The organism is Neobacillus novalis NBRC 102450 (assembly GCF_001591805.1).
GTDB classification, from domain to species: Bacteria; Bacillota; Bacilli; order Bacillales; family Cytobacillaceae; genus Neobacillus; species Neobacillus novalis.
This window is the reverse complement of record NZ_BCVP01000010.1, coordinates 230,686-288,356: the sequence shown is the minus strand read 5'-3', so window position 1 is coordinate 288,356 and position 57,671 is coordinate 230,686. Positions and strand designations below refer to the sequence as shown.

Here is a 57,671-nt window from a genome sequence, read left to right as displayed (position 1 = left end):
TCCAATTATTGTTACTGGGACCCTTGATTTCTAAAACTGAAAGAAAAAATATGGCTATCCTAGTTCATAAACCAAACAAAGATGATCAAAATATTTTAAAAAATCTTTTTGTTTCAGGTAAACTAGCACCTGTTATCGATAGACGATATTCGTTAAGTCAGGTGGAAGAAGCTATTCGGTATCTTGGAGAAGGACACGTAAAGGGGAAGGTTGTTATCAGTGTGGAGTAGTGGGATAAATCCAACTACTCCTGATTATTATACTAGCAAGTTTGTATCAAACTCTTGGATTGACTTCCTATTTTCGTCATATCTTTCACTGAACTTTCCACCTGTAAATTTAGAAATCGTACTTCTCCAAAAAGCCTGTGCAGGATAGTTCTTTTCAATTTGGGTAACAAACCACTTACCAGGAAATAAGGTGAATATTTCGTAGGCAGCCATTTTTCCATAGCCTTTACCGGCATATTTTCGGACAATAAAGAATTCTAGTATCGCGTTCGGCTCGATGTCTGTAGCACTTTCAATAAGGGCAAAACCAATTAGCTCGTCTTCCTTTTTAATGAAAAAGGGGTGCAGGTTAGGGCTTCTCCAGTAGTCTGTTAAATCAAATGGCTTGTATGATCCATTCGATTCTAAAGCAATGGTTGGTATGTACTGGCTAAATTCATAAATGTAAAATTGGATAAGGTTATGAAGGATATCCTCTTCTTCCGTTAATACTTTTACAAGTTTTATCATATTATTCTCCAATCTACTAAAATAGTAAGTAACAAAATTTCGTCAGTTTCCTTTATTTTATCATTTTTAGAAGAAATTTGTTAACTGGAAAATAGAAAAAACAATATTGTGAGGGATCCAAATTGGACGAGTCTAAATTCTATGCCTTGTGTTTACAGGGGGATGTGACGGCTGCTTATGAGTATCTTCAGTCACTGCCAAATAAAAATAGAAAATATGAGCAACTGGAAATGAAGTATTATCACCGTTTTTTTGGAGGAAAGCCAAATTTTAGATTTAAAACGGACGACCCTTGGATTAGAAAAGTTTTATTGGCTTATAATCAATACTTTCTTTCGGTTTTAACGCGAAAGAGTGTTATAGATGCAGAAACTCGGTTAGTCCATGAGCTAAGGCTATTAATTTCAGATAAAGTTTTAATCGACAGCCTTGATTTAATTGAGGAAAAATTAGAAGAAATTTTTAAAGAAAAAGGATATCAGTTTTTAGGCGGCGTGACGTCTCCATTCAGAGGGCCATATATTTGGCGAACGACGGATAAAAAGGAATTTAGGGTTGAATTACCTCATCAAACACAGGATGTTACGGTTTACTTCTTGAGGGATTTCATCATGCAAAGCTGGATTCATTTTGCAACATTCGGCGAAAAATTTGCCGGTGGCTGGGCGAAAGAAGACGGTCTTTATTATGTAGATGAACGGCCTAAGAAAAAAAGGGTAACAATTGAAAGCAGCGAGTTTCAAGTGAGTTATTTAAAGCATGAAGCGCAGCATCTCAGTGATTATGGATGCTTCCCCAATCTGCCCGCAAAAGATTTGGAATACCGAGCCAAACTGGTTGAACTAATTTACGAACCGAAGCCGTATAGATTACTAAAGAAATTTTTTTATGAGGCAAAAAAAGACCCGAATTACCCGCACCCATACTCATCCTATGTATTAATGACTAAATTGTCTCAATTAGCTTTTGGAAAAGACGTGATTCCCAGCCTCGATCAATGGAAGTCTGTGGATTCTGTCAGGATTCAAAATTGGGCTTGGACTTTATATGATGAACATACAGGGAAGCTTGAAACAAACGAAATCATTACAGAAGGAATCATATAGCGCACGTTGAAGAATAGCGATAGCAACAGATTGTCTAAAAATGTTCTCTTGAACAAATGTATTATAAGGGCTACAGTAGAATGGTAGAACGATAAAGAAGGTGACAATCTTGGAAAAACGATATTTTACGATTGGCATGGCGGGACATATTGACCATGGGAAAACCTCATTAACAAAAGCACTCACAAATATTGATACAGATCGTTTAAAAGAGGAAAAAGAGCGGCAAATCTCGATTGAACTCGGATTTGCGCCATTATATGAAGATGATGAAATCCAAATTTCCGTCATTGATGTTCCGGGGCATGAACGCTTTATCAGGCAAATGATTGCCGGAGTGGCCGGAATTGACCTCGTTGTCCTTGTCGTCGCCGCGGATGAGGGCGTGATGCCGCAGACGAGAGAACATCTTGATATTTTAAAATTCTTAGGTGTGAAAAATGGTTTGGTGGCGATTTCGAAAATTGACAGGGTTGACGAGGAATTTATTGAGCTTGTCAATGATGATATTTTTGAAGAGCTAGCAGGCACCGTGTTTGAGGATGCTCCATTTGTTCTTGTCGATAGCCTATCAAATAAAGGAATCGACAAAATAAAAGAATTAATTATTAAAACATTAAAGGACCAAGAAATGCGGGATGTTAAAGGGGCATTCCGGCTGCCAATCGACCAAGTGTTTACTGTTAAAGGTCAAGGGACGGTTGTTCGTGGGACTGTGTATGAAGGTTCCGTTGAGGAAGGGCAAGCACTAAAAATCATGCCAAGAGGGCTCGAGGTGAGAGCGAGGCAGATTCAGGTGCACCATAAACCTTCGGTAAAGGCATATGCCGGTCAGCGGACCGCGATAAACCTTTCAAATGTTTCCAAGGAAGACTTGGAACGCGGTGATGTCCTCGTTTCATCTGAGCATTTTATTGTAACAAAAACTTTAGATGTAGCCATTCGGATGGTTGAAGACCTTGAACATCTGGTGAAGCAAAGGATGCCGATCAAGCTTCATATCGGAACGGCAGAGGTAATGGGCAGGATTGTTTTCTTTGATCGCAATGAAATTAAGGAAGAAAATGGCGAGATTCTTTGTCAGCTCCGGCTTGAGGAGGAAATTCTCACGAAACGCGGCGACCGCTTTATTTTACGGAGGCCAAGCCCGCAAGAGACGATTGGCGGCGGCTGGGTAATCGATCCACGCGGAAATAAATATCGCTTCGGAAACCAAACAATTGAGGAACTTGAAAAGAAAAAAGCAGGCACACCGAAAGAACGAATCACGGCTGCTTTAATAGAAGCGAAGAGCCTACCGCTTAATGAGTTGATTAAGCGGACAGCATTGGATGAAGCAACATTAACCGAACATTTGGGTGATCCCGAATTTGTTTTATATAATGGAAAAGAATATACGTTTCAATTGTTAATCGATTCTTTAGAAGAAGATATTTTTGATCGCCTGCAGGATTATCATCTTTCTCATTCAATGAAACCGGGGGTAAATAAAGCGGAACTTTTGCAAACGATGCAAAAAAGATTTCCTAAATCCCTGCTTGATTATGTCGTTGAATATGGAATAACGAATGGTATTTTTAAGCGAAAAGAACAATTTGTTTCCTTGTCAGGTTTTATTCCCAATGTGCCGAAAAGCTGGGCCAAGCGAACCGAAAACATGCTTAAGGAATTGAAACGAGACGGCTTAAAGGTTCGCTATTTAAAGGATTATTTTACAGGAGCTGGCATTCCTGAGAGTTTAGAGTTTGACCTAAAGAGATTTCTAGCAGACCAACAGCTACTCGTGCAGTTAGATGATCAGTTTGCCTATCACGGGGAAGTGTTCGGAGAAGCAGTCGATAAACTGCGGAGCCAAACAGGAACTGAGTTCGAAGTCGGAGATGCGAAGGATGTACTTGCATTATCGCGGAAATACATGATTCCCTTTTTAGAGAGATTGGATGCAAAAGGATTTACCAAAAGAGTAGAAAACAAACGTGTTTGGAAAATGTAAAAAAGCCTCACTCCTAAAATCGGAGTGAAGGCTTTTTTCTTAGGATAGGAATTCAGCAGGGTTCAGTCCAAGTTCGTGGCAAATGTCTGCTACCATTTGTTTTTCATTATTGTCAAAATTTCCATCGGCGTAACCGATTGCGATACAATAGCGGGCAACTAGCCGGGCGATCTCTGGCTTTGTTCTAATTTTTCCAAGTGCCCGAAATGCTTCCGCACGGCCCATCATGCGGTCATTCTCAATTCTTGAAACGAACAAGTTAAACTTTTGAATGACTTTATTGGTATCAAAAACGCGTAACTCCTCACTTTGATGAACAAATTCCATCATTTTTTGCCGTTCGGAAGCGTCTAAGTAACCATCCGCCATTGCCACTAGGGCACAGCCCGCAACCACTGCCTCGAGGACGTCCTGGCTTTTGTATCGATTGAACACATCTTGAGCTTTCCGCTTTTGATTGTTTGCCCATTCCGCATAATCCGTTTGCGAAGGGGACCAGGTGTTTCCGCAGCTGTTACAAGTAAGTTTTAGCTGGTTTTGCCCGATAAAACCGCCAAGCAGTCCGACAGGCCCAAGGATTAAACCTCCAATGGCCGCTTTGCCAAGACCGAATCCTTTTTTCCCCGTTCGAACATTCGAGGAATGGCAGCGCGGACAAATAATGTCATCACCGCCATATGCCTGACGTGAGCCGGAAGTGGATGGATAGGCCGACTGCGTCGGATACCCATAGGCAGGCTGCTGGTATGAATTTTGGCCAGGCTGGTTTTGCTGGTAGGGATTATAGCTATTTTGATTCTGCTGGTAAGGGCTAACGTTATTTTGATTCTGCTGGTAATGATTAAGATTGTTTGGCAGCTGCTGATAAGAATGATTAGGTTGCTGGTACGGATTACTTGGTTGATAGTCATTAGTATTCCTTTGACTCTGCTGGTAATTTGACTGCTGGGAAGGGGGCGTAGCCGGTGCGCTCACTGGCGGGTCGTCAACTGTAACACCAAAGTTGCGGCAAAGTGCGGCTAATCCCCCTTGAAAGCCACTGGCAATCGCATTAAATTTCCATTCTCCGTTATGACGGTAAACTTCGGCAGCAACAATTGCTGTTTCAACAGTAAAATCTCTTCCAAGGTTAAATCTTAATAATTCTTCATTGGTTACATCATCAAAAATACGCACGTAGGAATCGGCCACTTGTCCGAAATTTTGCCGTTTCACCTGTGCATCGTGAATCGTAATCGTAAAGGCAATCCGATGGATGTGAGCTGGTACCTTGTTTAAATCAATTCTTATTTGTTCATCATCGCGCACACCTGAACCAATCCGGTTGTCGCCGCTATAAATAACCGAGCCATTTCCACCTGAAGGATTATTATAGAAAACAAAGTCCTGGTCGCTTTGTACCATTCCAGTTTGGCCTATTAAAAAGGCCGACGCGTCCAAATCAAAATTAGAACCTAAATGACTAACATTCCAGCCCAGCCCGACACCAACATTCTTCAGGCCAGGGTGAGATTTGGTCAAATCAACTTTTTGCCCCTTGCTAAGCGAAACACCCACAAATTTCCACTCCTTATCGAATATTGTCCATATGTACATTATAATTCTATTTTTTGAAAAAGAGAAAAACTTCTTACCGGTTTGTCTTCGGAGAGTCCAATTTTCTACTATAAATATACGGGAATGAAGGCGAGAAGTTTCAAAAAATTACACTTAAAAACTAACATGAGTTTCAACTCCAAACCCATGCATGGAATTGTATTTTAAATGAGTATTGCACCAACATAATAAAGGCGGTGTGAGCAGAGCTCGGCTTTACCTATTCAAAGTACGAAATGTATATTTTCACTTCGACTGATTATACTGATTCGTTTATGCGACGCTCCGCCCCTTTTCCACAGAGATAAAATGCAGGACTATTATACCACTTAATATAGAATTTTAAAAATAATTTGAATAAAACGAAATGTTATTTTATAATAGTAAGATAAATTGAAATAAATAGGAGAAAGGAAATCGTCTATGAAACTATATATTTCTGTTGACATGGAAGGAATAACGGGTCTAGTTGATCATACTCACGTTGATTCCAATAAACTTAATTATGAACGAAGCAGGATCATCATGACAGATGAGGCGAATCATGTGATCACTGCCGCTTTTGATGAAGGCTGTGAGGAAGTCGTTGTTAATGATAGCCACTCGAAAATGAATAACCTTTTAATTGAAAGGCTTCATGCGGATACACAGCTCATTACTGGTGATGTAAAACCATTTTCAATGGTTCAAGGGTTAGATGGATCTTATACGGGTGCCATGTTTGTTGGTTACCATGCCCGTGCATCCTTACCGGGAGTTATGTCCCATTCGATGATTTATGGTGTACGCAATATGTACATAAATGATATTGCTGTTGGTGAGTTAGGATTTAATGCCTTTGTCGCAGGTTATTTTGATGTACCTGTTATTATGGTCGCAGGGGATGATCGTGCGGCAAATGAGGCAGAGCAGATCATTCCAAATATTACTACGGCGATTGTGAAAGAAACGATCTCTCGGTCTGCGGCAAAATCGTTAACACCGGTAAAAGCTGGACAGCTCCTCCGCGAAAAAACGGCCCTTGCGATAAAAAATAACGGAAAAGTGAAACCGCTTACTCCGCCGGACCGTCCATTATTAGGAATAGAGTTTGCCAATTACGGACAAGCAGAGTGGGCAAATTTAATGCCGGGAACAGAGATTATCCCTGGTACAACCACGGTTCGTTTTCAAGCCAAAAATATTTTGGAAGCGTACCAGGCCATGCTCGTAATGACTGAATTAGCGATGCGAACAACATTCTGTTAGAAAGGGGGTCAAGCATGAAAGCTTACTTTTTTAAACGATTGATTGCCATGTTCATCACTTTATGGCTGATCATTACCGGGACATTTTTCTTAATGCATTCGGTACCGGGTTCACCCTTTAATGAAGAGAGGACGACAAATGAGGCAATTCAAAAAAATCTTGAAGCCTATTATCAGCTCGATAAACCTTTAATCGTTCAATACGGAAATTATTTAAAGGCATTGGTCAAGTTTGACCTCGGACCTTCGATTAAAAAATCATCCCAGACAGTCAATGACATGCTGGGAAGAGGATTTCCGGTTTCGTTTGAACTAGGTATGTATACGTTGATTGTAGCGCTTATTTCTGGACTTATTCTAGGTGTGGTCGCCGCTCTGAGACATAACGGAATCATTGATTATCTAGCAATGAGTATAGCAGTCCTTGGGATTTCGATTCCGAACTTTGTCATGGCAACCGTGTTAATTCAACAGTTGGCTGTTAATCTGCCAATCTTCCCAGTAGCAACGTGGTCCAGCCCCCAACACATGGTATTGCCGATATTGGCGTTGGCAACAGGACCCATGGCGATTATCGCCCGCTTAACCCGAACAAGCATGCTTGAAGTTTTAACCCAGGACTACATAAAGACGGCAAAAGCCAAAGGACTTTCACCGGTCAAAATTGTCTTTAAGCATGCGCTCCGTAATGCCCTTTTACCGGTGGTAACTGTGCTAGGGTCATTAGCGGCAAGTATCTTAACCGGGACATTTGTTATTGAAAAAATCTTTGCCATCCCTGGTATGGGGAAATATTTTGTTGATAGCATTAATAATCGTGATTATCCAGTCATCATGGGGACAACCGTATTTTATAGTGCGATTTTGATCTTTATGCTTTTATTAGTCGATATTGCTTATGGGGTATTAGACCCAAGAATTAAGCTACATAAGAAGGAGGCGAAATAAATGGAACTGCGGAAGCAGGAAGCACAAAATATTTCGCCGGATGTTCCAAATGAATGGTTTGTTCCAAAAGTTCGAAACAAACAAGAAGCTGAAGCTGTTGTAAGGCCCAGTCTTTCGTACTGGCAGGATTCGTGGCACAGGCTTTTAAAAAACAAATTGGCAATGGCAGGACTCATCTTCTTACTCTTTTTAGCATTATTGGCTATTTTCGGTCCGATTTTTTCAAGCCATACGGTTGAGTCACAAAAACTAGCGGAGCAAAATTTACCGCCATCAAGCAAATATTGGTTTGGAACAGATGATCTCGGGCGCGATGTATTTATCCGCACCTGTTATGGGGCCCGTATCTCTTTATTTGTCGGCTTAATGGCTGCGCTCATTGATTTTATTATTGGTGTAGTATATGGAGGACTTTCCGGCTATAAAGGCGGCCGTACAGATAACCTAATGATGAGATTTGTTGAGATATTATATGGACTTCCCTATTTACTTGTCGTCATTCTAGTAATGGTTGTCATTGGCCCAGGTCTAACCACTATTATTCTAGCACTCTCAATTACGGGATGGGTGGGGATGGCGCGGATTGTCCGTGGACAGGTCCTGCAAATTAAAAACTATGAATTCGTGCTTGCATCGAAAACATTTGGGACGAAAACAGCACGGATTATTCGGAAAAATCTATTGCCAAACACAATGGGACCGATTATCGTCCAAATGACGCTGACGATTCCATCTGCTATTTTTGCTGAAGCGTTTTTGAGTTTCATTGGTCTGGGAATCCAAGCACCACATGCCAGCTGGGGTGTAATGGCGAATGATGGTTTGTCTACGATTCTATCAGGATACTGGTGGCGCTTGTTCTTCCCAACGATGTTTATTTCGTTAACAATGTTTGCATTTAATGTATTAGGTGATGGACTTCAGGACGCCCTAGATCCGAAGTTGAGGAGGTAACAGCATGGAAAAAGTTCTTCAGGTTAAAGACCTTCACGTTTCCTTTTCAACTTACGGCGGTGAAGTGAAAGCCGTTCGCGGGGTCAGTTTTGACCTCCATAAAGGGGAAACATTAGCGATTGTCGGGGAATCCGGCTGCGGAAAAAGTGTCACTTCACAAAGCATTATGAGACTTATTCCTGAACCCCCTGGTAAAATTCGCGGCGGAGAAATTATTTTCAAAAATATGGATTTAATTAAATTGAAAGAACCGGAGCTGCGGAAAATTCGCGGGGCCAATATTTCGATGATCTTCCAGGACCCAATGACGGCACTCAATCCGACGATTACCATTGGAGAGCAAATTATGGAAGGGATTATCCAGCATGAGAAACTAACGAGGGCTCAGGCGAAAAGAGTAGCGGTTGAGATGCTGACGCTCGTTGGGATTCCGAACCCGGAAATACGGCTAAAGCAGTATCCCCATCAGTTTAGTGGGGGAATGCGCCAGCGGATTGTGATTGCGATGGCGCTAGTGTGCCGGCCTGATGTATTAATTGCCGATGAACCGACAACTGCTCTTGATGTCACGATTCAAGCGCAAATTTTGGAGCTGTTTCGTGATATTCAAAAGAAGACAGGGGTTTCGATTATATTAATTACCCATGATTTGGGAGTGGTCGCCCAGGTGGCTGACCGGATTGCGGTCATGTATGCCGGCAGAATTGTTGAATTAGGCACAAGGCGGGAGATTTTTTATAAGCCGCAGCACCCATATACTAAGGGATTGCTTCAGTCTGTACCGCGCCTTGATGCGGAAAAGGGAGAGCTTGTTCCCATCCCTGGGACACCCCCCGATTTATTTTCACCGCCTGTAGGATGTGCCTTTGCGGCACGCTGTCCTTATGCAATGGAGGTTTGTGATAGGGTTTATCCGTTTAAAACGCATTTAAGCGAGCAGCACCAGGTAGATTGCTGGCTGCAGGACGAACGGGCAAAGAAATTGGTTTCAAGCTTTAAATAACATAATAAATTGAACGAGGGGGAAAAAGATGAAAAAGCTTACTGTTTTGTTAGTCGCCGTGATGATGATGTTTGCTTTAGCCGCTTGTACAGCAAACAAGGACGCTGGTAGCGAAAAGAAAGATGATGGAAAAGGAAAGTCAGAAGAAAAAAAGGTAGAAAAGGTTCTAAACTTGAATAATGGCCAAGAGCCAACATCGTTTGACCCGCCAATCGGCTTTGATGCTGTTTCATGGAATTCGTTAAACAATCTTATGGAAGGTCTTACGCGCTTAGATGAAACACATCAGCCAAAAGAGGCAACAGCTGAAAAATGGGATGTTTCCGCTGATGGCAAAACGTATACATTCCATATCCGTGACAATGCAAAATGGTCTAACGGCGATGATGTAACGGCTGACGATTTTGTCTTTGCCTGGAAGCGTTTATTGGATCCGAATACAAGTTCACCGGCAGCCTTTTTAGCTTACTTTATTGAAGGCGGCGAGGCTTATAATACCGGAGCAGGTTCTGCAGATGATGTAAAGGTAAAAGCAGTGGATAAAAAGACCTTTGAAGTAACACTAATCAGTCCGCAGGCTTATTTCTTAAGTGTTATTTCTAATCCTTGCTTCTTCCCGATAAATGAAAAAGTAGCCAAAGAAAATCCAAAATGGTTTGCCGAAGCCAACACATTTGTGGCAAATGGTCCATATAAATTAGCAGAATGGAACCATGATAGTGATTTTACTATGGTCAAGAATGATAAATATTGGGATACAAAAAATGTGAAAATCGATAAAGTACATTGGGCAATGGTAGACGATCCAACAACTGAATACCAAATGTATACAACAGGTGAGCTGGATACATCTGATGTCCCATCAGAGATGGCAGAAAAGCTGTTTAAAGATGGAGACGTAAAGGTTGAAGACCAAGCCGGCGAATATTTCTATCGTTTTAACGTCACAAAGGCACCTTTCCAAAATGAGAATATCCGTAAGGCATTCGCCCTTGCTGTTGACCAGAAGCAAATGGTTGAACTCGTTACAAAAAATCAAGAAAAGCCTGCATACGGCTTTGTCTCTTACGGATTTAAAGATCCTGAAGGTAATGACTTCCGTGAAAAGAGCGGTGATCTGATCAAAACAGATGTAGCGAAAGCGAAAGAACTTTTGAAAAAAGGGATGGAAGAGGAAAAGTACACGAAGCTTCCAGAAGTAACTTTAACCTATAGCACTAGTGATCAGCACAAGAAAATTGCTGAGGCCCTGCAGCAAATGTTTAAAGAAAATTTAGGTGTGGACGTGAAGCTTGCCAATATGGAAAGCAGTGTGTTTGCAACCGATCAAAAAGCGTTAAAATTCCAGTTCTCACGGAGCTCGTTCCTTGCAGACTATGCTGATCCAATCAACTTCCTCGAAAACTTTATTACTGGCTCGCCGATGAACCGTACAGGTTGGAGCAACAAAGAATTTGACCAATTGATTAAAGATGCAAAGCTTGAAAAAGACGAAAAGAAACGTTATGAAATGATGTATAAAGCCGAGAAAATTTTACTCGACGCAGCTCCAATTGTTCCAATTCACTTCTACAACCAAGTGTATTTACAAAATAAAAATGTAACAGGCATTGTCCGACATCCAGTTGGTTACTTAGAGCTAAAAGGCGCAGATAAAAAATAAAAAGAAAAGCGGAAGCGCTGGAGCTAGAAAAACTGGGAAAAGGGATGTTCGCTTGAACATCCCTTTTCTTAAAACCTGGAAGGGGGTTATCCTTATGAAGATTGTAAAGCCAAATCGGCTGCAAAAGGGAGATACTGTTGGCGTCATTGCCCCAGCAAGCCCGCCAAACCTTGAAAATCTCGAAAGAGGCATTGAGTATTTGCAAGGGCTAGGGTTAAAGGTCAAAAAGGGAAGAAGTGTTAATGAAACTTATGGCTATTTAGCTGGTACAGATCAAGAAAGACTTGATGATCTCCATGAGATGTTTTTAGATAAAGAGGTAAAGGCAATCATTTGTGCCTGCGGGGGATACGGAGCTGGTCGAATTGCCTTAGGGATTGACTATGAAATCATAAAAAAAAATCCAAAAATATTTTGGGGCTATAGTGACATTACTTTTTTACATACTGCTTTTCGGCAAGAAACAGGGCTGATTACCTTTCATGGCCCTATGCTGGGATCTGATATCGGGAAGGAAAATACACACGCATTATCACGGGATGGATTTTTGCAATTGTTTCATCCAGAAGCGTTGTCCTATACCGAGCAGCTCTCTCCATTAGAGGTGGTAGTTGCTGGTACAGCGAGCGGTTCGCTCATAGGCGGCAACCTGTCACTGTTAGTAAGTACGCTCGGCACGAAATTTGAAATAGATACAAAAGGAAAACTTTTGTTTATCGAAGATATCAATGAAGAGCCGCGTTCAGTAGACCGGATGCTTAATCAGCTTTATATGGCTGGGAAGCTTGATGAAGCAAGCGGGATTTTGGTAGGAGATTTTTGTGATTGTACATCGAAAAGGGAGCTATCATTAACGCTTGATGAGGTAATCAATCATTATCTCGAGCGTGCAAACAAGCCTGCTTTAAAGGGATTCCAAATCGGTCACTGTAATCCGCATATTTCTATACCACTTGGCGTGAATGCGACGATGAATACGATGGAAAAAACCCTAATTGTCGAAAGCGGCATTTTGTAAAGGAGTGTAAAATAGAATGAAGATTGAGCGAATTGAAACGTTTAGGGGCGCAGTTCCACTAACGAAACCGTTCAAAACAGCACTAAGGACCGTTACAACGGCAGAGGCTGTTTTTGTAAAAATAAGCTGTGATAATGGCATTGTCGGCTGGGGAGAGGCACCTCCTACTGTTGTGATTACCGGAGACAGCCTCTTAAGCATCGAATCGGCCATCAACCATGTGATAAAACCATTTTTAGAAAAGAAAAGTCTATTAAACTATGAATTTCTTTTTCAGGGATTGAAGACGATTTTGGTCGGGAATCCGAGTGCAAAGGCAGCCGTCGATATGGCTCTTTATGATTGCTTAGCCCAATACTGCAAGCTGCCGCTTTATCAATTCCTTGGCGGGCATAAGCAGGAATTGGAGACGGATTTCACCGTTAGTGTCAATGGACCTGAAGAAATGGGCGACGACGCCGTTTCCTATATCCAACAAGGTTTCAATGTTCTGAAAGTGAAGGTGGGCAAGGATGATATTAACACCGATTTAGAACGCATCCGTGAAGTGAGGAATCGGGTTGGGAACGAAATCAAAATCCGCCTCGATGCGAATCAAGGCTGGAACGCCAAGGATGCCATCCGGGCCATTCGCAAAATGGAGGATAGCGGCTTAATGATTGAATTGGTCGAACAGCCTGTGAAAGCAGATGATATCGAAGGTCTAAAACAAGTAACAGACCATGTCGATACGCTGATAATGGCAGATGAAAGTGTGTTTACACCTAAGCAGGCTTTTCAAGTATTGAAAACGAGAAGTGCTGATTTAATTAATATCAAGTTGATGAAAGCGGGCGGAATTTATCAGGCGCAGATTATTAACCAGCTTGCCGAAACATGCGGTGTCGAGTGCATGGTAGGCAGTATGATTGAAACCCGTCTTGGGATTTCTGCTGCCGCTCATTTTGCCGCAAGTAAGCAAAATATAACCCGCTATGATTTTGATGCCCCGTTGATGCTTGCGAAGGAAATTGTTGATGGGGGAATCCAATATAATGGGCGACTGATCACAATGCCAAGCGAGCCAGGTCTAGGGATTAAAGGGGTTATTCTTGAAGGGGGAGTTTCTATTGGATAAATGGCTTGTTAGTGTTCCGGTTGCTACGGTTTGGACGTCTTTTGATTCGGCCCGGGAAATTGATTGGGATGCGGTCACAAACCCAGTGGATATAAAAGCATGGTTATCCGGCTTAACATACGAAACACGGTTAGGTTTATGCGAAGACAACCTTGTTCAAACGCAGCTTTTATTCGGTCAAGAGGTTTTGCTCGTAGAGGAAAAAGAGGAGTGGGCTCAAATCATTATCCCGAGTCAGCCTTCATCTAAAAATGAGAGCGGCTATCCTGGCTGGGTTCCGAAATGTCAATTAATGAAATGTCTTGAGGACTGGACTCTAGATAACGGACCTGTGGTAGTTGTAAACAGACCGAAGGCTATTCTTTCGAAAGAAGGCGGTACTTTGGAAGTATCGTTTCAAACGACGCTGCCGCTTATGAAAGAAGAGAATTCGCAGGTACTAGTCAAAATTCCGGATGGGACCGGTGCATTAGGCTGGGAAAATATTGTTGTCTTTGAATCCTTAGCAGCACGTTACAAAGGGACAGGAAGCGATATTGTTTCCGCTGGAGAACAATTCCTAGGCCTGCCCTACCTTTGGGGAGGGATGAGCAGTTATGGCTATGATTGCTCTGGTTTTAGCTATTCCATGTGTAAGGCAAATGGCTATGTCATTCCCCGTGATGCTCATGATCAAGCAAGTGCAGGAAAACCAGTTGCCACAACAGATATAAAACCTGGAGATTTATTGTTCTTTGCCTATGAAGAAGGGAAAGGGAGTATCCATCACGTCGGTATTTATTACGGTGACGGGAAACTGCTTCACGCTCCGAACACCGGTAAAACGGTTGAAATTATTCCGCTTTCAGGAACCATTTACGAGCGGGAACTTTGTGCTGCAAGGCGTTACTGGAATGATACGGAGGCATAATTATGGAAAAATTACTACAGGTAAATAACTTGAAAAAGCATTTCGATTTAGGGCATGGCGAAATCCTGAAAGCGGTTGACGGGGTAACATTTCATATTAATAAGGGCGAAACCTTTGGCATCGTTGGTGAATCGGGCTGCGGCAAATCCACTGCCGGCAGGACAATCATCGGCCTATATGACCGGACAGAAGGGGAAGTTCTTTTTAACGGGAAAAACATTCACAACTTAAAATCGCGGGAACGGTTTGCCTTTCACCGGCAAATCCAAATGATTTTTCAAGATCCATATGCATCATTAAACCCGAGATCAACCGTAAGTGAAATTATCTCTGAGCCGATGGAAGTTCATGGCCTTTATCCAAATAAAAAGGAACGAATGAAGCGGGTCTATCAATTATTAGAGGATGTTGGCTTAAATAAAGACCATGCCAATCGTTATCCCCATGAGTTCAGCGGCGGCCAGCGCCAACGAATTGGCATTGCCCGTGCACTGGCGCTGGACCCCGAATTTATTATTGCAGATGAACCGATTTCCGCTTTAGATGTGTCCATCCAAGCCCAGGTGGTGAACTTGTTGAAGCGGCTTCAAAAGGAAAAAGGGTTAACCTACCTATTCATCGCTCATGACCTTTCCATGGTAAAACAAATCAGCGACCGGATTGGCGTCATGTATTTAGGTCAATTAGTAGAGTTAACGTCCAGCACTGAGCTGTATAATAAGCCGATGCATCCCTATACCCAAGCACTGCTGTCAGCGATTCCGATTCCTGACCCGGATGTGGAGGATCAACGGGAACGGATTATTTTACAAGGGGAGCTCCCTAGCCCAATTAATCCTCCAAGCGGCTGTGTGTTTCGAACACGCTGCCCAGCAGCGATGGAAGTATGTGCATCCGAAAAACCAAAATGGCAGGAAATAGACAAGGATCATTTTGTTGCTTGTCATTTATATGATAAAAACAGGACCGGCGGCCAGGATTATTCGCAAGTTGCCGCGACGAGATAAACGATGTTGACCTTAGAGGAGAAAATAAAGGGAGAAATTACCTGCTTTCAAGGGAGAATTGGGATAGCGGTTGAAATTGCGAATAAACGTATTTCTTTAAACAGTGTGGAAGTCTTTCCATCCGCAAGTGTGATAAAGGTTCCGATATTAATTGAGGGACTCCGGCAGGCTGAAACAGGAAAAATAAACCTGAATGAGTTAACGACCATTGATAAAAGGGTTGGCGGATCAGGTGTCCTGCAGGCATTATCGGCAAAAGTATCAATGACGATAAAAGACCTAATGACCTTAATGATTACCGTTTCTGATAACACGACGACTAATTTATTAATAGATTTATTAGGAATGGACTCTATTAACAGCACTATTGAAAAATTATCGATGGAGCATACTAAACTCAGCCGAAAAATGATGGATTTTGAAGCCATTGAGCAAGGCTATAATAATTTTACTAGTCCATCGGATATGATCAAATGCTTGAAGGTAATTAATGAAGGGGATTTTTTATCAGAAGAAAGCCGCAAGCTTGCAGTAGAAATTATGCATTACCAACAGTTCCATGATAAGCTTACGGCAATGATGGACCTTGATCGGGTTTTTGCGGCAAGTAAAACAGGCGGGCTGCCGAATGTCGAGCATGATTGTGCGATCCTCAAGTACGGCGGGAAAACCGCGTATGCTGTAGTATTAACAGATCAATTGGATAACCACTTTGCAGCTAAGCAGCTAATTAGTAAAATTGGTAAGCATTTATATGATCATTTAGTTGAAGAATAGTAGTATAAGAGTGTTTTATTCCTATTAAAAATAATGGACTGACTGTATTAATACAGTCAGTCTATTATAATTATTATGATCATCCAGTCTTTTCTTCTTCAATATAAGTATATTCTTTCTCCCAGAAATCTGCATCTTTTAGACCGATTTTAACCGGATCGAAAACTGGATCTTTTCCATCTTTCTTCTGTGCCTCATAATCTTTTAGAACTTTCAAGGCAGGTTTAGTTAAAAGCAGGATCGCAATGATATTTAGCCAAGCCATACTTCCAACACCAATATCTCCCATGGCCCAAGCAAGTTTTGCGGTTTTCACTGTTCCGTAGAACGTCATTCCTAAAAAGGCAATTTTTAAAACAAATTCTGTCCATACGCGTCTTGTTTTTTGATTAATATAGGCTAGATTTGTTTCTGCCATATAATAATAGGCCATGATCGTTGTAAAGGCAAAGAATAATAAGGCAATCGCAACGAATGGAGCACCGAAGCTTGGGAAGACAGATTCTACTGCTCTTTGCGTGAATATTGGCCCCGGTTCAACATCGCCAAGAGTATTGACAAGCACTGTATTTTCATCAGGTTTAACATTGTACATTCCGGTTATCAATATCATAAATGCGGTTGCAGAGCAGACAAATAATGTATCGATATAGACTGAAAATGCTTGAACAATTCCTTGTTTTGCGGGATGTGATACTTCAGCAGCAGCGGCAGCATGAGGCGCCGTACCTTGGCCAGCTTCATTTGAATAGATTCCGCGTTTAACTCCCCAAGAAATCGCGGCCCCTAATATTCCTCCAAATGCTGCATCAGCTCCAAATGCACTCGAGAAGATTAATTTAATTACGCCTGGTAATGCTGAAATATTTATAAACGTAATGATAAGTGCGACAATGATGTATCCTAAAGCCATGAAAGGTACGACAAATTCAGCAACTCGAGCTATCCGTTTAACTCCACCAAAAATAATGATGGCTAAACAAACAATGATTACAAGACCTGTTATCCAGGGTTTAATAGAGAAAGCGTTTTCAACTGCTGACGCAATACTATTGGCTTGAACACCTGGTAAAAGCACCCCTGTTGCAATGACGGTTACAATCGCAAACAACACTGCATACCACTTCAATTTTAATCCCTTTTCTATGTAATAGGCAGGGCCACCACGGAACTGACCGTTTTGTTTTACTTTATAAACCTGACCTAAGGCTGCTTCAACAAAGGCTGAACCTGCCCCTAAGAACGCAATTGCCCACATCCAGAAAACTGCACCAGGACCTCCAAAGGCAATTGCAGTAGCTACACCAGCAATATTACCGGTTCCAACCCGACCTGATAGTGCAAGGCTTAATGCTTGAAATGAGGAAATACCTGCTTCTGATTTTCCTCCTTTAAATATTAAAGGAATAATGTCTTTCATATGTCTCACTTGAAGAAATCTAGTTGCAATAGAGTAAAACAATCCTGTCCCTAAACATAAGTAAATAAGTGCGGGACTCCAAATGATATCATTGAGCCAGTTAACAAAATTCTCCATAAAATTCCCCCTTTGTCCTTAATCATTATTATTATATAACAGAATATTATGTGAATAAAAGGAATTTTTTTTATTTTTAAAATATTATTTTGTCGACTGTTGTCGCTCTATTTTTAATAGGACATAATCGATGGGAACTGCCCCTATATAAAACGCACGCTGACCTTTATGACCAGCGTGCACGAATATTATTTCAAGTTATTTACATTATTATTGTTAAAAGGCCACCAGTTGGCTTCGCCAAAGGTTTTCACCATTACAGGGACAAACAATGGCAGGACAATTAATGCATACAATGCTAGGCCGATTAATAGAATTGTAGCAATTTCGAGCAATGATAAAACGCCGGATGGCATCATTGCGGCGAATGTCCCACCTAAGATGATGGCAGCTGAAATAATGACGGTGCCCATCTTTTTCATCGATTGAAGGATCGCTTGTTCAACCGGTAAATCCCGGTATTCGTTGAACCGGTCCATTAAGAATATGCTGTAGTCAATCCCAAGCGCTACCAAGATAACAAAGGCAAAGAATGGTACCGCCCAGCTTATACCTGAATAACCCAGCAAATGAACAAAAATCATTTCCGAAATTGCCATTGAAGTAAAGTAGGTTAGGATTAAGGAACCAATTAAGTAAAGCGGCATAATGATGGAACGCAGTAAAATGATTAGGATGATACTAATCCCGATAAGCATAAGTACAACGGTCCGAGAATAATCTGCCTTGGAAATGGTATCCAGGTCATTGTGCATACTTGATACACCGCCAACGGCCACTTTTGCATTTTCAAGCTTTGTATCCTTAACTGCTCGTTTGACCGCCTGCTTTATTTCTGGGATTCGATTAATCGCTGCATTGGAATACGGATTTTTATTAAAGACGACATCAATCGTCATCACTTTGCGATCCGCTGACATATAAGCATTGAGTGCTTGCTCAAAGTCTTGGCTATCCAATACGTTCTGCGGAATATAAAAACCGTTCTGTTTTTGTTTCGCTACATCTGCAAAATAATCCTCAGCGGAGTTGAGACCGTTTGAAACTTGATTCAAGCCATCCGCACTTTGGGTTAAGCCATCTGAAAGCTGAGTGATTTGACCGTTTATATCCTGAAAACCAGTTAAGAATTGCTGCTGTCCGTTTTTCAGGCCATCCAAACCACTAGAAATAGGTGAAAGGCCTTGGTCAATAATTTTTCCTTGTCCGTCAGCCGCTTCGGCAAGCCCTGTTTCAAGAGCGCCGATTTTTGTAATAAACTGATCCAACCCACCTACCAGCTGTTCTTGACCGGCAATTATTGTTTCAAATTGGCCATTCGCCATATTAAGTCCGTTTTTTGCTCCTGTCAGTTGTTCATTTATTTGCTTCAAGCCGCCGGCTAATTGTTGAGTTGCCGCTTGTGCACCTAGAGCATCCGGATTACCTGGAACACCTTTTATCGTCATTTTTATAGCTTGATAGTTTTCACTTTGGTCAATCGTAGGATATTCTTGTTCAAGACCAGTGAAATATGAATCCATCGCAACTAGGCTTTTGTTTAGTAAATCTACTTTCCCTGCAAGATCATCATAATAGCCTTTAAGTGTTCCGATGCCTATGCTGGCGGATTTATAACCCTCAAGTAGTTGTTTGCCGCCATCACGGACTTTTTCAGCCCCAGCCTTTATTTCAACTAATCCGGCACGTGCCTGGGCAATACTTGTTGAACCATCTTTTAAACCATTTTGAATTTTAGTCAGATTATCTTCAATGGTACCGACCCCGGTTTTAAGGTCATTGGTCCCATCAATCAAGGTGTGAAGCCCATTTGTAGCTTCCTGCATTTTTGGCTGGTTTGCTGCCATCTGGCTGCTTGCTTCGGCAAGACCGTCACTGATTTTCTTGATGCCGTCATTTCCTTCACCAAGTCTGTCCCCAAGGCTGCCTACTTGTTTCGATAGATAAAAATCATCAATCGGTGCGCCTGTTGGCCGGGTTACAGAACGAACGGTTTTTACATCATTTACTTTTTTCAGCTCCTGGCTGATTTTTTCTGTTAGCGCGATATAATCCGATGTGCTCATCTTATCATCGTTTTTGATGACAATTTGTGTTGGCATCGATTCACCGGGACCGAATGAGTCAGCTATGATATTGAAGCCTTTTATCGAAGGATAATCATCACTGATTTCCTCAAGTGAGTTAAAGGATAATTGACCCTTATAGGTGAATAAAAACGGCACCGAAATGACGGCGACAAGGATAAAGGCAATCAACGGACGCGCTAGGGCAAATTTGCCGGCAAAGCCCCAGAATTTGCTATCACCATGCTCAAGCTTGCCTTTGGAAGGCCAAAATAGTTTTTTTCCAAGCACGGCCATGAAAAAGGGCACGACAGTGAAAAGCGCGATTAATAGAATGGCCACACCTACGGCAACGGCGGCTGCCGATTTGTAAAGCTGGAAGGTTGAAAAACCAATCGATGCAAAGCCAATTAAAACCGCCATACCACTGAATAAAACGGTTTTTCCAGCCGTTCGATAAGTGGTAACAATCGCTTCATGCGCATTATCTCTCTTAGCCAGTTCTTCTTTAAAGCGGCTGAGGAGGAGGATACAATAGTCTGTACCAATCCCAAACAGGACGGCGACCAAGAAAATCTGTGTAAAGGTTGACAGTGGAAAGTTAAACTTATCCACTAATATTGAGACGATTGATTGTGCCGTAAGATAGCTGAAGCCGACGGTTACTAACGGAATAATCGGTGCGACAGCAGATCTAAACACTAGCAGGAGAACAATCAAAATGAAACCAACAGTGATTCCTTCTGTTTTTTTCAAGCCTTCTTGTGAGTTTGTGACAAGATCCTCTCCGATGACCCAGCCGCCTGTATAATAATGAGCAAGCTTGGTCTCATCAATCACTTTATATAAATCTTTCGAAATATCTTTAGCTTCCCGGCCATTTGCGGTTACTTTTAGCGAAACAAGAATGGTTTTCCCATCTTTTGAAACAAGCTGATCCTTAAGCTGTTCTTGATTGAAATGTGTGAGGATATCAGTAATTCCAAGTTCATTCTTATTCTTTTCAATTAGTTTTACCGCTTTTTCTGCTGTCGAAAAATCATCCTTTGTTAACTTTTTATTACTATGGAAGACTAGGGCTGTTTGAAGATGACTGCCTTTGTTTTCACTCGACTGGGCATCCTTGAGGACTTTTTCGGCGATGGTCGATGAATAACCTGCGGGTACTTTAATTTGTCCCTTCTCGCGGACAAGTGCTTCCATATTTGGAGCGACCATAAACAGAGCGGTGATCACAGCAATCCATGCAACGAGGATGAACCATTTTCCTCTAATTATTGCTCTCATTTTGTTATTCCCCCAGTTCTTCCTTTTTCTTCTTGTCTAAAATTTGCGCTAATTTTTCATACGTATTGATAAAATTCTTAATTTCTGACTCTTCAAATTGAGTAATAATGGATTCCACGAGAAATTGAATTTTTTCTTGGCAGTTCTGATAAAGAATATTGCCTTCATCCGTTAACGTTAAATATACAACTCTCCTGTCGTTTTCATCACGAGTTCTTTTAATGAGTCCTTTATCGGCCATTCGGTTGATAATCGCCGTGATGGCACTTTTATTCACTTCAAAAGCATCAGCCAATTCAGAGGAAGTGCATTCCCTTGACTGAGAAATGTACCTTAATATGTAGTGCTGGTCATTGGTTAAATCATCGCCAATTTTCCCTTTGATTAATGACTCCGCCTTTTTATGAACTTGAAAAGAAACAGTCACGTATCGGTCGATTAACTCCTGAATAATCTGGTTAGTCACAATATTTTCCACCTCACTAATTTAGTTCAACTGTTTAACTATTCACCTCTTTAACTATAAAACAAACGAAAAGGAGTGTCAATTGCTTATCTTTAAGGAAAAGTTAAGGAACGAAGATAATAATAGGCTTATTCCAATTAAAAAGCATTCTGGTATTTGCCCAGGATTAGAAAAGGAGTATGAATCGATGAAAAAATGGATTTTAATTGCATTGGGTGTTCTGATTGTGGGATTTGTCGGATACCAATGGGTTTCGGCAAAATCAAGTCCACAAGCAGCAATGGGACAAGAAAGAACAGCAGTCGTTCAAAAAGGAAAATTAGATGTCAAGATTAGCGGGTCGGGAACGGTACAGCCGGTAACAAGCGAGGATATTAAGTCTACAGTTGATACCAATGAAATAGATGAAGTTCTCGTTTCGGCTGGAGAGGAAGTTAAAAAAGGAGCGATCTTAATGACATATGTGGATGGAAGTGATCCCATTATCGCTCCAGCAGATGGGGTGATTACCACTATAGCGGTCCAAAACGGAGAACGGGTAAATAATGGACAAGCTGTCGCCCATTTAACGAACTACAAGGACTTACAAACAGTTGTTCAAATCGATGAGTTAGATATTCCTAAAATTAAAATGGATCAAACTGTTAACTTAAAAGTAAATGCCTATCCGGATCAGAGTTACACTGGAAAAGTGTCTTCAGTTGCTGAGGAAGGGACTTCAGCAAACGGCGTTTCTACTTTTGATGTTACCATTCATATCGACAAACCAGATAATCTTAAAGTGGGAATGAGTACGGAGGCAAGCATCCTAACTGCATCTAAAGATAATGCTCTTTATGTTCCTCTGGATGCTGTTCATACAGTCAATGGGGAAAAATTTGTCATCGAAGTTTCAGATAATCAAAATCAAGAAAGCGCGCGTAAGACAGTCAAAACCGGGTTAGCGAATGAGGATTTTGTGGAAATCACTGAAGGTCTTACTGCAGGTGAAACGGTACAATTACCGCAATTAGCTACAAGTGGAAGCTCCTCTGGAAATCAAATGAGAGGAATGGGCGGTAATGGCAGGATGGGAGGAATGGTCCGCATGGAAGGTGGACCAGTACAGTTTAAAGGAAAGGACGGAAACTAATGGGTAAACCGATTATTCAAATAAGGAATCTCATGAAATCATATAAGCTTGGCGGTGAAACCATCCATGCCTTAAATAATGTATCCATTGAAATTGAAAGCGGTGATTTTTTAGCGATCATTGGTCCGTCAGGTTCAGGGAAGTCGACCTTAATGAATATGATTGGCTGTTTGGACAGGCCACAATCCGGAACCTATTTACTAGATGGTAAAGATATTGGGAAAATGAATGATAATCAGTTAGCAGTCATCCGCAATCAAAAAATCGGCTTTATCTTTCAAAACTTTAATCTGTTAACAAAATTATCAGCACTTGAGAATGTAGAACTGCCCTTGTTATATGCAGGTATACCTACAAAAGAACGACGTGAAAGATCCATAGAGAGTCTGGATAAAGTTGGCTTGAAAGAGCGTGCACGAAATTTGCCAACCCAGCTGTCGGGGGGCCAGCAACAGCGGGTTGCTATTGCTAGAGCACTTGCCGGCAATCCATCGATACTCCTTGCTGATGAACCGACAGGTGCCCTAGACAGCAAAACCAGTCAGGAAATTTTATTCTTAATGAAGGAATTAAACGAACTAGGCCATACGATTATTTTAATAACCCATGATTTAATGATTGCCAAACAAGCAAATAGAATGGTCAGTATACAAGATGGGCAGCTGCAAGAGAACGGGGGAGAACTATTTGGGAATTTTGCAATCTATTAAAATGGCACTCCGTAGTATTATGGGGAATAAGCTAAGATCGGCATTAACGATGCTAGGGATGATTATTGGGGTTTCCTCGGTTATTATTCTCGTATCAATTGCGGAAGGGTCCGCGCAAAATGTTACAAGCCAAATTAACCAATTAGGCACAAATTTATTAACCATTAATACCTTTGGAACAGATGTTGCCTTATCAGATGGAAAAATTGATGAGTTAAGTAAATTAAACGGGGTTAAAGCGGTAGCACCTGTCATACAGGGGCGTGTAAATGTGAAAAAGGATAGAACGGCTTCACAGGTTTCCTTAACCGGAACCAATGCCGCCTATTCCACTGTTCGGGATGTATTGGTTAGTCAAGGCCGATTCATTACCGATTTGGATATAGAATATCGGCAGAAGATTGCCGTCATTGGGGCAGATACAGCTGCCACATTTTTTGGAATGGAAAACCCAGTTGGTCAATATCTTCAAATAGAAGGGACGTCCTTCAAGGTTGTTGGCGTTTTGGCCTCAAAGGGAAGCTCCTTGGGTCAAAGTGGCGACAATGTCGTGATTGTACCGTTAAGTACAGGACAGCGCTTAGTAAAAAGTACGACGATCAATCAGGTTTTTTTACAAGGAAAAAGTGAAAATCAAATGGATTTTGTCATGAATGAAGTTGAAATAAAAATGGCTTCCTTTTTTCCTAGCAAGAGCGATTCCTATAGTGTGATGAACCAGAAGGATCTAATGGATACGATGAGCTCTGTCAGCAATACAATGACAATGATGTTAGGTGGTATTGCTAGTATTTCTTTGTTAGTTGGGGGAATCGGAATCATGAATATCATGCTCGTATCGGTATCGGAACGAACAAAGGAAATTGGGATTCGTAAAGCGATTGGGGCGAAAAGACGGGATGTTCTTCTCCAATTCCTGATCGAAGCTGTGGTTTTAAGCGGGGTTGGCGGCATCATTGGGATATTAGCGGGAATAGGATTGGGGGAAATATTATCATCCCTTTTAAGCTTGACTGTATCGTTCACATCGACAGTTATATTATCATCTTTCTTATTTTCATTGGCAGTTGGAGTAATATTTGGCGTATTTCCTGCAAATAAAGCATCCAAATTAAATCCAATTCAAGCACTTCGTTATGAATAATGGTAAAAGGTAAAAAGCGGACACACATATGTTGCGTCCGCTTGATTGTTATATAATAAGAGTAGTATTTTTGAGGAGCGGAAAAGATGCGTTTATTAGTGGTGGAAGATAACCTTTTGTTACTGGAGTCAATCGTACAGCTTTTATCAGACGAATTTGAAGTAGACCAAGCATCGAATGGGGAAGATGCTTTATTTTTGGCGATGCAAAATATTCATGATGCCATTGTTTTAGATGTGATGATTCCGGAAATTGATGGTTTTGAGGTCCTCCAAACGATTCGGGAAGGAGGGTTAAAAATACCAGTTCTCTTCTTAACGGCAAGGGATTCTCTAGAGGATCGGGTAAAGGGCTTGGATAGCGGCGGTGATGATTATTTAGTTAAGCCGTTTCAGACCGCGGAATTAAAGGCTAGAATCCGTGCGTTATTAAGGCGGAGCGGCAGCTTAACGACAAATCAAACGATTCAATATCGAGGTATAGAGCTGTTGGGCAAAGAGCGAGACATCCATGTTAATCGCAAGCCAGTTAAATTAACGTCTAAGCAATATGTGCTATTAGAATATCTAATTCAAAACAAAGGGGCAATTTTAACAAAAGAGCAAATCTATGACCGTGTTTGGGGCTTTGATTCCGATACGACAATTGCTATTGTTGAAGTGTTCATGCACCATCTCCGCAAAAAATTAGAACCATTTGGTTATCATACTGATATTAAAACGATTCGTGGCGTCGGCTATATGCTAAACGAAGAATAGGAGCTAAAATGTTTCGCCAAACACATATAAGACTAACCTTGTTAAACTCCTTGGTTTTTATCTTTTTAATTAGCATTCTCGGAGCCATTATTTATTTTTATACAGAAAGTAGACTCTATAAGGATGTTGACAAATCATTGCGTGAATCAGTTGATATTTTTATAAACCAATCGCAGCCGAGGCAAGTGATCATTGGAGGAGGTCCGGGACCAAGGATAATCCGGAGAGATCCAAGAATCATGACACTATTTTGGAATGAAGACAAGCAGCTTTTAGCAGAGCTGAACCGGGATTTCGAATTATTTAAGGACAATGAAAAGTTCATTCAACCGAAGAATCTGAACAAGGTGCAGGATGTTAAAGTGGGAGACTTTTCTTTTAGATATATTGCTTTTCAAATTGAAGCTCCCAAAGTTGGAAAAGTAACCGTACAATATATTCGCAATGTCAATTCAGAAAAAGATTTATTAGACAGGCTATTGTTAATCATCCTAGTAGGTTGTGGTGTGGGGGTGATTTGTGCAATTGCATTTGGTTACTTCTTAGCGGGAAGGGCTTTGGTTCCGATTACAAACGCGTGGCAGAAGCAGCAGGAGTTTGTTTCCGATGCCTCACATGAGTTAAGAACACCGTTAGCCGTCATTCAAGCAAAAACAGATTTACTATTTCGTTCACCTGGAGCGACAATACAAGAAAAAATTCTCGATGTTTCGACGATTTCCAATGAATCAAGGCGTTTGTCTAAACTGGTGACGAATTTACTGACACTTGCCAGATCAGATTCTGATCAAATTGAAATGAAAAAGTCAGACTTCCAACTTAATGAGCTTTTAAAGGAAATCATCCAACAATATGAAGAAATTGCTATTTATCAAGAAAAGTTTCTTCGACTTGAAGTAGCTGAACCCGTTCATTTTTTTGCGGATAAAGAGAGAATTCACCAGCTAATAGTTATTTTATTGGACAACGCAATGAAGTATACAAATGAAGGCGGTGAGATTCTTCTTTCGTGCACACAAAGCCACTCTTCGATTTTCTTTCAAGTGAAAGATAACGGGATTGGTATCCCCGAAACTGATATTTCGAAAATCTTTGACCGCTTTTTTCAAAGTGATAAGGCACGGATGGCTATTGAAGGGACGGGGCTAGGTTTGTCAATTGCCAAATGGATTATTGAAAAGCATCATGGAAAAACAAAGGTTACCAGCACCCTTAATAAGGGGACAACCATAGAAATAATTTTTCCAAAAGCCCAAAAAACTTAAATTTTGGGCTTTTCTTGTTAAGAAAAACTTAAGGATTTCCCTTCATAATATGTATAGCAATAGTGCAAGCACATTTCGTGCAGTATGTTGATTTGAAGGGAGATTACTGTAATGAAAAAGACGAGAAGAGCCCATTTATGGATCGGCTTAATTGCTTCAGTGTTCATTTTTATCGAAGCACTTAGTGGGTTATTAATGAATGAACCATGGTTAATCGGACAATCACAGCCAGTAATGGTGGGAGGGAATTTCCAGCCGGGTCAATTTAGACAAGGGCAAGTTCTTCAAGGAAGGCAAGATAATTTTGATGAAAGTAATGGTCAACCAGATGGACAAGCTCCTGATCAAGGACAATCACAGTGGCAAAGAGGAACAAATGGAAATGGTCAATTCCAAGGACGTCGTGGATTGGACGGAAATGGAAATTTTGCTGCAGGATTTAGAAGAGAAGGAATGGGACAAGGTTCTGCCCTTAGCATCATCCGCGGCCTTCATGAAGGAAGAATTGGCAATACAAACATTAAGTGGCTATTAGACCTCGTTGCCCTTGCAATGATGTTCCTAACGGGAACAGGTATTTATTTATCGTTTAAAGTTCTTGGTGCCGAGCGAAAGAGGAAGAAACACCATGAAGATAACATCGACCTTACTTAATCAAAAGCCTATGAAAATTAAGCTAAACTTAAGCATTAAGTGATAAAGTTAGTCCAAATTTCAAAATGATAGTATAGAGGAGGCACAGTAATGAAAAGTAAGGTGCAAAAAAAGGCAATAAATCTATTACTAGCTGTATCCATGCTCGGGATGGTTTCTGGATCATACATTTCAACGGCATATGCTGAAGGTAATTCCAATGTAAATCAGGAAAACCCAAGGACTAACACTCTTGCTAACTTAGAAATTACCGGGATTAAGTTGGACCAGCCCTTTTCGTCAGATGTAAAGGAATATTCAGCGACCGTTGAAAATGATGTTCAAACGTTTAAGTTACTTGTAGAAGGTAGTAATCCAGCATCGTCCATTTTCATTAATGGCCAAACAGTAACTAGTGGAAAAGAAGAAACTTTTTCGCTGCAAACCGGAATAAATACCTTTCTAATCACGGTGAGTGATGGCAGCCAAACAGCAAATACTTATACCTTAACAATTACAAGAAAACAAAGTGCAAATAATCTATTGCAAACTATTACACTATCTGCGGGGGCACTCTCGCCGGCATTTTCTTCTGCAATAACTGATTATACTGTTCAAGTAACAAACGATGTTAATGCCATCATGATTACCCCCACGGCAATTGATAAGACAGCAACCATCGCAGTGAATGGAACTTTAGTAAAGGGGGCAGGTGTTTCCGTAAAACTCCCGGATGGAAAAACAGACATAATTATTGTCGTTACAGCAGAAAATGGTGATAAGAGAACTTATACATTACATGTTACCAAAGCTGCAGATACAAGTTCGACACCCAATAATTCATCACAGAATAACAATTCATCAAAGAATAATAATTTTTTACCGAATAACAATTCATCGCAGAATAGCAGAGATAATTCTTTCCTGCCAACTGGGCAGCAGCAAAACGCAGCTACGGAGCAAAAGACAAGTAAGGCAACACTTTCTTCTCTAACAGTTTCCAATGGTACCTGGGGAAAGGATTTTAGCAAAAATAAATTTACCTACCATGTAGCAGTTTCAAATGATGTAAAAACGCTCACTATTAACCCAACCGCAAGCTACAATGCTTCTACAATCATGATTAATGGTGACAGCAGCAAAACAATTCAATTAGAAGATGATAAGAAAACGATTATTCCCATTGTAGTAACCTATGATGATGGTGATCGAAAAACATATGTACTTGTGTTTGATAGAGATGAATAAGTAATTGAAGTTCGGTAGCTTATAAGAATTATAAGCTACCGTTCAACAATGATAGTTCCTTTAAACATGTTCATCCCACAGCTGAAGGTAAATTCTCCTGTTTTGTCTGGTGTGAATGTTAAATTCGTAGTACCTTCTATAAGATTGATATTATTAATATTAAAATCCGGGATCATAAAGGTAGATAAGCAGCTATTATTTTTGAGTGGATTTTCAATTTTTAGTTCAACCGCCACCCCTTTTTTCACTCGAATTACGTTAGGTGTGTAGCCTTTTTCCGTTACGAGCATTTTCACTTTTGGTGTGCCTTCGTTCGTCACATCCACTTCCGATTTTGGAACCTCCAGATTGCTGGATGCTTGTTGTGCTTGTGGTTGAGCAGGTTCATCTTTCCCTGGAATTTTCACAAAATCACTGCTATACATGAATAGGAACAAGGATACAAGCACAACTCCTGCCCCTAAAATGGCAAATGGCGAAAGCTCCTGAGTATCAATCGAAAACTTGTTATTTGTAGCAACCTTAATATAAACAATTACAAAGCCGATGATAACAATATAAAAGCCTAATAAAATACCTAATAAAAGGGTTGGGTTAATAAACTGAAGGAAAAGTCCGAGTATAGCACCATTTATACTTCCCATTAAACCAGCAATTGACCCCATGAGAATAGCCAAAATTCCAACGGGGTGACCGGCTAAAAAACCAATGATAAAGCCAATGATCATGCTGACACCAACGACTAGAAAGGTCTCGCCAGAAAGAATTCCAATAATACTGCCTGTAAGCAGGCCGGTTATCACTGCAATAACCATACTAATCATAACCCCTGGCGTATTCATCAGTTGATTTTTATGACGGTATATTATAAAAATAGAATAACCGGTACCAATCGCAACAACTGCAGCTGAAATAATCGAAAAAATTGTCATTTGGAATCTCCTCTTAAGCTTCATTTGAAATAAACAACATAAGAGTATTATAAATGTAAATATCGGATTGTAATTTGTATTTTGGGTGACTAATATGAACGTTTTATGAAATTTGCCTATAGAGATTAGAATTCGAGGATTTAACTTTCTTTTTCGTTTTCAAGTGCCTTTTTATAAATACGCTTCAGGGCTTCATTCTGCATGCGAATGTATTCAAGCAAAAATTCCTTTTCTTCTTCCTCCAGGTCAAGATCATCTTTGTCATCGTTCATGCGTATCACCCCATTTATTCTAATAACTGCATTTTAACCCATTTAAATAGAAGTTTAAAGGTGAAAGTAAGAAAAATATTCCACGATAGAATTGACATTTGTGTGCGGGAAAGATATAATTTTTAAAAAATACTATTGAAACAATGACGAGGATTAGTAAAGTGAAGTGTTCTTACTTAGAGAGGAAACCATTGGTGCGAGGTTTCTTAAGACGGTCATTTGAACCTGCCTCCGAGTTCTGTATCGGATGAATTTGAAGATACAAGCGGATAAACTCCGTTATCATGGAAAGAGTATAAAGCAATTGCTTTATGAATTTAGGGTGGTACCGCCAGGCCTTGGTCCCTTTTTAGGATCAGGGCCTTTTTGTATTTAAAAAACTTAATGAGGTGTCAAAAATGGCAAAGGAATTTGTAAAAGATGTAACGAGTATGGACGAGGATTTCGCCCAGTGGTATACAGATGTTGTTACGAAAGCAGATTTAATTGACTATTCAAGCGTGCGCGGTTCGATGATTATTCGACCATATGGTTATGCGCTTTGGGATAATATTAAAAATGAATTAGACAGTCGAATTAAAGAAACAGGCCATGAAAATGTCTATATGCCATTGTTTATTCCTGAAAGCCTGTTGCAAAAAGAGAAGGATCATGTTGAAGGCTTTGCTCCTGAAGTGGCTTGGGTTACGCATGGCGGCTCTGAACCATTAGCGGAACGGTTAGTTGTCCGCCCAACATCAGAGGTACTGTTCTGTGAGCATTATAGTAAAATCATTCATTCTCATAGAGATTTACCAAAGCTATATAACCAATGGTCAAATGTTGTCCGCTGGGAAAAAACAACTCGACCGTTCTTAAGAACGGTAGAATTTTTATGGCAGGAAGGACATACAGCCCATGCGACCGATGAGGAAGCGATGGAAGAAACAATTAAGATGCTGAATGTGTATGCTGAGCTTTGTGAAACGGTTCTTGCGATTCCAGTTGTAAAAGGACAAAAGACGGAGAAGGAAAAATTCGCCGGTGCTAAAGCCACTTTCACGATTGAAAGCTTAATGCATGACGGAAAAGCCTTGCAGTCGGGAACTTCGCATCATTTTGGCACAGGCTTTGCCGAAGCATTTAACATTCAATACACGGATAAAGAAGGAAAACTGCAATATGTCCACCAAACATCATGGGGCTTCACAACAAGGATTATTGGCGCCTTGATCATGGTACACGGCGATGACCGCGGACTTGTGATTCCACCAAAAGCAGCACCAACGCAAGTCATGATTGTGCCAATTGCACAGCACAAAGAAGGTGTGCTCGATTTTGCCTACGATTTGAAAGAGTCGCTTGCGTCTGTTGCTCGCGTAAATATTGATGCAAGTGATAAGAAGCCAGGCTGGAAATTCAATGAGTACGAAATGAAGGGGATTCCAGTTCGTCTTGAAGTGGGTCCGAAAGACATTGAAAATAAGCAAGTTGTTTTAGTAAGACGCGATACGTTAGAGAAGGTAATTGTTCCTTTAGCGGAGTTAGAAACAAAGCTTGTTGAGCTGCTGGATGATATTCAATCCAATTTATATAACAAGGCACTGAATCACCGTGAAGAGAGAACTACGGCTGCTTTAACCCTTCCTGAATTACAGGAATCACTTGAAGCGAAACCTGGATTTATCAAAGCGATGTGGTGCGGTGAACTAGCCTGTGAGGAAAAAATCAAAGAAGAAACAGGGGCTACATCACGTTGTATCCCATTTGAACAAGAACAGCTATCAGATTCATGCGTTTGCTGTGGAAAAAAAGCGAAACAGATGGTTTATTGGGCAAAAGCGTACTAAAAATTGCTCAATGAGGGGCTCTTCCTATACGGGAGGGTCTTTTTTTCGAAAAAAAGGGTCTTTGCCTAGAGGTTTAGCGGCAAAAAATAGTTCAATGGGCGAATTTCCTCATTCATTGAGCGAATCTTTGCATTCAACGAGGAATCTCACCACTCAATGGGGAACCTCCCAATTCAATCAGCGAATTTCACCATTCAATCAGCGAATTTCATTTCGCCCTTATTTTCTTGCAAAAATACAGTAAATGAAAAACTCGACCGCACTGAGCCGAGTCGAGTTTTTCATTTAATCAAGTATGTATCTTTTCAAATAGAACTTAGTAATCGCCAAATATTCTCGGGTATAGGATTTGAATACTGCCTTTAAAGGGGTCTTCGCCGGAAGACCTTGTACTTCCAAGCCCTGGTCACGAGCAATTGAAATTGCTCGATACTGATGGAAGGTATTCGTCACCACAAGTCCATGCTTTGCATCTTTGGGAATGAGCTTTTTCGAAAAATCAATATTTTCATATGTATCAGTGGACCGATTTTCTAGTATGATTCGTGATTCGCTAATGCCTTGCTTAGCCAGCTCTCTTTTGATAGATTCCGCTTCGGAAATGTCTTCGCCCCGACCTTTTCCACCTGAGGCAATGACGATTGTATCCTTGTTTTCTAGTAAATATTTCGCTGCAGCATTAATTCGACTCGCAAAGGCCAATGAAGGGACCGTGCCTCTAACACTTGCTCCGAGGACGATTATATAATCTGCATTCTTAGGCGCTTCCAAATTGCTGTACTGGCTAATCTTAAATTGCAAGAAGCCAAAATAAAGTAGTCCTAATGCTACTATAACTCCCACTATTGAAAGCATTCTTTTCTTTTTCTTCATCTTTCTCAATCCATTTCTACATGTTAATGGTACTATCAATAGTTTGATAGTACCATAAAATAGAAATTTTCACTAAAATTTTTTTCTATAATAAATATACAATTAGTTTGTCTAGTCTGTCCTTCATTCACAGACCCAAGAAAGACCAAGTGTGCCAACTCCGGTATGGACACCTGCAACCGTTATTAGCATTAATTTTTCTGTTTCGATTGTTGGAAATGTTTCGTTTAAATATTTTTCTAGCTCAGCAGCCTTATTCAAATCGTTAGCATGGACGATTGCAACTTTCTGAACTGATTTTGTTTCAAGGTCTTCCTTTAATTTATTCACCAGCCAGGCTAGCGCTTTTTTTTCAGTGCGAACCTTATCTTTAATCTTTGCGGCTCCATCTTCAATCGATAAAATCGGCTTGATATTAAACAGCGAGGCGATTAATTTTTGGCTGCCGGAAACCCTGCCGCTTTTGTGAAGCTGATCCAGATTGGATGGGACTAAATACAAACGAGTGTGGTTGCGTAAGGCATTTAATTGTCCAACCACTTCACTGGCATCAAGTCCTTGTTCTGTTAGTTCTATGCCTTTCTTTATTAAAAAAGAGAGAGGATAGGAACCCGTTTGCGAATCAATAGCAAACAGTTTAAAGTCTTCCATTTCCGCTGCCATCACCGATGCTTGGTATGTTCCAGTTAATAGACTGGAGGCATGAATGGCAATGCCGAAATCATAGTTTTCCTTTAACTCCTTATAAAGGTCCACAAAGTCAGCGATTGCTGTTTGGCAGGTTTGAAATTTCCCTTCTTCCTTTTTCATACGGTCATAAAATTCCTGTTCAGAAATATCAATCGTTTCTTTGTAGAATTGATCATTAATGACAACGTGCAGGGGAATAACATGTATATGGTGCTGCTCAATAAACTCTTTACTAAGTGATGCCGTAGTGTCAGTAATCCATGCAATTTTTGCTTGGTTCATCATAATCCTCTTCCTTCAGTAGAATTCTCCAAAAAACGCCCGCAATCGTTGATTCAATGAATGAGGGCGCTTTCTCTTCCTAACTAGATTTAACGATACAAGAATGAAAACTATTCAACTAGTTATATTTGTCATGGTAAAAAGTGAACACTTTGTGAAGTTTTTACGAATAAATTATTCAAATATACCAAAGTGTGATTTAAATCACTTTATCGATGTGAATATATTCATATAATCACTATGGATATAGGGAAAACTTAAAAGGAGTGTTAGTAGTGTTAAATCAAAAAACAATTGAAATCATCAAATCAACAGTACCAGTATTAGAGAAACACGGAGAAACGATTACCACTCGATTTTATCAATTGATGTTTGGTAATCATCCTGAATTATTAAATATTTTTAATCATGCCAACCAAAAACAAGGCAGACAGCAAAAAGCACTTGCTGGAACGGTTTATGCCGCTGCCATGTATATTGATAATCTTGAAGCGATTCTTCCGGTTGTAAAACAAATTGCCCATAAACATAGGAGTCTCGGAATTAAACCCGAGCACTATCCAATTGTCGGAAAACACCTGTTATTAGCGATTAAGGATGTGTTGGGGGATGCGGCAACGGATGAAATTATCGAAGCGTGGGCTGAAGCCTACAACGTAATTGCCGATGCCTTTATCGGTGTTGAAACAGAAATGTATGATGAAGCAGCCCGTCAACAAGGCGGCTGGGATGGCCTCCGTCACTTCATTGTTGACCGTAAAGTGGTTGAAAGTGATGTCATTACCTCTTTCTATTTAAAACCGGAAGATAACTACGGGATTGCAAGTTTTCTTCCAGGACAATATATTAGTATTAATCTAGAAATAGACGGTGAAGAATATACACATATTCGTCAATATAGCCTTTCAGATGCACCTGGCAAAGACTATTATCGAATTAGTGTAAAACGCGAAGCAGGAACTGCTAATCCAGATGGTATGGTGTCTAATTACCTGCATGACGGTGTAAACGAAGGAGATATCCTCAAGGTAAGTGCACCAGCGGGTGACTTTGTTCTTAATACTGAAAAAAATACGCCTGTTGTGTTACTTAGCGGCGGTGTTGGTCTAACACCAATGATGAGCATGTTAAAGACGGTTGTGGAAATGCAGCCTGAACGGAAGGTTACATTCATTCATGCAGCTGCCAATGGAAATGTCCATGCTCTTAGGGAAGAAGTAGAGGAATTGTCGAGGCTTGACCATGTAACCTCTTATATCTTCTATGATTCACCGACTGAAGAGGATCGCAGAAACAATCGCTTTGATGTTGAAGGCTATGTAACACGTGATTGGTTGAAAGATAAAATCGCTACCCGGGAAACTGATTTTTACTTCTGTGGGCCAGTTCCTTTTATGAAAGCAATTAATCGTTCATTAAAAGACTTAGGAGTTAAGGAAGAGAGAATTCACTTTGAATTCTTTGGACCAAAGGGAAGCTTAGAAGTATAATCAGAACGAAGCCGATTTCCACATTGGAAGTCGGCTTCATTCTTATCCAATAAATTCAATCAAACAATTTACTATATTTGCGAAGTATGGATAAAATACCAATATAACTTCAAAGTAAAAAATGTCCATGTTCGGAAGAGGTGAAAGCATCCTTGCATTTTTTTACAACATTTATGAATGAATATGGCTACATTGTCCTTTTTCTCTCCTTAACACTGGGGATAATGGCTCTTCCGCTGCCAATTGAAGCAATGATGGGCTATGCCGGTTTCCTGTCTTTTCAGGGGCAGCTTAACTGGATTGGATGTGTGCTCGCTGCTGCAGCCGGATGTTTATTGGGGATGTTTTTATCCTATTGGATTGGACAAAAACTGGGTATGTCCTTTTTCGAGAAATATGGCAGGCGAATCCATTTAGGATCTAACCGTCTTCATGCAACATCAGTATGGTTTAAGAAATACGGAAACAAACTGCTAATTATCGCATTATTTATCCCTGGTGTCAGGCACCTTACCGGCTATTTTGCTGGAATTACCCGCCTGCCTTTTCGAACTTTTACCGCCTATTCTTGCCTTGGGTCGATGATTTGGGTCTCTACCTTTATTCTATTGGGTAAAATGCTTGGCCCAAAATGGGAGACTTTTCACGAGATTATTAAGACATATTTGATAGCCGCGGGCATCATTTTGGCTATCGTAATCATCCTTTTTTATTTGCTGAAAAAATATCGAGTGGAAATTCTCCGAGTATCGATAAAGTTTGGAAAAATCATTTTAACTGTTTTTCGTTCACGTGGAAAAGCGGAACTATTTCTTACAATCATTTCGATTGGTACGATTTGTTTTATTCTATTAATGGTATGAAGAGCTGCAGCACAGCATGTTTCACCTGCTGGTTCCGTATGTTTTCCACCATTGATGCCCCGAAAAAGAAGTCTCGGGGGCGAATTTAACATCTTTAAAACGGAATCCAGCTTCGGGTTCCTTTATTTTTACAGAAAGAAATGTTAAGAAATATCGAACCTTTCTGAAGTTGATGCATTTTGTAAGCATTGAAAGTTTAATTCAGATCGTAACTGTGATTAAATTAAAGAAAAGGCCAGAAAGGATGATATGTTTGAATAAGAATGTCATACGCTCTATTACTGTCATAGCGGTATTCTTTTGCCTCGTCTGGCTAATTGGGCTTGGATGGGCAGTAGGGGAATATTATGCTGGAAAACCCGAGAATATTCCGCAAACCAACACCGTTTCCGATAAAGTCGAAAATAAAAAAGGGTTAACCATTGTGGCTTTGGGGGACTCGTTAACAAGAGGAACGGGTGATGAGACAGGGAAAGGCTACGTAGGTGTTTTAATCGATGAAATCAAGGAAAAAACAAAGCGTCCTGTCCAGCTTACAAATCTTGGCATCAATGGGCAAACTTCCACTCAGCTAAGCAAGCAGGTGCAGCAAACCGAAATCGGCAGGCAAATAGAAAAAGCAGACATGGTATTGGTAACGATTGGCGGCAACGATTTGTTTAGGGGAGGACAGGGATTAGCAGACTTTGAAACAGGGGATGTTGCCGCAATCGAAAAGAAATACCTTGATAATTTAAAGTTTATTCTCGAGGAAATTCGGAAAAACAATCGCAATGCAAATGTATTTTTCATTGGGCTGTATAATCCGTTTATTGATTTAGACCAAGGTAAAGAGATGTCAAAGGTAGTTCGTCACTGGAATTATGATAGTGCAGAAGTAAGCGCTGCATTTCCCAAAATTGTCTTTGTCCCAACCTTCGACCTGTTTGAGTTAAAGGTGAACGATTATCTATATTCCGACAAGTTTCATCCAAATACAAAAGGGTACCGTTTAATTGCTGAACGTGTAGCCTCACTGCTCACGTGGTAAGGAGAGTTTGGTCATGGAGAAAAATATCACATTGTCTGTTAAGGACTTAAAAAAAGAAATCGGGAAAAGAGAGATTATTAAGGGATTGACCTTCGATTTACGGGAAGGAGAAGTATTCGGGTTCCTTGGACCAAATGGTGCCGGAAAAACAACCACAATCCGCATGCTCGTCGGTCTGATTAAACCAACATCAGGAAGTGTCCGGATTTGCGGATTCAACCTTGAGGATCATTTTCAGGATGCAATGAAAAACCTTGGATGTATCGTTGAAAATCCAGAACTTTATCCCTACCTATCAGGCTATAATAATCTGCTTCATTTTGCACGGATGCTTGAGGGCATCGGGGAAAAGCGGATAAAAGAAGTAACGGAGCTTGTTGGCTTAACAGAAAGAATCCACGATAAGGTAAAGACCTATTCCCTTGGTATGAGGCAGCGCCTCGGAATAGCCCAGGCCCTGCTAGGAGAACCAAAGGTTTTGATTCTCGATGAACCGACGAATGGGCTGGATCCTGCCGGAATCCGTGAAATGAGGCAATTTATTCGTTATCTGGCAGAAAAGGAAGGCCTAAGTGTCCTTGTTTCCAGTCATTTATTGAGTGAAATCCAATTGCTTTGTGACCGGGTTGCGATTATTTCAAGAGGGACGATTATACGTGTCGATACTGTCGAGCACCTGCTTGCGAATCGGGAACGAGTCGTTTGGCGCATTTCACCCTTTGAAAAGGGAAAACAGCTCTTAAGTTCTTTAACTCCGATTGAAGTAAAGGAAGATGGTACCATCTTAACCGAATTTAATGAACAGAAGACACCGGAATGGAATAGACAGCTGGTTGAAGCGGGTGTTTCTGTCACTGAAATCAATCGAAAGATGCCAGTCCTTGAAGAGTTGTTCCTCGAACTAACGGGGGGTGACACGATTGAATAAACTGATTCAAAATGAAATGATGAAGCTGATTGCCAAGAAGCGTCTTATTGTGATTGCACTAATCATTGGCGTTCTTGTTACCTTATTTACATATGCACAATATAAACAAGTTCAAACACAACGGGAAAAATTAGGAACGAGTGATTGGCGCACTATTTTACAGCAGCAGATTATCGATACGACGAACCGCTTGAGCAGCAGTCGAATGCAGGACGAATGGAAAAAGCAGCTGCAAATATCCTTGAAGCAGCAGCAATATTATCTTGACCATGATATCAATCCGGCAGAGCCGGGAGCCCCTACGTTCATGAGAATCTTTTTGGAAAACTCAATCGATCTATTTCTCCCATTAATGGTCATGGTCATTGCCAGCGACTTGGTTTCCTCGGAGCACAGTTTAGGTTCAATTAAGCTATTGCTGACGAGGCCAATCAAGAGGTGGAAAGTGCTATTGAGTAAATATATTACTCTTTGTTTAGCGGTTTCACTGGTCGTTGCGATAACTGGAATCCTTTCTTATTTAATATCCGGAATAGTGTTTGGCTTTAAGGGCTGGGGCGCACCGATCTTAACCGGGTTTAATGTGACGGAAACAGGGTTAAATACCTCTGAAGTGAAACTTCTCAGCTTATGGAAGTTTTTATTGATGGATTTCGGACTTGTCTGGTTTGTCTCTATTGTTGTGGGAACATTATCGTTTATGCTGTCTGTTTTGATTCGCAGTACAGCGGCAGGAATGGGTGTGATGCTCGCTGCCTTAATCTCTGGAGCCATCTTAACGAATATGGTATCTTCATGGGAAACGGCTAAATACCTTTTTATGGTCAATCTACGGTTAACTGACTATATGAAAGGAACGGCGCCGCCGATTGAAGGAATGAATCTTTCCTTTTCAATAATGATCCTTTTCGTTTGGTGGGCTGCCGCGTTATTCGTTTCATTTTTTGTCTTCACCAAAAAGGATGTCTATTAACGAAAAGCTATTTCCGTTAAGTCGGGAATAGCTTTCTTAATTATTCGAATGTGCCGAAAAATTGACTTTTTTATAAAATAGTAAAGGAAAGATAAGAACGAAAAAATGGGGGGAATCATTATGTCGTTTATGATAAAAAAAATCGATCATGTCCAGCTTGCTGCGCCGAAGGGTTGTGAAGAAGCAGCCAGAGGATTTTTTAGCGGAATTCTTGGGTTAGCAGAAGTCGAAAAGCCGGAGGAATTAAAGAAACGAGGCGGGGCCTGGTTTGAATTTGGAACCTTTCAAATCCACATTGGTGTCGAAGAACCATTTTCACCCGCTAAGAAGGCTCATCCGGCATTTGTTGTTGATAATATCGAGGAATTAAAAACGCATCTGAGTGAGGAACAAGTTGCCTTTACTTCCGACGACAATCTCCCGGGAGCGAACCGAATTCATGTTCATGACCCATTTGGGAATCGCCTTGAATTTTTAGAGTGGATTTAATAGAAACAGCCCCATTCCAGATAGTTGGAATGGGGCTGCCAGCCTTAAATTGGGGGATTTAAGGCTGGTGTTCTATAGTCTAATCAATTGGCAAGCGGGGGAGGGGTGCCCTGCTGCCAGGGAAAATAAGCATGATCATTAGTTAAATTATTGTTTTGCCGTTACCTTTACTGGTTCACGGCTGACGCCAAAGTGCTGCTTAATAATCAGGGCTGGGCCGCCAAGATTAAATAAATAGCGGGCTTCAATGACCTGTTTCATAAAGGCTCCAAATAAACCGGATAAGCGGAAATTACCTACTTTACCAACGGCAGCCATGAGTCCAATCGACGCGACTGAGCCTTTATGGTGATATTCAAACGGTTTTAATGTTTCTCCTCGCAATGTAGCGACAATGTTTTTCGCACATATAGGTGCTTGTTGCAGGGCCACTTGTGCGGTTGGCGGTAATGCGTTTTTCTCATCCTTCATGAATAAGGAGCAGTCACCGATACTAAAGACGTTATTCATGTTTTTAACGCGAAGGCACGCGTCTACTGGGATTTTTCCTTTTTCAATCGGAAGTCCCCAGTTTTGAACGATGGTGTTTCCTTTTACACCACAAGACCAAATTAACGTCCGAGTTGGAATATCGATATTATTCTCAAGACGGATTTTTTCAGGAGTACATTCCAGCATTTTCCTTCCTGTTAGTAACTCGATATTGCGTTTTTCTAAAACGAATGTTGCATATTGGATCGATTGCTTAGGGAAAAACGGTATAACAGATGGTGCAGCTTCGACAGCAATAATCCGGACTTTTTCAAATGGGATATCATACTGCTTACACAGATTTGGGAGACCGTCCGCTAATTCCCCAAGCATCTCAATTCCGGTAAAACCGCCGCCAGCGACAACAAACGTTAATCGAGAAGGGTCGCTATCTTCTTTGTAAAGGTTAAATTGTTTAATGATATGATGGTAAATCGCTTTGGAACTTCTAAAACTGCGGATTTGAAAGGCATTTTCTTTAACACCAGGAATTCCATACGTATCCACTTCAAATCCCAGTGCGATTAATAAATAATCATATGGAATCGTATTTCCGCCTTCAAGATGGACCTCTTGGTTCTCGATATCAACCGAAGACACCGCTGCTTTAAGAAAATGAGTCTTGTCAGAATTAATTAATTCAGGAATTGAGATGGCAATTTGCCGGTCTGCTGCTGTTCCTGCTCCTGTTTTAATAAGCTGTGTTGTCAGGTAATGATAATCATGTTTATTAATTAAGGTAACATCTGCTTCGCCTGATTTTAATAACTTCTCCAGGCTTTTACTTGTGATGAGTCCGCCATATCCTGCTCCGAGAATTAAAATCTTTGGTCTTGTCATCATTCTCCACTCCTTACACCCATTAATATATTTTTTCTCTTTTTGAATGTGAAATATTTCACAATTCATTTTAAAAAAATAAGCAAATGTTTTTTATGTATTGTGAAATATTTCACATATCTTCTATATTATTAGAATACGCTATTTTTCATAATTTCTCAAGTGAAATATCACTAAATTTTTGTCAAATTGGTAAATTTTTTTTAACAAACTGGGAATGCTAAATCCGTGCCGGAAAAACTGGTTTATTTTTCAAATAAGGAAGCATGAAAGGAGAAAATGATGAAACTAAAAATGTTATGTTTGGCCTTAGGGTTAGTATTAACTATTCCGAGTCTCGCCGCGGCAAACGGTAAAGTGCCTGACACCAAGGGGGAACAACGGGAGAATGCACCTTGTGATTGCCAAGAGGGCAAGGAACACCATCACCACCATATGCACCGCGATTGGCATGCCCATATGGCGGAAAAAGAGCAGAAACTGCTTACATGGGTGAACCAATATACACCGGATAAGAAGGCTGAATGGACAAAAGTGCTTGCGGAAAAGAAAACTCTTCGCAACGAATGGATGAACCCTGAAAATGCCGAAAAACGGGAACAGTGGAAAAAAGAGAAAATGGCCAAAATGGAAGAGCTAAAAAAGCAATTCGATGAAGGCAAGTTAACGAAAGAGGAATTTATCAAACAGGCACATGGTAAAAAACATTTGGGACATTGGCAAACGTTCCATGAATTAAGACTTGCAGTAGAGAAAAAGGATGATAAGAGAGCGGCAGTCCTGCTCAATCAACTGCTCGATCAAGCCAAACAGCATAACCAAAGAATGAAGGAAATGTTGAAACAAGAATAAACACGAAAAGCGCAAGCGCCCTGGTCAGCGGCGTATGGCCTGGAGCGCTCCAACTGAGATAAAGGAAACACGAAGAGCGGAGCGATTCGATGTTGACTTATCGTAGGGCGGAGAGCGAAGGACACTAGCCGCTAGGGCGCTGAAGCTGGACATTTCTCGAAGTGAATACTTATAAATTCTTATATCAAGAAAAAATCCTCTGATACTATGTCAGGGGATTTTTTTTAAGGTTATTTTTTTAAGTTAATTTCTTCTTGTTTGGCTTCTTTAATTTCTTCTTTTAATTCTTCCTTAATATCTTCAGCAATCCCATCGGTCGCTTTTTTAAATTCACGGATTGATTTGCCAAAGGCACGTCCAATCTCAGGTAATTTATTCGGCCCAAAGATCACTAAAGCAACAGTTAGAATCAAAATTAATCCTGGAACACCAATATTTGAAAACATTTCTTCATCTCCCAGCGCTGGGTAATTTGATCAAGAATAGTATACCTCTAAATAGAACGTTATTCTAGTAATTTCCCATCTAGTGATTCAGCTTTGTCGATATTTTTTTACCTTCGCAAAATTCTTTTATTACTTTATCTGTATAGACCCAGCCTTTCCAGCCAATATGAATGGTGTCCTTCATGAAATAAGGATCATATTCATGGTCGGAGAAATCGGCAATCTGAAAACCTTCGGACTCAATTTGATTCTTAATCCGCTCGTAATAAGAGGTACGGCCATTCTTCGGAAAACCAGTATAGTCGTACCAATTCCCGTTTACGGGAACGGAAATAAACAAGGGCTGTGCCCCTGATTCCTTTAGAAGGTTGAGCACAAGTTGAAAGTCATCATATTCGGGGGATTTCCCATAGGATGCTTTACCTTTCTTGTCTTTTAAAGAAGGGGCCATTTTTTTAATTTTGTTATACTGGTAATTACTTACATAAAACGAATTATTTGTTGATTTTCTTTTTCCTACCTGTTCAGCCTGAGCCGCTAATTGTTCCCAAGACAAATGATCCACCTGCGGGTTTATTTCCCGATTCCGGGTAGATCCGCCTGCCAAGGTATAATAAAGGTCCTTTTTCTCCATTAAATCACGGTAGGCGCTGGCAAAGGGGCGAACGATAGCAGCCCCTCGTTTGGTCCATGGGTCATTCGTTATCTCTGCTTTAAAAATAATGGATAACATCGGATCGTTTTTGATTGGTGAAAAAGTTAATAGACGTTTAATCGCCATTTTCTTTACAGCAGGATTGACTTTTTTATTAAAAGCAAGATCGTATCCTTGCAGGGAAGAATAATTGGGAGCAAAGTGTGAATCGTCAGTCCCATTTGGCTGGAACCATTGCGGCGACAGGACGAATACGATTTTCTTTCCCTTAAGCTGATCGGTATGCTCGGAAAAATTTAAAAAATGGATTAATGATTCAGTCCCGCCGCGGCCAACGAGAAAGGGAGTAAAATCTGCTCCTGTTTCTTTAAAATAATTGGCCGGATGGAAACGGTCAAGCCTGGCAAGCTCAGAAGAACCATAAATCGGTAAAAATTGGTTGTCCTCGAGCATTTTTTGCTGGACATACTTTCCTTGAAACATAAATGGATTTAATTCTGTTGCCGCTTGATTAACTCTATTTTCGGGAATCATGCCCTCTATCCATTTATTCGGTATCAATACCAAGATAACTAGCACAAGAAAGGCTAGAATCATTGGTGTGAATAAAGCTTTCTTCATTTCATATCAGCCAGCTGAATGGCGATGTTATTTGGTGTATTCCAGACATCTCGATCGAACTCGGTAATCGGAACGAGAATATCAAACCGTTCTTCTATCTGAACAAGTAATTCAACTGTTCCGAATGAATCTAATAAACCGGCATCAAATAAATCGATATCTGGATTTTCCTTTACAACATCGTCTTGACAAATTTCCGCTAATAATGAAATAACCTCATTTTTGAAATCCATAGTGATCAAGCCCCTTTATGAAATAATTGTCCTGAGAAAATATAAAAACCAAAGCAAATAACATGGAAGGTAATAATAATCGCCACAACATGGGTGACTTTATTTTGCGGCCACCATTTGTGCTTTTTATTAAACCGTTCGAAATAATTGTAAGCAACCATTAACAAGGCATGGTATGCTCCATAAATGATATATTGCAGTGCTAATCCATGCCAGACTCCCATTAATAAAAACAATAAAATATAACCAAGGTTAGAAAGAAGGTTACGGTTTTTAATCCATTTCTTCTTCGTCATCCAAAAGACAAACCGCATATATACATAGTCTCTAAACCAAAAGGAAAGACTCATATGCCAGCGATTCCAGAAGTCTTTAATATTGCGGCTAAGGAAGGGCTTATTAAAGTTTTCCGGTGATTTAATCCCCATAATATAACTTACACCAATTGCAAAAGCGCTATAGCCCGCAAAATCAAAAAAGAGATATAAGCTATACGAATACATATAGTATAGGTGATTCTGAAATTCGCTATGGGCGATAAACCTTAATTGGCTGATAAAAAAGTGATTAATCGAAAAGCCGATAATATATTTATATAAAAAACCAAGAAAGATTTTATTGAGCCCTTCATAGAGTAAAAGTTTATATTGTTCCGCGGAAATTTCGAGTTTTAACTCTTTCTCAAAGCGGCGGAAACGGTCAATCGGACCAGATGAAATGGTCGGGAAGAACAAAATAAAATAGAGCAGGCGGGTCAATGGCGGATTAGACTTTATCAGGCCATCCCGTGTCTCCATTATTAATTGTGTTCCTTTAAAGGTTAAATAAGAAATACCAAGAAAACCAATCAAGTTCAGGGTGGAAAAATAAGGCATTACCTTTGATAGAATCAAAGGAAGGATCGAGAGAAATACCGCTAAGTAAAAAATGTGATCACGATTGGCCTTTTTTCGATAGGCGATATAGGACTTAATTAACACTACCTGCCAAATTGTAAATAAGCATAAGGCGATTGCTTGATAAAGTGATGATGAGAAAATTAACGCTAAGGCGATAACTGTCACAAACATATTATAGTTATGAAATCTTTTTCCTTGTAAACCAAGAATTATCGTTGGTGCTAATAGAACAGCAAGGATGATAAAGAATGTAAAAGAACCATATGGTGTCATTGTAATACCATTTCCCTAAATTTTTTTCGGTCCATCTTTCCGTTGGGTGTCATCGGAAGATCTTCATAGTAAGAGAACTTTCTAGGAATCATGTATGCTGGGATTACCTCAGCAAGTTCTTTTTTAATTGCACTCGTTAATTGATAGTCTTTTTCGAAATCATGGCTGGCAGGGATAATCGCCGCCAATAAATATTCGATTTTATCATTTTGATAGATTGGGACCACCGCTGCCGATTTCACATATTTTGAATTGGCAATATGGTATTCAATCTCCTCTAATTCCATCCGGTAGCCGTGAAGTTTAATTTGAAAATCAATCCGGCCTTTATACATGATGAACCCTTCCTGATTTTCATAGGCTGCATCGCCTGTTCGATAGGCCTGTTCCTCTTCATATTTGAAAAAGGACTTTTCAGTCAGTTGCTGCTCACCTAAATAACCTTTGCTTACACTAGGACCGACAATGATCATTTCGCCTTTTTCTCCTTGCGGGACCTGAGAGCCATTCTCGTCAAGAAATAATATCCGGGTATCTGCTTTTGGCTTACCGATCGGGAGATTCTGATAACGCTTCAACAGTTCAGCGGTAACCTCAATCGATGTGACGGCGACGGTCGCTTCCGTTGGACCATAGGTGTTAAATACTTTTGCGTTAGGGAACCGTTCCAATAACTGCCGGCAAATCTCAACAGGGAGAATTTCCCCGCAGAATAAAAACACGCTGAGTTCAGGAAGCAGTTCTTGTGTAAACGATGGATCCATTAAACACATCTGGACAAAAGAAGGAGTCGAAGTCCATACTTGTGTATCTGATTTTTCTAATGCTTGAAATAACAGTTTTGGCCTTGCAATCATTTCTTTTGTAATCGCGAAAATGGTTCCACCGCTTGCAAGTGCCGGGTAAATATCCATCACGGATAAATCAAAAGAATAGGGTGCCTGATTTAAAAAGCGAAGCTGGCCATTGATTGGAAAGTCTTCAACCATCCAGTCGACAAAGCTTTGCAAGTTATTGGCGGAAATTTGCACACCCTTTGGATTTCCAGTACTTCCGGACGTATAAATAATATAGAAATTTTCTTCGCCGCTAACCCAGCTTTTTGAATCAATCGGCACTAAAGAAATATTCTCCAAGATAATCTTGTCGTAATTTACTACAGTGATAGGGATGGTGTCAAGTTCCATTGCTTGCCCGGAAACATTGATGACCAATTCTGTTTGTGCACTATTTATGATATTACTAACGCGTTCCATTGGAATCGAAGTATCAACAGGTATATATGGATGTCCAGCTTTTACACTGCCTAGGAAGGAGGAAATCATCGAAGCTTCCATATGACCGTAAACTAAAATAGGTGTATGTTTTTCAATGTTTTGTGTTAACAGAAATGCAGCCACTTGTTCAGATTGTCTCCATAATTCGCCATAGGTGATTTCCGATTCTGGAGAAATATAGGCAATTGTTTCTGGCTGTGTATGTGCATAATCTCTAATCGTGTTTAGCATATTCATCGTTGGCTGCCCCCCCATTAAAAATCGTTGTAAATATAGGAACCTGCACTTGCATCATTAAATCCGTACATAAAGAATAATAAAAGGAGGATCAGTAAATAGTAAAAGAACCGGCTAAGCCATCGTAGCTTTTGGTTCGTCATGAAGTCTTTTAATCTATCAAACATGGCGTTTTAGCCCCCCCAGGGTAATTATTGTTATACGCCGCTGACCAGGGCGCTTGCAATTTTCTTATTTTCCCATTTCTTTTCCTTTAACTGCCTTTATTATCATAATGTGCTTTTTGGTTTGTTGCAATAAAAATTTGATTAGAAATTAATTAAAATTACATTATTATTACATTTTCATTTCAAATTATTCATCAAAAAAGACCGGGGAGTCGAACATCCGGTCTTTTTTGGTTTAAACTAATAATCGAAAAGAGGGAGTTTAATGTTACTAATTATTATCAACTAAATTGGATTGTACGTAATGGTATAAGAGTTTTGCTGTATTTTCAAGTGCTGATTTGTGTGTCCGTTCGAAGGCATGGGACGAATCAATCCCCGGGCCAATTAAACCGTGGACAATGTCGTGGCCAGAGCGGATGGCGGCTGACGCATCTGAGCCGTAAAATGGGTAAAGATCCAGTTTATATTCGATCTTATTGTCTTCGGCAAGGCGGACTAAATGTTTACGCAATTCATAGTGATAGGGTCCGCTTGCATCCTTTGCACAAATGGAAACCGTGTATTCGTCCGTTGATTGCCCGTCACCCATTGCCCCCATATCAACGGCTAAATATTCCACCGTTTCCGGGCTGATATTCGAGTTGCCGCCATAGCCAATTTCTTCATTGTTCGAAATTAATATGTGTGTGGTATATGGCAGTGTAATTTTTTCGGTTTTAAGCTGTTTGATTAGTTGCAGAAGGATGGCCACGCTTGCTTTATCATCTAAGTGACGTGATTTAACGTAGCCGCTCGGAGTCACTTCTACCCGCGGATCGAACGAAACAAAATCGCCTACCTCAATTCCCAGTGCGCGAACTTCCTCAGCAGTATGTACTTTTTCATCGATTCGAATTTCAATATTTTCCTGATTGCGTTCTGCTTTGCCGGCATCTTTATACACATGGACGGACGTTTGGTGCATGAGGATTGTCCCTGTATAAACTTTTGCGCTGCTTGTTTCAATCTGACAGTATTCGCCTTCGATGGAATTGTATTTAAATCCGCCAATCAAGTCGATTTTTAATCTGCCGCTTGGTTTAATTTCTTTCACCATCGCACCCAGTGTATCAACGTGTGCTGTCAGCATCCGGTGGCGGCTTGAATCTTTTCCTACAATGGTGGCAATTAAACCGCCTTTTCTATTCCTTTTTGTTTCAATATCTAGTTCGGCAAAGAACTTTTCAACAAAGGTAATCACCTCATTTGTGTTACCGGATGGGCTTGGAATTGACACTAAATCTGTCAGTAATTTGATTGTTTCTTCTGTATTAATATTAGTCACTTTGTATTCCCCTTTCATACTTTCAAAATTTATAGGCGCTTGCGCTTTTCTTATTTAAACCATCCCTTTTTCATAAACCATAAAGTCATCCCGACTGCAATTAAAAACATGAGGCCAAGCGCACCGAAATAGCCAAATTTCCAATTCAATTCAGGCATATTTGTAAAGTTCATTCCATAAACACCGACGATAAAGGTGAGCGGCATGAAGATGGTCGTAATAACCGTCAAGACCTTCATGACATGGTTTGTTTCATTCGAATTAATCGAAATATAGCTGTCACGGATGTCGGTGGTAAGTTCCCGGCTGGCTTCAATCATTTCCGTTAACTTTAGCAAATGATCATAAATATCAGAGAAATAGGCCTTTTTTTCCAGAATACTAGTTAGGCGCTGCGAATTAAGAATCCGGTACAAAAGATCTCTCATTGGTGAAATAGTATGTCTTAGCGAGAGGAGATCATGTCTTGTATCAAATAAATCCTTAAGCAATGCCTCCATCGATCTTCCTTTTGAATTCTCATCAATTTCATTTAACGTATCATCAATTTGATTAACTAACGGAAAATAATTATCGACCATTTTATCAAAAACATGATAGAGAACATGGGAGGGGTCCCATTCCTCTATGTTTGGCGATTGACTAAACCGATTCCAAACATCGTCAATTTCTACAGAGGGTTTATGATGAAAGGTGACGATATAGTTCCGGCTGAGAAAGAGATTGACCTCTTCTCTTGTTATCGTTTGTTGGTTCAATGCCTGGGCCACAAAAAAGTCATAGTCATCATAATAATCAAGCTTTGGTCTTTGGAGATGGAGAATACAATCTTCAATCGCTAAGGGATGGAAGAAGAGGGGATTCCGTAAAAATTCAATCTCCTCTTTCGTAGGCTGGTGAAAATCAATCCAGTACCAGTTAAAATCCCCAGACACCAACTCAGTTATTTCCAAATCTTTAATTAATTCATTGTTTTTTTTGACAGCAATCGTTCTTAACACAATCGTAGTCCTTTCAAATAAAAGATATCGAAAACCACCATACCTGAGCTATTTTAATTTTACCCCGATAAAAAAATTCTTTCTATAGCTATTAAAACATATTATCTTATTCCGGCGTAATTTTTAGCGGATAATATTTTTAGAATAAAATACCAATCATTGAGGAAAATTAGGTTGAAAGTAGTTCGTTAAAGAGGTAGATAAATGGCAACTAATCAAGTCCAATCCATCAAAGACAGTCTCAAAAATAAAATTTGGCCTGCAGAAGATGTCGTTTTTAAGGAATTTCATACGAAAGAAAAGTATATTGAAGCATTATATATAAAAACGATTAGCGACGAAACGATTATTCAAGATAAATTGCTTAAACCGTTTTTTGAAATACTTAGTCCAGACTTATTCTTAGATTATCTTCAATCGAGCCCGCTAGTAATACCATTTGAAAGCGAACAGAAAACGCTTGATGAGGTAATAAAAGGTACGGCGATTCTTTTTTATCAGAATGCCATCTATTTATTTGATAGTAAAGTGGATCGTAATAACTCCGTTTTAGATACAACCGTGGAGACGACGATTCAAGGCCCGCAATCGGGGTTTAGCGAAAGTCTGCCGACAAACCTAGGGCTCATTCGCAAGCGTTACCCGCAAACTTCATTAAATGTAGAATCAACAACGGTTGGAACCGTTTCAAAGACGGATGTGATGATTCTTCATGATACGAGGCGGGCCGATACCGATACATTAACTAGAATTAAACAATTTTTAGCTTCGATTGATGTACATATGTTTCAAACTGGCGAGCAGCTGTTAGATATTATAAAAAAAAGCAACAGAGCCCTCGTTCCCGTTATGCTTGTGACAGAAAGACCTGACAGGGTTGCAGTAAATTTAGCAGCCGGGAAAATTATTATCCTTGTCAGCGGCTCACCGTTTGCGGTGGTTTTGCCTACAGTCATGAAAGATTTCATGTCATCAATGGAGGATATCTATCAAACCTATTGGGTGACTAAATTTTTACAAATACTGAGATATATCGGCTTTTTGACCAGCCTTGTTCTTCCAGGGATATATGTAGCCGTTACTAGCTATAATCCGGAGTTATTCAGGGTCCAATTAGCCTTGAGCATTGCTGGCAGCCGGATGAGTGTTCCGTATCCTTCGTTCATAGAAGTGTTACTCATGTTGTTTATGATGGAAATGCTGACAGAAGCCAGTATACGCCTGCCCAAAGCCATCGGTCCGACAGCAACGACCGTAGGCGGTTTGATATTAGGACAGGCCGCAACGGAAGCCGGTTTGGTTAGTAATATTATGATTATCATTACATCGTCGGTGGCCATCTCTAACTTCGTCATTCCGATTAACGCATTCAGCTTTACGCTAAGGATCATGAAATACTTTGTCCTAGCACTAGGAACGTTATTTGGTTTAGTGGGTGTTGTATTAGGGTTCTTCATTCTTATCGCCTATATGGTTAAACTTGACAGCTTCGGCGAGCCATTTCTTACATTAATACAAAGTAAACCACGTAAAGAATAGCAAAATGTTTGGAGGGGAGGGCATTGAACCGTTATTATTTTTATTTAGTCTTATTAAACATGCTGATTAATGTGATTATCTTTGTGCCAAAAATTTTAATAGATTATCGCTATGAGGGTGCTGTAATGGGTATATTAATGGCCATCCCGATTGGGATTACCCTTAATTATTTTTACAGCAAGGCCATCACGAAGTTCCCTGAACAAGGATTGCCAGAAATCCTCGCCAATTCTAAGCACAGATGGTTGAAAATGATCCATTTTGGCAGCATTCAAATCATCTGGTTCTCTGCAGGCCTGATTACTCTCGTTGGATTCATTGATATTTTAAGCCGGTTTGTTAATCCGGAAATGCCAAAGTTATCATTGCTTGCCATTTATTTGGCGGCGATTTTTCTCATCATTCAGCTTCCAACAGAACGAGTCATGTATTTTCTTGAAATTGTCCTATTCCTAAATATCCCATTAATTGGATTTATCATTTTTAAAGCGTTTACAAATGAATACTTAAGTTGGGACTCAATGCTGGAGGTAGGAACCCATCTATTTGAAAGACCAAGTCTCAAGTCAATCGCTGCTGCGACCTATTGTTTTTCCGGGTATGCAAACCTGATTATTTTTAATCGTGTGATAAAGGGAAAATTAAAGATTTGGAATTTTATTGTCATCTTTTTTATTGGCGTGCTAAATTTATTTACCACCTTCTTCATTCCGATTGGTTTTCATGGTTCAGATGGGGCGCAAGAATATCTTTATCCATGGATATCGACAGCAGATTCCCTCAGGTTGACTTATAGTCCAATCGAACGAGTCATCTTCTTATTTTTAATGTTCTACATGAGCATTACACTCATGAGTGTCTCAGTTCATTGGCATGTTGCTTTCGAATTATTGAAGGGAACGTTTAAGGAAAAAGTAAGCATGAAAAAGAATTGGCTTGTCCTTGCCTTCTTTGGCGGTTGTTCGATTGTTGGAGTTATTTTTTTAAATTCGCTAATCTTACATAAATTAACAATTTATTGGATGATGTTTCGGCTCGGATTTGAAATCATTCTCGTCGGTTCATTCTTCTTTTGGGCAAGGAGGCGGGCTGCTTGAAAATGTTTAGCAAATGGGGATGGATGGTCATCATTCTTGTCTTTGTGTTTCTTTTAAACGGCTGCGGCTTTAAAGACATCGATAAGCGTTTTTTTGTTGTCAGTATTGGAGTGGACCTTGCGAAGGATGGTCCTAAAAAGTATCTAGTCAGTCTTAAATTTGCTGTCCCAAGTCCATCAAAAGATAAAACAAATGAGTTCGCTATTGTCTCAGAAAAGGCAGATTCCATGTCTGAAGCGGTTAGAATCATTAAGACAAAAGTGGATAAAGAGGTTGATTTCAGCCATGCAAAAGTCATTGTCCTTAGTGAACAGGTTGTCAAAGAAAAGGGAAATGCAGGTATATTCTATTGGTTTGCGCGAAGAAGAGATATTCAGGGGATTGCCTGGACAGCAATTGCAAAGCCAAGTGCGCTGGCTGTATTAAAGGTAAAACCTAAATCAGAGAATTTGCCCTCAAACGCCTTGATCCTTTCATTAGGGAAGGATGGCTCAGAAACGCCTTATGTTATTTCTGAATTCATTTTTGATATGAAATATAAATTAATTGAAAAAGGAATCGATCCAATCCTGCCTATTATTGAAGCGGAAAAGGATCTTTTTGAAATTAATAAGGTGGGACTTTTTAATAAAAGCCATATGGTGATGAAACTTGGTCCAGAGGAGACAAAAATTCTAAATTACCTAAGAAAACGCGAGGAAAAAAGCGCTGTAAAAGTTAAAAAAGGAAATACAACTATCGTCATTGATACACATAAAGTAAAGACAAAATATAAAATCTATACCCCTAAAGGGAAAGCCCCATATATAAAGGTAAAAGTATCAGTTGAGGGCACAATGGAAGAGGCAACAAGACGTGTCCCAAACGAAAAATTATCAGATTATGAGAAAGCAGCCGAAAAGTCGTTGAACCGGGAAATCGAAAAGGTACTTGTGAAAATTCAAAAAGCGAATCTCGACCCAATAGGCTTTGGCCTCCGCTACCGTTCCCGTCATTTCAATAATGACGATTGGGAAGAATGGAAATGGATTTACCCTGCTATCACCTTTAAGGTTCATACAAAAGTTCAAATCGCTGATACGGGATTAATTGAATAAGGAAAGAGGCATTCCACGTAATGGAATGCCTCTTTTATTAGACTGTTGGCGCCGTTTCTTTATTGCGCATTGCCTGTGGTATATAAACGCAGAAAGGTTCGCTTTCTAAATAGTCACCTGTTACCGCGTAAGTTCTTGAGCGCGAACCGCCGCAAATTTTGTTATATTCGCAGACACCGCATTTGCCTTTGTAGTTGTCGGGCTGACGCAGTTCTTTAAAAATTTTTGCCTCACGATAAATTTCTGCAAGCGGTGTATCTCGAACGTTTCCGCCAACAATTGGAAGCAATCCGCTCGGCATGACATCACCGATATGGGAAACGAATGCAAAGCCGTTTCCATCGTTTACCCCTTTTGGAGCACGCTTCAATCCGTCATGCATCGAGGCAAAATCGGTTGTAATCGTATCCTCGTAATGAATTTCACCATTATCAATTAAATGATCCCGCGTTTTCTGCTGTAGTACAACGCGGCGATAATGCTGTGCTGCCGTTGTTTTAATATCGTATGGCGCTGTTTTGCTAAGTTCATATAACCAGCGGAATACCTTTTCATGCTCGGCTGGGGTAATGCAGGCATCTAATTGACCGCGGCCCGTCGGTACCAGCAGGAAGATGTACCACATGACGGCCCCCAGCTCCCCAACCAGTTTTGACATTTCTTCAAGGGAGTCATAATTATAACGGGAAATAACCGTATTAATTTGCAGCGGCATATCCAATTCGTTTAAATATTTTATTTTTTCACGCGTTAACTCGAATGAACCTGGTGTTCCGCGGAAATGGTCGTGTATTTCCGGAGTAGGGCCATCGAGGCTGAAGCCCCAGCGCGAAAGACCTACTTCTTTTGCCTGTTTCATTTTTTCCTTCGTTACGTTTTCAGTGGCACTAGGTGTCATTGAAACACGCATTCCTTTTTTGATTGCATAATCAGCAAGCTCGAAAAGGTCCTCCCGCATCATGCAATCTCCGCCAGTGAATACAAGCATCGGATTATCCATTTCATAGATTTGATCGATGAGATTGATTCCTTCATCGTGTGACAGCTCCCTCGGGTCTGCAATCAGCTGTGCATCAGCGCGGCAGTGAACGCACTTAAGCTGACAAGCCCTTGTTACTTCCCAAATTACAATAAATGGGTTTACATCATAGTCAATCCCTTTTTCCATACCCTGTGCATGTGGGTGTCCCATAGTATGTGGATGCCCTTTACCAATTCCTTGCATCTTCATCACCAAAATTCATTATTATTTTTAAAACCTTTTAAAATGTTTCTATAGGTTTATTATAATTTTGTCAGATTCCAGTGCATGGGAGGTTTGTTACAATATTTCTACATTCCGCGCAAGAATTTTTGAACAAATGGAGGAATGGATCCATAGAACACCACTTTTTGAAAAATTATAATTTTTTGTTTCTGAATGATGGTTTTCTCGATATACTTAGAAGGGTAATAATAGAGTAGAGAAAATACTAACGGTTTTACTATATAAATAATATTTTAGGGGCGTTTCGATGTTTAAGAAATTTATTAGTGTAACAATCGTGCTTTTGATTATTGCGATTGGCTTTTTTCAAAAGGATGAATTGATTGTTCTTATTAAGCAAGGTGGAAGTTTATCCATTCTTCTCAGTATGCTACTAGTGGCAATTTGTGTCTTTTTTCCTATAATTCCGTTCCCGATTTTAGCGGGAATCATTGGTGCTGTCTTTGGTACAGCACAAGGAGCGGCTATTTCATTGGCCGGAGCTATGGCCGGGACAATGGGGTTCTTCTTTTTAAGCCGCTATGGTTTTCGGGATTTTGCCCAGGCAAAATTATTGAAATATCCGAAGGTCCAGGAATACGAAGGGTTTTTGAATCGCCATTCCTTTTTGGCAATTTTGACCTGCCGCTTGATTCCGGTTATTCCTGCCCCGGTTGTCAATCTTATTTGCGGATTAAGTAATGTCAGATGGCTCACTTTTTTCACAGCGTCGACCATCGGGAAGATCCCTAATATTCTTATTTTGTCCTTTGCGGGTGCGGCATTTAGCAGCAACAAGATGTTTTCATTTGGATTATATGGACTTTATTTGTTCACCATTTTCTTGATTAACTTTGTCATTGTTTATCGAAGGACGCGAAAAAATCATAGTGACTGACATTCTAAACCGCAAAAAAATTACCCGGCAGCTTGTACCGGGCATTCAAACTAATCTATATTAAGGGGGGCGGAGGTTAAAGGTTCATCTGTGAACCTATTTATATCTTAACGAAGAAATATGAACAAACTATGAAAGAAAGATTAATAGTTAAAGAAAGGTGACTAATTTAAAAAATGGATTAGTCTTTTTTTATTGAACATGATAAACGTCCATTGAATCCAATTCATAAGCATGGTATTTTCATGAATATCTTTTATATTTATATGGAAGTCTACCTTTTAGGCGGATTCTACCGTTAGTTGAAAGGGGAATTATTAGTGGCAGCGACACATACATTTTCTAAGCATGAGGAAATGGCTAATTCGATTACACATGGAATTGGGGCATTACTGAGCATTTCTGCCTTAGTGATCTTAATTGTTTATTCATCCCTATATGGGAACGCCTGGCATGTAGTCAGCTTCACGATTTTTGGAGGAACGATGTTTATTCTTTATATGTCCTCCACTCTGCTTCATAGCTTCCCAGAAGGCAGGGCTAAAGACGTATTTGAAATTTTGGATCACTCGTCCATTTATTTTTTTATTGCAGGAACCTATACACCGTTTTTATTAGTAGTGATTAAAGGGACAATGGGCTGGACATTATTTGGCATTGTTTGGGGATTGGCGGTTGCCGGCACTGTTTTTAAATGCTTTTTTGTTAAAAAGTATCTTGTAACCTCAACGGCGCTCTATGTCGTCATGGGCTGGTTAATTGTTTTTGCCTGGAAACCGTTAGTAAATAATCTTTCTTCTGACGGGATGATGTATTTAGTGATTGGCGGCGCCCTTTATACGCTTGGAGCCATTTTCTATGTTTGGCGGGGCTTTAAGTACCATCATGCGGTCTGGCATCTGTTTGTGATTGGCGGCAGTGTGGCCCACTTCTTTTGTGTTTTATTTTATGTTTTGCCGATAAAATAAATGAAACAGCACTCCTATTTGGGTGCTGTTTCTTCATTGAGTCCTCACACTTGCTTCATTTTTTCAAATATAAGTGATCGCATTTGCCCTAGCCGTACTTTGACTAGACACATGTAAGTTCCGCTAAAGATAAATTAAGCATTCTAGGAATAGCTTCCGTCTTAATATAAATAAGGTAGGAATGTATGTGTCTGAAGTGTGGGAGGGTTGATCTTGGAGGTTATTGGGAAGAGTGTTATTCGCAAAGAAGCGGTTGATAAGGTAACCGGCCGAGCGAAATACACGCATGATTATCAAAAAGTTCCCTTGCTGTCGGGAAAAATGGTCATTAGCCCGTATGGTCATGCCAAAATAGTGAATATTGACACATCGGAAGCGTGGAAAGTGCCTGGGGTTAGGGCCATTCTCACAGGAAAACAGTATCCGTTAACCGGGGAGGCAATTCGTGACCGTCCGCCGATTGCGTTTGACAAGGTTCGGTACCACGGGGAACCTGTTGCCCTCGTTGTCGCCGATACCCCTGCACAAGCAAAAACAGCTGCCGACCTAATTAAGGTGCAATACGAATTGCTGCCAGTAGTGAATTCACCGACCCAGGCATTCCAAAAGAATGCACCGCTTGTTCATGAGCGATTAGGTGAATATAAAAAAGAGGCAGATTCACATCCGGTGCCTGACACTAATATCGCAACGCTTATAAAAATCCGCAAGGGAAATATGGCGAAAGGCTGGGCTGAGAGTGAAACGGTAGTGGAGGCGAGCTTTTCCTTTGCCCCTTCCGACCATGTGGCCATGGAAACGCGATGTGCGACGGCGGAGATATCGCCAGATGGAAACATCATCATCATGACCTCATCGCAGGCACCCTTTATGGTCAAAAGGTTAATCGCTGATTACTTCGGTGAGGATATGGGGAAAATTATCGTTCGTACCCCACTAGTTGGCGGTGCCTATGGCGGCAAGGCTCCCGTTCAGCTTGAGGTGCTCGCCTATATGGCATCGAAGGAAGTCGGCGGGAAACCGGTGAAAATATTAAACACAAGAGAAGAAGATATTTTAACCTCCCCATGTCACATTGGCCTGGATGCAACGGTTAAATTGGGAGCAAATCGGAGTGGGAAAATCACGGTGGCTGAAATCCTTTATTTGTGGGATGGCGGTGCTTATTCCGATAAAGCAATTGATGTAACGAGATCGGGAGCGACAGATTGTACCGGACCTTATAATATTGAAAATGTCTGGTGTGATTCCTACTGCATGTATACGAATCATCCGTATGCAGCACCATTTAGGGGTTTTAGCCATTCCGAGCTTTCCTTTGCAATTGAACGGACGATGGACTTGCTTGCGCAAAAATTAAACATCGATCCGCTTGAACTCAGGTATATCAATGCCATTATGCCCGGAAATACAACGCCAACAAGGGTCAGGCTGAATAAAAGTAATGTCGGAAACTTGCAAAAATGTATTGAAAAGGTCAGGGGACTAATCAAATGGGATGAAGGTCCGGTAAAAGTATTGAACGACCGCTTTATCCGGGTAAAGGGGGTCAGCTGCAGCTGGAAGACATCGACGATTGATACGGATGCCCCATCGGGAGTGATTTTAACATTTAATCGTGATGGAAGTATTAATTTAATGTCTGGCGTTGTTGAAATTGGTACCGGAACCAAAACGATCTTAGCGCAAATTCTTGCCGAACGGCTGAAAATGGATGTGAATAAAATTCATGTCCGTATGGAAGTGGATACACAAACCACACCGGAGCATTGGAAAACGGTTGCAAGCCGGGGGACGTTTATGGGTGGCAGAGCTGTTTTAAAGGCAGCGGAGGATGTCATCCATCAGTTGAAAGAACTGGCTGCCTGTGTTTTAAGATCCCCGAAGGAAGATCTCGAAATTGCAAACAGCAGGGTGTTTTTAAGGGACGATCCCGCCATCGGGCTCCATTTTAAAGAGATTGGCTACGGCTATAAATATCCCAATGGGAATACAGTCGGAGGGCAAATCATCGGCCGAGGAAGTTATATTTTACGCCATCTTACGCCATTGGATCCGGAGACTGGTGCCGGAAGACCTGGTCCGGAATGGACTGTGGCCGCTTATGGGGTTGAAATTGAATTTGATAAACGGGATTACACGTACCGGCTGTTGAAGGCGGCAACAGTTGTTGATATTGGCAGAGTGATGAATGAAAAAGCAGCTGTGGGCCAGGTCATGGGTGCGATGAGCATGGGACTGTCATTTGCAGGGCGGGAAACGTTTTATTTCGACGAGCTTGGCAGGGTACTTAACCCGCAGCTTCGGACGTACCGACCCTTACGATATGGAGAAAACCCTGAATATCTTGTTGGGTTTGTTGAAACCCCGCAGATCGATGGACCATATGGGGCACGCGGTGTCGGGGAGCACGGCTTATTGGGGATGCCTGGAGCACTAGGGAACGCATTGTCAACAGCAGCTGGCGTTTCGCTTCATAATCTCCCGCTGA

53 protein-coding genes and 1 other annotated feature (2 of these 54 only partly in view) are annotated in these 57,671 nt (G+C 40.5%); of the genes, 34 read left to right on the top strand and 19 right to left on the bottom strand.

Annotated features, from left to right (window positions below):
* Positions 1-230, top strand: the final stretch of a protein-coding gene (locus tag BANVL01_RS09310; protein WP_066085849.1) for an NAD(P)-dependent alcohol dehydrogenase. 739 nt of this gene lie to the left of the window's left edge; 230 of the gene's 969 nt are visible here — the last part of the coding sequence; its start codon lies off the left edge, out of view; it ends in the stop codon at positions 228-230.
* 27 nt (positions 231-257) lie between these two features.
* On the opposite strand, the gene BANVL01_RS09305 is transcribed toward BANVL01_RS09310, so the two are convergent.
* Complete coding sequence (locus BANVL01_RS09305; protein ID WP_066085851.1) at positions 258-740, bottom strand: GNAT family N-acetyltransferase; 483 nt, start codon at positions 738-740, stop codon at positions 258-260.
* Positions 741-862: 122 nt separating this feature from the next.
* Between BANVL01_RS09305 and BANVL01_RS09300 the strand changes: the two genes are divergently transcribed.
* Positions 863-1,846 carry a hypothetical protein gene (locus BANVL01_RS09300; protein WP_156482237.1) on the top strand — a complete coding sequence of 328 codons (984 nt, stop codon included), beginning with the start codon at positions 863-865 and terminating at the stop codon, positions 1,844-1,846.
* 109 nt (positions 1,847-1,955) lie between these two features.
* On the top strand, positions 1,956-3,839 hold the full coding sequence (gene selB / locus BANVL01_RS09295) for a selenocysteine-specific translation elongation factor (RefSeq protein ID WP_082804928.1): 1,884 nt from the start codon (positions 1,956-1,958) through the stop codon (positions 3,837-3,839).
* Between the two features lie 39 nt (positions 3,840-3,878).
* Here selB and BANVL01_RS09290 read toward each other — a convergent pair whose 3' ends face one another.
* Positions 3,879-5,396, bottom strand: coding sequence for a TerD family protein (locus tag BANVL01_RS09290; RefSeq protein WP_066085857.1), 1,518 nt, complete (start codon positions 5,394-5,396; stop codon positions 3,879-3,881).
* Positions 5,397-5,858: 462 nt separating this feature from the next.
* Here BANVL01_RS09290 and dppA point away from each other — a divergent pair, with 462 nt between their 5' ends.
* From dppA to BANVL01_RS09240, 10 genes are all read left to right on the top strand, one after another.
* A complete protein-coding gene (gene dppA / locus BANVL01_RS09285) occupies positions 5,859-6,683 on the top strand; it encodes a D-aminopeptidase DppA (protein ID WP_066085860.1) in 825 nt (274 codons plus the stop codon).
* A gap of 14 nt (positions 6,684-6,697) precedes the next feature.
* Entirely contained in the window at positions 6,698-7,630 is a 933-nt protein-coding gene (locus BANVL01_RS09280; protein WP_066085863.1) for an ABC transporter permease, read from the top strand.
* Complete coding sequence (locus BANVL01_RS09275) at positions 7,631-8,584, top strand: ABC transporter permease (protein WP_066085866.1); 954 nt, start codon at positions 7,631-7,633, stop codon at positions 8,582-8,584. It begins immediately after the preceding gene.
* 4 nt (positions 8,585-8,588) lie between these two features.
* The gene (locus BANVL01_RS09270; protein ID WP_066085868.1) at positions 8,589-9,587 is read left to right on the top strand and encodes an ABC transporter ATP-binding protein; all 999 of its coding nucleotides are present in this window, start codon (positions 8,589-8,591) and stop codon (positions 9,585-9,587) included.
* Positions 9,588-9,615: 28 nt separating this feature from the next.
* Positions 9,616-11,250, top strand: a complete 1,635-nt coding sequence (locus tag BANVL01_RS09265) for a peptide ABC transporter substrate-binding protein (protein WP_066085874.1) — start codon at positions 9,616-9,618, stop codon at positions 11,248-11,250.
* A gap of 94 nt (positions 11,251-11,344) precedes the next feature.
* Positions 11,345-12,268, top strand: a complete 924-nt coding sequence (locus BANVL01_RS09260; protein ID WP_066085878.1) for a S66 peptidase family protein — start codon at positions 11,345-11,347, stop codon at positions 12,266-12,268.
* A gap of 16 nt (positions 12,269-12,284) precedes the next feature.
* Entirely contained in the window at positions 12,285-13,385 is a 1,101-nt protein-coding gene (locus tag BANVL01_RS09255; RefSeq protein WP_066085881.1) for a dipeptide epimerase, read from the top strand.
* The gene (locus BANVL01_RS09250) at positions 13,378-14,295 is read left to right on the top strand and encodes a C40 family peptidase (RefSeq protein WP_066085884.1); all 918 of its coding nucleotides are present in this window, start codon (positions 13,378-13,380) and stop codon (positions 14,293-14,295) included. Before BANVL01_RS09255 ends, BANVL01_RS09250 begins: the two co-directional genes overlap by 8 nt.
* Positions 14,292-15,302: an ABC transporter ATP-binding protein gene (locus BANVL01_RS09245; protein WP_280513660.1), complete on the top strand. Its 1,011-nt coding sequence runs from the start codon at positions 14,292-14,294 to the stop codon at positions 15,300-15,302. Before BANVL01_RS09250 ends, BANVL01_RS09245 begins: the two co-directional genes overlap by 4 nt.
* A gap of 3 nt (positions 15,303-15,305) precedes the next feature.
* Positions 15,306-16,079, top strand: a complete 774-nt coding sequence (locus tag BANVL01_RS09240) for a serine hydrolase (RefSeq protein ID WP_066085890.1) — start codon at positions 15,306-15,308, stop codon at positions 16,077-16,079.
* Positions 16,080-16,158: 79 nt separating this feature from the next.
* Here BANVL01_RS09240 and BANVL01_RS09235 read toward each other — a convergent pair whose 3' ends face one another.
* The 3 genes from BANVL01_RS09235 to BANVL01_RS09225 form a co-directional block, all read right to left on the bottom strand.
* Positions 16,159-17,616: an alanine/glycine:cation symporter family protein gene (locus tag BANVL01_RS09235; protein ID WP_066085893.1), complete on the bottom strand. Its 1,458-nt coding sequence runs from the start codon at positions 17,614-17,616 to the stop codon at positions 16,159-16,161.
* Positions 17,617-17,804: 188 nt separating this feature from the next.
* Positions 17,805-20,969 (bottom strand): MMPL family transporter, encoded by a 3,165-nt coding sequence (locus BANVL01_RS09230; protein ID WP_066085896.1) that lies wholly within the window; start codon positions 20,967-20,969, stop codon positions 17,805-17,807.
* Between the two features lie 4 nt (positions 20,970-20,973).
* Positions 20,974-21,435 carry a MarR family winged helix-turn-helix transcriptional regulator gene (locus BANVL01_RS09225; protein ID WP_066085899.1) on the bottom strand — a complete coding sequence of 154 codons (462 nt, stop codon included), beginning with the start codon at positions 21,433-21,435 and terminating at the stop codon, positions 20,974-20,976.
* A 187-nt stretch (positions 21,436-21,622) separates the two neighbouring features.
* Here BANVL01_RS09225 and BANVL01_RS09220 point away from each other — a divergent pair, with 187 nt between their 5' ends.
* From BANVL01_RS09220 to BANVL01_RS09190, 7 genes are all read left to right on the top strand, one after another.
* On the top strand, positions 21,623-22,567 hold the full coding sequence (locus tag BANVL01_RS09220; protein WP_066096373.1) for an efflux RND transporter periplasmic adaptor subunit: 945 nt from the start codon (positions 21,623-21,625) through the stop codon (positions 22,565-22,567).
* Entirely contained in the window at positions 22,567-23,277 is a 711-nt protein-coding gene (locus tag BANVL01_RS09215; protein WP_066085903.1) for an ABC transporter ATP-binding protein, read from the top strand. The genes BANVL01_RS09220 and BANVL01_RS09215 overlap by 1 nt, the downstream gene beginning before the upstream one ends.
* Position 23,278: 1 nt before the next feature.
* On the top strand, positions 23,279-24,421 hold the full coding sequence (locus BANVL01_RS09210) for an ABC transporter permease (RefSeq protein WP_066096376.1): 1,143 nt from the start codon (positions 23,279-23,281) through the stop codon (positions 24,419-24,421).
* An 86-nt stretch (positions 24,422-24,507) separates the two neighbouring features.
* Positions 24,508-25,179 (top strand): response regulator transcription factor, encoded by a 672-nt coding sequence (locus BANVL01_RS09205; protein ID WP_066085906.1) that lies wholly within the window; start codon positions 24,508-24,510, stop codon positions 25,177-25,179.
* 8 nt (positions 25,180-25,187) lie between these two features.
* A complete protein-coding gene (locus BANVL01_RS09200) occupies positions 25,188-26,444 on the top strand; it encodes a sensor histidine kinase (RefSeq protein ID WP_066085909.1) in 1,257 nt (418 codons plus the stop codon).
* A gap of 111 nt (positions 26,445-26,555) precedes the next feature.
* Positions 26,556-27,098, top strand: coding sequence for a PepSY-associated TM helix domain-containing protein (locus BANVL01_RS09195; RefSeq protein WP_066085912.1), 543 nt, complete (start codon positions 26,556-26,558; stop codon positions 27,096-27,098).
* A gap of 90 nt (positions 27,099-27,188) precedes the next feature.
* On the top strand, positions 27,189-28,325 hold the full coding sequence (locus BANVL01_RS09190) for a cadherin-like beta sandwich domain-containing protein (RefSeq protein ID WP_066085914.1): 1,137 nt from the start codon (positions 27,189-27,191) through the stop codon (positions 28,323-28,325).
* Between the two features lie 35 nt (positions 28,326-28,360).
* On the opposite strand, the gene BANVL01_RS09185 is transcribed toward BANVL01_RS09190, so the two are convergent.
* Together BANVL01_RS09185 and BANVL01_RS28565 are read right to left on the bottom strand one after the other, a co-directional pair.
* On the bottom strand, positions 28,361-29,257 hold the full coding sequence (locus BANVL01_RS09185; protein WP_066085917.1) for a cupredoxin domain-containing protein: 897 nt from the start codon (positions 29,255-29,257) through the stop codon (positions 28,361-28,363).
* 140 nt (positions 29,258-29,397) lie between these two features.
* Positions 29,398-29,529 carry a hypothetical protein gene (locus BANVL01_RS28565; protein WP_268874917.1) on the bottom strand — a complete coding sequence of 44 codons (132 nt, stop codon included), beginning with the start codon at positions 29,527-29,529 and terminating at the stop codon, positions 29,398-29,400.
* 134 nt (positions 29,530-29,663) lie between these two features.
* Positions 29,664-29,879: a binding site (T-box leader), on the top strand.
* 48 nt (positions 29,880-29,927) lie between these two features.
* Between BANVL01_RS28565 and proS the strand changes: the two genes are divergently transcribed.
* On the top strand, positions 29,928-31,358 hold the full coding sequence (proS, locus tag BANVL01_RS09180) for a proline--tRNA ligase (RefSeq protein ID WP_425311810.1): 1,431 nt from the start codon (positions 29,928-29,930) through the stop codon (positions 31,356-31,358).
* Between the two features lie 285 nt (positions 31,359-31,643).
* On the opposite strand, the gene BANVL01_RS09175 is transcribed toward proS, so the two are convergent.
* Both BANVL01_RS09175 and BANVL01_RS09170 read right to left on the bottom strand, forming a co-directional pair.
* Positions 31,644-32,231 (bottom strand): YdcF family protein, encoded by a 588-nt coding sequence (locus BANVL01_RS09175; RefSeq protein WP_066085925.1) that lies wholly within the window; start codon positions 32,229-32,231, stop codon positions 31,644-31,646.
* 123 nt (positions 32,232-32,354) lie between these two features.
* Entirely contained in the window at positions 32,355-33,203 is an 849-nt protein-coding gene (locus tag BANVL01_RS09170) for a DegV family protein (protein WP_066085929.1), read from the bottom strand.
* Between the two features lie 275 nt (positions 33,204-33,478).
* Between BANVL01_RS09170 and hmpA the strand changes: the two genes are divergently transcribed.
* The 6 genes from hmpA (at position 33,479) to BANVL01_RS09140 (ending at position 38,976) form a co-directional block, all read left to right on the top strand.
* Positions 33,479-34,693, top strand: coding sequence for an NO-inducible flavohemoprotein (gene hmpA / locus BANVL01_RS09165; RefSeq protein WP_066085930.1), 1,215 nt, complete (start codon positions 33,479-33,481; stop codon positions 34,691-34,693).
* Positions 34,694-34,866: 173 nt separating this feature from the next.
* Positions 34,867-35,556, top strand: coding sequence for a DedA family protein (locus BANVL01_RS09160; protein ID WP_082804940.1), 690 nt, complete (start codon positions 34,867-34,869; stop codon positions 35,554-35,556).
* Between the two features lie 253 nt (positions 35,557-35,809).
* The gene (locus tag BANVL01_RS09155; RefSeq protein WP_066085938.1) at positions 35,810-36,586 is read left to right on the top strand and encodes an SGNH/GDSL hydrolase family protein; all 777 of its coding nucleotides are present in this window, start codon (positions 35,810-35,812) and stop codon (positions 36,584-36,586) included.
* A gap of 13 nt (positions 36,587-36,599) precedes the next feature.
* Positions 36,600-37,514 (top strand): ABC transporter ATP-binding protein, encoded by a 915-nt coding sequence (locus tag BANVL01_RS09150; protein ID WP_066085941.1) that lies wholly within the window; start codon positions 36,600-36,602, stop codon positions 37,512-37,514.
* Entirely contained in the window at positions 37,507-38,487 is a 981-nt protein-coding gene (locus BANVL01_RS09145; RefSeq protein ID WP_066085944.1) for an ABC transporter permease, read from the top strand. The genes BANVL01_RS09150 and BANVL01_RS09145 overlap by 8 nt, the downstream gene beginning before the upstream one ends.
* 120 nt (positions 38,488-38,607) lie before the next feature.
* Positions 38,608-38,976, top strand: coding sequence for a VOC family protein (locus BANVL01_RS09140; RefSeq protein ID WP_066085947.1), 369 nt, complete (start codon positions 38,608-38,610; stop codon positions 38,974-38,976).
* A 147-nt stretch (positions 38,977-39,123) separates the two neighbouring features.
* Here BANVL01_RS09140 and BANVL01_RS09135 read toward each other — a convergent pair whose 3' ends face one another.
* Positions 39,124-40,347, bottom strand: a complete 1,224-nt coding sequence (locus tag BANVL01_RS09135; protein WP_066147822.1) for an NAD(P)/FAD-dependent oxidoreductase — start codon at positions 40,345-40,347, stop codon at positions 39,124-39,126.
* Positions 40,348-40,629: 282 nt separating this feature from the next.
* Between BANVL01_RS09135 and BANVL01_RS09130 the strand changes: the two genes are divergently transcribed.
* Entirely contained in the window at positions 40,630-41,199 is a 570-nt protein-coding gene (locus BANVL01_RS09130; protein WP_066085953.1) for a hypothetical protein, read from the top strand.
* A gap of 230 nt (positions 41,200-41,429) precedes the next feature.
* Here the strand turns inward: BANVL01_RS09130 and BANVL01_RS09125 are convergent, their stop codons facing one another.
* From BANVL01_RS09125 to corA, 8 genes are all read right to left on the bottom strand, one after another.
* Positions 41,430-41,645 (bottom strand): twin-arginine translocase TatA/TatE family subunit, encoded by a 216-nt coding sequence (locus tag BANVL01_RS09125; protein ID WP_066085955.1) that lies wholly within the window; start codon positions 41,643-41,645, stop codon positions 41,430-41,432.
* A gap of 79 nt (positions 41,646-41,724) precedes the next feature.
* Positions 41,725-42,921, bottom strand: a complete 1,197-nt coding sequence (gene dltD, locus BANVL01_RS09120) for a D-alanyl-lipoteichoic acid biosynthesis protein DltD (RefSeq protein ID WP_066085959.1) — start codon at positions 42,919-42,921, stop codon at positions 41,725-41,727.
* On the bottom strand, positions 42,918-43,154 hold the full coding sequence (gene dltC, locus BANVL01_RS09115; RefSeq protein WP_066085962.1) for a D-alanine--poly(phosphoribitol) ligase subunit 2: 237 nt from the start codon (positions 43,152-43,154) through the stop codon (positions 42,918-42,920). The genes dltD and dltC overlap by 4 nt, the downstream gene beginning before the upstream one ends.
* A gap of 5 nt (positions 43,155-43,159) precedes the next feature.
* Positions 43,160-44,326, bottom strand: coding sequence for a D-alanyl-lipoteichoic acid biosynthesis protein DltB (dltB, locus tag BANVL01_RS09110; protein ID WP_066085966.1), 1,167 nt, complete (start codon positions 44,324-44,326; stop codon positions 43,160-43,162).
* Positions 44,323-45,840: a D-alanine--poly(phosphoribitol) ligase subunit DltA gene (gene dltA / locus BANVL01_RS09105; protein WP_066085972.1), complete on the bottom strand. Its 1,518-nt coding sequence runs from the start codon at positions 45,838-45,840 to the stop codon at positions 44,323-44,325. Before dltA ends, dltB begins: the two co-directional genes overlap by 4 nt.
* 17 nt (positions 45,841-45,857) lie before the next feature.
* Complete coding sequence (gene dltX / locus BANVL01_RS09100) at positions 45,858-46,007, bottom strand: teichoic acid D-Ala incorporation-associated protein DltX (RefSeq protein WP_066085975.1); 150 nt, start codon at positions 46,005-46,007, stop codon at positions 45,858-45,860.
* Positions 46,008-46,278: 271 nt separating this feature from the next.
* A complete protein-coding gene (locus tag BANVL01_RS09095; protein WP_156482233.1) occupies positions 46,279-47,334 on the bottom strand; it encodes a M42 family metallopeptidase in 1,056 nt (351 codons plus the stop codon).
* Between the two features lie 50 nt (positions 47,335-47,384).
* Positions 47,385-48,335, bottom strand: a complete 951-nt coding sequence (corA, locus tag BANVL01_RS09090; protein WP_066085981.1) for a magnesium/cobalt transporter CorA — start codon at positions 48,333-48,335, stop codon at positions 47,385-47,387.
* A 204-nt stretch (positions 48,336-48,539) separates the two neighbouring features.
* Here corA and BANVL01_RS09085 point away from each other — a divergent pair, with 204 nt between their 5' ends.
* From BANVL01_RS09085 to BANVL01_RS09075, 3 genes are read left to right on the top strand one after another with little or no spacing between them, the layout of a single operon-like run.
* Positions 48,540-49,874: a spore germination protein gene (locus BANVL01_RS09085; protein ID WP_066085984.1), complete on the top strand. Its 1,335-nt coding sequence runs from the start codon at positions 48,540-48,542 to the stop codon at positions 49,872-49,874.
* Between the two features lie 23 nt (positions 49,875-49,897).
* Positions 49,898-50,971: a GerAB/ArcD/ProY family transporter gene (locus tag BANVL01_RS09080; RefSeq protein ID WP_066085987.1), complete on the top strand. Its 1,074-nt coding sequence runs from the start codon at positions 49,898-49,900 to the stop codon at positions 50,969-50,971.
* 2 nt (positions 50,972-50,973) lie between these two features.
* On the top strand, positions 50,974-52,068 hold the full coding sequence (locus BANVL01_RS09075) for a Ger(x)C family spore germination protein (RefSeq protein WP_066096379.1): 1,095 nt from the start codon (positions 50,974-50,976) through the stop codon (positions 52,066-52,068).
* A gap of 37 nt (positions 52,069-52,105) precedes the next feature.
* On the opposite strand, the gene BANVL01_RS09070 is transcribed toward BANVL01_RS09075, so the two are convergent.
* Entirely contained in the window at positions 52,106-53,260 is a 1,155-nt protein-coding gene (locus BANVL01_RS09070) for a TIGR04053 family radical SAM/SPASM domain-containing protein (RefSeq protein ID WP_156482251.1), read from the bottom strand.
* Between the two features lie 322 nt (positions 53,261-53,582).
* Between BANVL01_RS09070 and BANVL01_RS09065 the strand changes: the two genes are divergently transcribed.
* From BANVL01_RS09065 to BANVL01_RS09055, 3 genes are all read left to right on the top strand, one after another.
* On the top strand, positions 53,583-54,212 hold the full coding sequence (locus BANVL01_RS09065; protein WP_066085994.1) for a TVP38/TMEM64 family protein: 630 nt from the start codon (positions 53,583-53,585) through the stop codon (positions 54,210-54,212).
* 320 nt (positions 54,213-54,532) lie between these two features.
* The gene (gene trhA, locus BANVL01_RS09060) at positions 54,533-55,180 is read left to right on the top strand and encodes a PAQR family membrane homeostasis protein TrhA (protein WP_066086001.1); all 648 of its coding nucleotides are present in this window, start codon (positions 54,533-54,535) and stop codon (positions 55,178-55,180) included.
* Between the two features lie 213 nt (positions 55,181-55,393).
* Positions 55,394-57,671, top strand: partial view of a xanthine dehydrogenase family protein molybdopterin-binding subunit gene (locus BANVL01_RS09055; RefSeq protein ID WP_066086004.1) — the 5' portion only. The gene runs 41 nt beyond the window's last position; only the first 2,278 of its 2,319 coding nucleotides appear in the window; it begins with the start codon at positions 55,394-55,396; its stop codon lies off the right edge, out of view.

Excerpts from the sequence above, each read along its gene's own strand:
- BANVL01_RS09075 (WP_066096379.1), top strand. The coding sequence starts at position 50,974 with ATGTTTAGCAAATGGGGATGGATGGTCATCATTCTTGTCTTTGTGTTT.
- BANVL01_RS09220 (WP_066096373.1), top strand. The coding sequence starts at position 21,623 with ATGAAAAAATGGATTTTAATTGCATTGGGTGTTCTGATTGTGGGATTT.
- BANVL01_RS09265 (WP_066085874.1), top strand. The coding sequence starts at position 9,616 with ATGAAAAAGCTTACTGTTTTGTTAGTCGCCGTGATGATGATGTTTGCT.
- BANVL01_RS09170 (WP_066085929.1), bottom strand. The coding sequence starts at position 33,203 with ATGAACCAAGCAAAAATTGCATGGATTACTGACACTACGGCATCACTT.
- BANVL01_RS09190 (WP_066085914.1), top strand. The coding sequence starts at position 27,189 with ATGAAAAGTAAGGTGCAAAAAAAGGCAATAAATCTATTACTAGCTGTA.
- BANVL01_RS09240 (WP_066085890.1), top strand. The coding sequence starts at position 15,306 with ATGTTGACCTTAGAGGAGAAAATAAAGGGAGAAATTACCTGCTTTCAA.
- BANVL01_RS28565 (WP_268874917.1), bottom strand. The coding sequence starts at position 29,529 with ATGAACGATGACAAAGATGATCTTGACCTGGAGGAAGAAGAAAAGGAA.
- dltX (WP_066085975.1), bottom strand. The coding sequence starts at position 46,007 with ATGTTTGATAGATTAAAAGACTTCATGACGAACCAAAAGCTACGATGG.
- BANVL01_RS09150 (WP_066085941.1), top strand. The coding sequence starts at position 36,600 with ATGGAGAAAAATATCACATTGTCTGTTAAGGACTTAAAAAAAGAAATC.
- BANVL01_RS09275 (WP_066085866.1), top strand. The coding sequence starts at position 7,631 with ATGGAACTGCGGAAGCAGGAAGCACAAAATATTTCGCCGGATGTTCCA.
- BANVL01_RS09065 (WP_066085994.1), top strand. The coding sequence starts at position 53,583 with ATGTTTAAGAAATTTATTAGTGTAACAATCGTGCTTTTGATTATTGCG.
- BANVL01_RS09260 (WP_066085878.1), top strand. The coding sequence starts at position 11,345 with ATGAAGATTGTAAAGCCAAATCGGCTGCAAAAGGGAGATACTGTTGGC.
- dltD (WP_066085959.1), bottom strand. The coding sequence starts at position 42,921 with ATGAAGAAAGCTTTATTCACACCAATGATTCTAGCCTTTCTTGTGCTA.
- BANVL01_RS09200 (WP_066085909.1), top strand. The coding sequence starts at position 25,188 with ATGTTTCGCCAAACACATATAAGACTAACCTTGTTAAACTCCTTGGTT.
- BANVL01_RS09270 (WP_066085868.1), top strand. The coding sequence starts at position 8,589 with ATGGAAAAAGTTCTTCAGGTTAAAGACCTTCACGTTTCCTTTTCAACT.
- BANVL01_RS09235 (WP_066085893.1), bottom strand. The coding sequence starts at position 17,616 with ATGGAGAATTTTGTTAACTGGCTCAATGATATCATTTGGAGTCCCGCA.
- BANVL01_RS09135 (WP_066147822.1), bottom strand. The coding sequence starts at position 40,347 with ATGACAAGACCAAAGATTTTAATTCTCGGAGCAGGATATGGCGGACTC.
- proS (WP_425311810.1), top strand. The coding sequence starts at position 29,928 with ATGGCAAAGGAATTTGTAAAAGATGTAACGAGTATGGACGAGGATTTC.
- BANVL01_RS09140 (WP_066085947.1), top strand. The coding sequence starts at position 38,608 with ATGTCGTTTATGATAAAAAAAATCGATCATGTCCAGCTTGCTGCGCCG.
- BANVL01_RS09195 (WP_066085912.1), top strand. The coding sequence starts at position 26,556 with ATGAAAAAGACGAGAAGAGCCCATTTATGGATCGGCTTAATTGCTTCA.
- BANVL01_RS09175 (WP_066085925.1), bottom strand. The coding sequence starts at position 32,231 with ATGAAGAAAAAGAAAAGAATGCTTTCAATAGTGGGAGTTATAGTAGCA.
- BANVL01_RS09205 (WP_066085906.1), top strand. The coding sequence starts at position 24,508 with ATGCGTTTATTAGTGGTGGAAGATAACCTTTTGTTACTGGAGTCAATC.
- BANVL01_RS09280 (WP_066085863.1), top strand. The coding sequence starts at position 6,698 with ATGAAAGCTTACTTTTTTAAACGATTGATTGCCATGTTCATCACTTTA.
- dppA (WP_066085860.1), top strand. The coding sequence starts at position 5,859 with ATGAAACTATATATTTCTGTTGACATGGAAGGAATAACGGGTCTAGTT.
- BANVL01_RS09185 (WP_066085917.1), bottom strand. The coding sequence starts at position 29,257 with ATGACAATTTTTTCGATTATTTCAGCTGCAGTTGTTGCGATTGGTACC.
- BANVL01_RS09230 (WP_066085896.1), bottom strand. The coding sequence starts at position 20,969 with ATGAGAGCAATAATTAGAGGAAAATGGTTCATCCTCGTTGCATGGATT.
- dltC (WP_066085962.1), bottom strand. The coding sequence starts at position 43,154 with ATGGATTTCAAAAATGAGGTTATTTCATTATTAGCGGAAATTTGTCAA.
- dltA (WP_066085972.1), bottom strand. The coding sequence starts at position 45,840 with ATGAATATGCTAAACACGATTAGAGATTATGCACATACACAGCCAGAA.
- BANVL01_RS09130 (WP_066085953.1), top strand. The coding sequence starts at position 40,630 with ATGAAACTAAAAATGTTATGTTTGGCCTTAGGGTTAGTATTAACTATT.
- BANVL01_RS09215 (WP_066085903.1), top strand. The coding sequence starts at position 22,567 with ATGGGTAAACCGATTATTCAAATAAGGAATCTCATGAAATCATATAAG.
- BANVL01_RS09070 (WP_156482251.1), bottom strand. The coding sequence starts at position 53,260 with ATGGGACACCCACATGCACAGGGTATGGAAAAAGGGATTGACTATGAT.
- BANVL01_RS09255 (WP_066085881.1), top strand. The coding sequence starts at position 12,285 with ATGAAGATTGAGCGAATTGAAACGTTTAGGGGCGCAGTTCCACTAACG.
- BANVL01_RS09125 (WP_066085955.1), bottom strand. The coding sequence starts at position 41,645 with ATGTTTTCAAATATTGGTGTTCCAGGATTAATTTTGATTCTAACTGTT.
- dltB (WP_066085966.1), bottom strand. The coding sequence starts at position 44,326 with ATGACACCATATGGTTCTTTTACATTCTTTATCATCCTTGCTGTTCTA.
- BANVL01_RS09210 (WP_066096376.1), top strand. The coding sequence starts at position 23,279 with ATGGCACTCCGTAGTATTATGGGGAATAAGCTAAGATCGGCATTAACG.
- BANVL01_RS09085 (WP_066085984.1), top strand. The coding sequence starts at position 48,540 with ATGGCAACTAATCAAGTCCAATCCATCAAAGACAGTCTCAAAAATAAA.
- BANVL01_RS09160 (WP_082804940.1), top strand. The coding sequence starts at position 34,867 with ATGAATGAATATGGCTACATTGTCCTTTTTCTCTCCTTAACACTGGGG.
- BANVL01_RS09305 (WP_066085851.1), bottom strand. The coding sequence starts at position 740 with ATGATAAAACTTGTAAAAGTATTAACGGAAGAAGAGGATATCCTTCAT.